The sequence below is a fragment of the Ornithinibacillus bavariensis genome, from assembly GCF_050433565.1.
GTDB lineage: Bacteria > Bacillota > Bacilli > Bacillales > Amphibacillaceae > Ornithinibacillus > Ornithinibacillus bavariensis.
Genome location: NZ_JBNPWZ010000009.1, coordinates 1 through 57,671 on the forward strand (window position 1 = coordinate 1; position 57,671 = coordinate 57,671).

Annotated in this window: 60 protein-coding genes (1 of these 60 running past the window's edge); 46 read left to right on the top strand and 14 right to left on the bottom strand. The window is 35.9% G+C overall.

Annotation, left to right across the window (positions count from 1 at the left end; translation table 11 throughout):
* Positions 1-231: 231 nt before the first annotated feature.
* The 3 genes from HNR27_RS13940 to HNR27_RS13950 all read left to right on the top strand — a co-directional run bounded on the left by HNR27_RS13940 (position 232) and on the right by HNR27_RS13950 (position 4,753).
* Positions 232-1,980, top strand: a complete 1,749-nt coding sequence (locus HNR27_RS13940; RefSeq protein WP_429340201.1) for an ABC transporter ATP-binding protein — start codon at positions 232-234, stop codon at positions 1,978-1,980.
* Positions 1,981-1,993: 13 nt separating this feature from the next.
* Positions 1,994-3,835, top strand: coding sequence for an ABC transporter ATP-binding protein (locus tag HNR27_RS13945; RefSeq protein WP_429340202.1), 1,842 nt, complete (start codon positions 1,994-1,996; stop codon positions 3,833-3,835).
* A gap of 252 nt (positions 3,836-4,087) precedes the next feature.
* Entirely contained in the window at positions 4,088-4,753 is a 666-nt protein-coding gene (locus HNR27_RS13950; protein WP_212919500.1) for a potassium channel family protein, read from the top strand.
* A gap of 102 nt (positions 4,754-4,855) precedes the next feature.
* On the opposite strand, the gene rnjA is transcribed toward HNR27_RS13950, so the two are convergent.
* The 3 genes from rnjA to def all read right to left on the bottom strand — a co-directional run bounded on the left by rnjA (position 4,856) and on the right by def (position 8,123).
* Positions 4,856-6,523, bottom strand: a complete 1,668-nt coding sequence (rnjA, locus tag HNR27_RS13955) for a ribonuclease J1 (RefSeq protein ID WP_212919501.1) — start codon at positions 6,521-6,523, stop codon at positions 4,856-4,858.
* A gap of 3 nt (positions 6,524-6,526) precedes the next feature.
* Positions 6,527-6,736 (bottom strand): DNA-dependent RNA polymerase subunit epsilon, encoded by a 210-nt coding sequence (locus HNR27_RS13960; RefSeq protein WP_212919502.1) that lies wholly within the window; start codon positions 6,734-6,736, stop codon positions 6,527-6,529.
* Between the two features lie 835 nt (positions 6,737-7,571).
* The gene (gene def / locus HNR27_RS13965; RefSeq protein WP_429340203.1) at positions 7,572-8,123 is read right to left on the bottom strand and encodes a peptide deformylase; all 552 of its coding nucleotides are present in this window, start codon (positions 8,121-8,123) and stop codon (positions 7,572-7,574) included.
* 211 nt (positions 8,124-8,334) lie between these two features.
* Between def and HNR27_RS13970 the strand changes: the two genes are divergently transcribed.
* From HNR27_RS13970 to HNR27_RS14010, 9 genes are all read left to right on the top strand, one after another.
* Positions 8,335-8,997, top strand: coding sequence for a YkyA family protein (locus tag HNR27_RS13970; protein ID WP_429340204.1), 663 nt, complete (start codon positions 8,335-8,337; stop codon positions 8,995-8,997).
* A gap of 411 nt (positions 8,998-9,408) precedes the next feature.
* Entirely contained in the window at positions 9,409-10,452 is a 1,044-nt protein-coding gene (pdhA, locus tag HNR27_RS13975; protein WP_429340270.1) for a pyruvate dehydrogenase (acetyl-transferring) E1 component subunit alpha, read from the top strand.
* 3 nt (positions 10,453-10,455) lie between these two features.
* Positions 10,456-11,433: an alpha-ketoacid dehydrogenase subunit beta gene (locus HNR27_RS13980; RefSeq protein ID WP_212919505.1), complete on the top strand. Its 978-nt coding sequence runs from the start codon at positions 10,456-10,458 to the stop codon at positions 11,431-11,433.
* 21 nt (positions 11,434-11,454) lie between these two features.
* On the top strand, positions 11,455-12,726 hold the full coding sequence (locus HNR27_RS13985) for a dihydrolipoamide acetyltransferase family protein (RefSeq protein ID WP_429340205.1): 1,272 nt from the start codon (positions 11,455-11,457) through the stop codon (positions 12,724-12,726).
* Between the two features lie 5 nt (positions 12,727-12,731).
* Positions 12,732-14,138 carry a dihydrolipoyl dehydrogenase gene (gene lpdA, locus HNR27_RS13990; RefSeq protein WP_429340206.1) on the top strand — a complete coding sequence of 469 codons (1,407 nt, stop codon included), beginning with the start codon at positions 12,732-12,734 and terminating at the stop codon, positions 14,136-14,138.
* Positions 14,139-14,300: 162 nt separating this feature from the next.
* Positions 14,301-15,206: a polysaccharide deacetylase family protein gene (locus HNR27_RS13995; protein ID WP_429340207.1), complete on the top strand. Its 906-nt coding sequence runs from the start codon at positions 14,301-14,303 to the stop codon at positions 15,204-15,206.
* A 133-nt stretch (positions 15,207-15,339) separates the two neighbouring features.
* Entirely contained in the window at positions 15,340-15,456 is a 117-nt protein-coding gene (locus HNR27_RS14000; protein WP_429340208.1) for a GapA-binding peptide SR1P, read from the top strand.
* Between the two features lie 104 nt (positions 15,457-15,560).
* Positions 15,561-16,535 (top strand): NAD(P)H-dependent flavin oxidoreductase, encoded by a 975-nt coding sequence (locus HNR27_RS14005; RefSeq protein WP_429340209.1) that lies wholly within the window; start codon positions 15,561-15,563, stop codon positions 16,533-16,535.
* A complete protein-coding gene (locus HNR27_RS14010) occupies positions 16,532-16,798 on the top strand; it encodes a UPF0223 family protein (protein ID WP_429340210.1) in 267 nt (88 codons plus the stop codon). The genes HNR27_RS14005 and HNR27_RS14010 overlap by 4 nt, the downstream gene beginning before the upstream one ends.
* Before the next feature lie 67 nt (positions 16,799-16,865).
* Here the strand turns inward: HNR27_RS14010 and HNR27_RS14015 are convergent, their stop codons facing one another.
* The gene (locus tag HNR27_RS14015; RefSeq protein WP_429340211.1) at positions 16,866-17,483 is read right to left on the bottom strand and encodes a YktB family protein; all 618 of its coding nucleotides are present in this window, start codon (positions 17,481-17,483) and stop codon (positions 16,866-16,868) included.
* 204 nt (positions 17,484-17,687) lie between these two features.
* Here HNR27_RS14015 and HNR27_RS14020 point away from each other — a divergent pair, with 204 nt between their 5' ends.
* Complete coding sequence (locus HNR27_RS14020) at positions 17,688-17,888, top strand: hypothetical protein (protein ID WP_306345292.1); 201 nt, start codon at positions 17,688-17,690, stop codon at positions 17,886-17,888.
* Between the two features lie 137 nt (positions 17,889-18,025).
* A complete protein-coding gene (locus tag HNR27_RS14025; RefSeq protein ID WP_429340212.1) occupies positions 18,026-18,835 on the top strand; it encodes an inositol monophosphatase family protein in 810 nt (269 codons plus the stop codon).
* 6 nt (positions 18,836-18,841) lie between these two features.
* Here HNR27_RS14025 and HNR27_RS14030 read toward each other — a convergent pair whose 3' ends face one another.
* Complete coding sequence (locus tag HNR27_RS14030; RefSeq protein WP_212919515.1) at positions 18,842-19,018, bottom strand: DUF5325 family protein; 177 nt, start codon at positions 19,016-19,018, stop codon at positions 18,842-18,844.
* A gap of 145 nt (positions 19,019-19,163) precedes the next feature.
* Here HNR27_RS14030 and HNR27_RS14035 point away from each other — a divergent pair, with 145 nt between their 5' ends.
* Positions 19,164-19,487: a YlaH-like family protein gene (locus tag HNR27_RS14035; RefSeq protein ID WP_212919516.1), complete on the top strand. Its 324-nt coding sequence runs from the start codon at positions 19,164-19,166 to the stop codon at positions 19,485-19,487.
* A gap of 178 nt (positions 19,488-19,665) precedes the next feature.
* Positions 19,666-19,941, top strand: a complete 276-nt coding sequence (locus HNR27_RS14040) for a hypothetical protein (protein WP_429340213.1) — start codon at positions 19,666-19,668, stop codon at positions 19,939-19,941.
* A 119-nt stretch (positions 19,942-20,060) separates the two neighbouring features.
* On the opposite strand, the gene HNR27_RS14045 is transcribed toward HNR27_RS14040, so the two are convergent.
* The gene (locus HNR27_RS14045) at positions 20,061-20,264 is read right to left on the bottom strand and encodes a YlaI family protein (RefSeq protein ID WP_212919518.1); all 204 of its coding nucleotides are present in this window, start codon (positions 20,262-20,264) and stop codon (positions 20,061-20,063) included.
* A gap of 109 nt (positions 20,265-20,373) precedes the next feature.
* Between HNR27_RS14045 and HNR27_RS14050 the strand changes: the two genes are divergently transcribed.
* Positions 20,374-20,622 carry a hypothetical protein gene (locus HNR27_RS14050; protein WP_429340214.1) on the top strand — a complete coding sequence of 83 codons (249 nt, stop codon included), beginning with the start codon at positions 20,374-20,376 and terminating at the stop codon, positions 20,620-20,622.
* A 109-nt stretch (positions 20,623-20,731) separates the two neighbouring features.
* Here HNR27_RS14050 and HNR27_RS14055 read toward each other — a convergent pair whose 3' ends face one another.
* Together HNR27_RS14055 and HNR27_RS14060 are read right to left on the bottom strand one after the other, a co-directional pair.
* A complete protein-coding gene (locus tag HNR27_RS14055) occupies positions 20,732-21,346 on the bottom strand; it encodes a YhcN/YlaJ family sporulation lipoprotein (RefSeq protein WP_429340215.1) in 615 nt (204 codons plus the stop codon).
* A gap of 117 nt (positions 21,347-21,463) precedes the next feature.
* A complete protein-coding gene (locus HNR27_RS14060) occupies positions 21,464-21,934 on the bottom strand; it encodes a hypothetical protein (RefSeq protein ID WP_429340216.1) in 471 nt (156 codons plus the stop codon).
* Between the two features lie 233 nt (positions 21,935-22,167).
* Between HNR27_RS14060 and HNR27_RS14065 the strand changes: the two genes are divergently transcribed.
* The 3 genes from HNR27_RS14065 to pyc all read left to right on the top strand — a co-directional run bounded on the left by HNR27_RS14065 (position 22,168) and on the right by pyc (position 27,220).
* A complete protein-coding gene (locus HNR27_RS14065) occupies positions 22,168-22,449 on the top strand; it encodes an Fpa/YlaN family protein (RefSeq protein WP_212919522.1) in 282 nt (93 codons plus the stop codon).
* A 158-nt stretch (positions 22,450-22,607) separates the two neighbouring features.
* Entirely contained in the window at positions 22,608-23,792 is a 1,185-nt protein-coding gene (gene ftsW / locus HNR27_RS14070; protein ID WP_429340217.1) for a putative lipid II flippase FtsW, read from the top strand.
* Positions 23,780-27,220: a pyruvate carboxylase gene (gene pyc / locus HNR27_RS14075; protein WP_429340218.1), complete on the top strand. Its 3,441-nt coding sequence runs from the start codon at positions 23,780-23,782 to the stop codon at positions 27,218-27,220. The genes ftsW and pyc overlap by 13 nt, the downstream gene beginning before the upstream one ends.
* 40 nt (positions 27,221-27,260) lie before the next feature.
* On the opposite strand, the gene HNR27_RS14080 is transcribed toward pyc, so the two are convergent.
* Positions 27,261-28,217, bottom strand: a complete 957-nt coding sequence (locus HNR27_RS14080; RefSeq protein WP_429340219.1) for a COX15/CtaA family protein — start codon at positions 28,215-28,217, stop codon at positions 27,261-27,263.
* Positions 28,218-28,956: 739 nt separating this feature from the next.
* On the opposite strand from HNR27_RS14080, the gene coxB reads away from it, so the two are divergent.
* From coxB to HNR27_RS14110, 6 genes are all read left to right on the top strand, one after another.
* Positions 28,957-30,009 (top strand): cytochrome c oxidase subunit II, encoded by a 1,053-nt coding sequence (gene coxB / locus HNR27_RS14085; RefSeq protein WP_212919526.1) that lies wholly within the window; start codon positions 28,957-28,959, stop codon positions 30,007-30,009.
* A 47-nt stretch (positions 30,010-30,056) separates the two neighbouring features.
* Entirely contained in the window at positions 30,057-31,907 is a 1,851-nt protein-coding gene (gene ctaD, locus HNR27_RS14090) for a cytochrome c oxidase subunit I (RefSeq protein WP_429340220.1), read from the top strand.
* A 2-nt stretch (positions 31,908-31,909) separates the two neighbouring features.
* Positions 31,910-32,530, top strand: a complete 621-nt coding sequence (locus HNR27_RS14095; RefSeq protein WP_212919528.1) for a cytochrome (ubi)quinol oxidase subunit III — start codon at positions 31,910-31,912, stop codon at positions 32,528-32,530.
* A gap of 3 nt (positions 32,531-32,533) precedes the next feature.
* A complete protein-coding gene (ctaF, locus tag HNR27_RS14100; RefSeq protein ID WP_212919529.1) occupies positions 32,534-32,848 on the top strand; it encodes a cytochrome c oxidase subunit IVB in 315 nt (104 codons plus the stop codon).
* A gap of 153 nt (positions 32,849-33,001) precedes the next feature.
* Positions 33,002-33,919, top strand: a complete 918-nt coding sequence (ctaG, locus tag HNR27_RS14105) for a cytochrome c oxidase assembly factor CtaG (protein ID WP_429340221.1) — start codon at positions 33,002-33,004, stop codon at positions 33,917-33,919.
* 66 nt (positions 33,920-33,985) lie between these two features.
* The gene (locus HNR27_RS14110) at positions 33,986-34,441 is read left to right on the top strand and encodes a DUF420 domain-containing protein (RefSeq protein WP_212919531.1); all 456 of its coding nucleotides are present in this window, start codon (positions 33,986-33,988) and stop codon (positions 34,439-34,441) included.
* A gap of 36 nt (positions 34,442-34,477) precedes the next feature.
* Here HNR27_RS14110 and ytvI read toward each other — a convergent pair whose 3' ends face one another.
* Positions 34,478-35,521, bottom strand: a complete 1,044-nt coding sequence (gene ytvI, locus HNR27_RS14115; protein ID WP_429340222.1) for a sporulation integral membrane protein YtvI — start codon at positions 35,519-35,521, stop codon at positions 34,478-34,480.
* Between the two features lie 181 nt (positions 35,522-35,702).
* Positions 35,703-36,071 carry a YugN family protein gene (locus HNR27_RS14120; protein WP_429340223.1) on the bottom strand — a complete coding sequence of 123 codons (369 nt, stop codon included), beginning with the start codon at positions 36,069-36,071 and terminating at the stop codon, positions 35,703-35,705.
* 266 nt (positions 36,072-36,337) lie between these two features.
* On the opposite strand from HNR27_RS14120, the gene HNR27_RS14125 reads away from it, so the two are divergent.
* The 7 genes from HNR27_RS14125 (at position 36,338) to coaD (ending at position 40,759) form a co-directional block, all read left to right on the top strand.
* The gene (locus HNR27_RS14125) at positions 36,338-37,408 is read left to right on the top strand and encodes a CAP domain-containing protein (protein WP_429340224.1); all 1,071 of its coding nucleotides are present in this window, start codon (positions 36,338-36,340) and stop codon (positions 37,406-37,408) included.
* Between the two features lie 249 nt (positions 37,409-37,657).
* On the top strand, positions 37,658-38,053 hold the full coding sequence (gene ylbD, locus HNR27_RS14130; RefSeq protein ID WP_212919535.1) for a YlbD family protein: 396 nt from the start codon (positions 37,658-37,660) through the stop codon (positions 38,051-38,053).
* A gap of 8 nt (positions 38,054-38,061) precedes the next feature.
* Positions 38,062-38,295: a YlbE-like family protein gene (locus HNR27_RS14135; RefSeq protein WP_429340271.1), complete on the top strand. Its 234-nt coding sequence runs from the start codon at positions 38,062-38,064 to the stop codon at positions 38,293-38,295.
* Positions 38,296-38,349: 54 nt separating this feature from the next.
* The gene (locus HNR27_RS14140; RefSeq protein ID WP_429340225.1) at positions 38,350-38,790 is read left to right on the top strand and encodes a YlbF/YmcA family competence regulator; all 441 of its coding nucleotides are present in this window, start codon (positions 38,350-38,352) and stop codon (positions 38,788-38,790) included.
* 76 nt (positions 38,791-38,866) lie between these two features.
* Positions 38,867-39,142 (top strand): YlbG family protein, encoded by a 276-nt coding sequence (locus tag HNR27_RS14145; RefSeq protein WP_429340226.1) that lies wholly within the window; start codon positions 38,867-38,869, stop codon positions 39,140-39,142.
* Between the two features lie 552 nt (positions 39,143-39,694).
* Positions 39,695-40,252 (top strand): 16S rRNA (guanine(966)-N(2))-methyltransferase RsmD, encoded by a 558-nt coding sequence (gene rsmD / locus HNR27_RS14150; protein WP_429340227.1) that lies wholly within the window; start codon positions 39,695-39,697, stop codon positions 40,250-40,252.
* Positions 40,253-40,273: 21 nt separating this feature from the next.
* Entirely contained in the window at positions 40,274-40,759 is a 486-nt protein-coding gene (gene coaD, locus HNR27_RS14155; RefSeq protein ID WP_212919539.1) for a pantetheine-phosphate adenylyltransferase, read from the top strand.
* A gap of 46 nt (positions 40,760-40,805) precedes the next feature.
* Here coaD and ylbJ read toward each other — a convergent pair whose 3' ends face one another.
* Positions 40,806-42,014, bottom strand: a complete 1,209-nt coding sequence (gene ylbJ, locus HNR27_RS14160) for a sporulation integral membrane protein YlbJ (RefSeq protein WP_212919540.1) — start codon at positions 42,012-42,014, stop codon at positions 40,806-40,808.
* A 219-nt stretch (positions 42,015-42,233) separates the two neighbouring features.
* On the opposite strand from ylbJ, the gene HNR27_RS14165 reads away from it, so the two are divergent.
* Positions 42,234-43,256 (top strand): SepM family pheromone-processing serine protease, encoded by a 1,023-nt coding sequence (locus HNR27_RS14165; RefSeq protein ID WP_429340228.1) that lies wholly within the window; start codon positions 42,234-42,236, stop codon positions 43,254-43,256.
* Between the two features lie 75 nt (positions 43,257-43,331).
* Here HNR27_RS14165 and HNR27_RS14170 read toward each other — a convergent pair whose 3' ends face one another.
* On the bottom strand, positions 43,332-44,546 hold the full coding sequence (locus tag HNR27_RS14170; protein ID WP_429340229.1) for a nucleotidyltransferase: 1,215 nt from the start codon (positions 44,544-44,546) through the stop codon (positions 43,332-43,334).
* Between the two features lie 247 nt (positions 44,547-44,793).
* Between HNR27_RS14170 and HNR27_RS14175 the strand changes: the two genes are divergently transcribed.
* From HNR27_RS14175 to HNR27_RS14190, 4 genes are all read left to right on the top strand, one after another.
* Entirely contained in the window at positions 44,794-45,321 is a 528-nt protein-coding gene (locus HNR27_RS14175) for a YceD family protein (protein WP_429340230.1), read from the top strand.
* A gap of 47 nt (positions 45,322-45,368) precedes the next feature.
* The gene (gene rpmF / locus HNR27_RS14180) at positions 45,369-45,542 is read left to right on the top strand and encodes a 50S ribosomal protein L32 (RefSeq protein ID WP_212919544.1); all 174 of its coding nucleotides are present in this window, start codon (positions 45,369-45,371) and stop codon (positions 45,540-45,542) included.
* A gap of 84 nt (positions 45,543-45,626) precedes the next feature.
* A complete protein-coding gene (locus HNR27_RS14185) occupies positions 45,627-46,388 on the top strand; it encodes an enoyl-CoA hydratase/isomerase family protein (RefSeq protein ID WP_429340231.1) in 762 nt (253 codons plus the stop codon).
* 90 nt (positions 46,389-46,478) lie between these two features.
* Entirely contained in the window at positions 46,479-46,964 is a 486-nt protein-coding gene (locus tag HNR27_RS14190) for an RsfA family transcriptional regulator (protein WP_212919545.1), read from the top strand.
* 127 nt (positions 46,965-47,091) lie between these two features.
* Here the strand turns inward: HNR27_RS14190 and HNR27_RS14195 are convergent, their stop codons facing one another.
* On the bottom strand, positions 47,092-47,571 hold the full coding sequence (locus HNR27_RS14195) for an N-acetyltransferase (RefSeq protein ID WP_429340232.1): 480 nt from the start codon (positions 47,569-47,571) through the stop codon (positions 47,092-47,094).
* Between the two features lie 188 nt (positions 47,572-47,759).
* Between HNR27_RS14195 and HNR27_RS14200 the strand changes: the two genes are divergently transcribed.
* The 8 genes from HNR27_RS14200 to HNR27_RS14235 form a co-directional block, all read left to right on the top strand.
* Entirely contained in the window at positions 47,760-48,140 is a 381-nt protein-coding gene (locus HNR27_RS14200) for a DUF3397 domain-containing protein (RefSeq protein WP_429340233.1), read from the top strand.
* Between the two features lie 88 nt (positions 48,141-48,228).
* Positions 48,229-49,839 carry a bacillithiol biosynthesis cysteine-adding enzyme BshC gene (gene bshC / locus HNR27_RS14205; protein ID WP_429340234.1) on the top strand — a complete coding sequence of 537 codons (1,611 nt, stop codon included), beginning with the start codon at positions 48,229-48,231 and terminating at the stop codon, positions 49,837-49,839.
* 226 nt (positions 49,840-50,065) lie between these two features.
* Positions 50,066-50,497 (top strand): division/cell wall cluster transcriptional repressor MraZ, encoded by a 432-nt coding sequence (mraZ, locus tag HNR27_RS14210; protein WP_429340235.1) that lies wholly within the window; start codon positions 50,066-50,068, stop codon positions 50,495-50,497.
* A 32-nt stretch (positions 50,498-50,529) separates the two neighbouring features.
* Positions 50,530-51,507 carry a 16S rRNA (cytosine(1402)-N(4))-methyltransferase RsmH gene (gene rsmH, locus HNR27_RS14215; RefSeq protein WP_429340236.1) on the top strand — a complete coding sequence of 326 codons (978 nt, stop codon included), beginning with the start codon at positions 50,530-50,532 and terminating at the stop codon, positions 51,505-51,507.
* Positions 51,507-51,875: a cell division protein FtsL gene (gene ftsL / locus HNR27_RS14220; RefSeq protein WP_212919551.1), complete on the top strand. Its 369-nt coding sequence runs from the start codon at positions 51,507-51,509 to the stop codon at positions 51,873-51,875. Before rsmH ends, ftsL begins: the two co-directional genes overlap by 1 nt.
* Before the next feature lie 15 nt (positions 51,876-51,890).
* Entirely contained in the window at positions 51,891-54,137 is a 2,247-nt protein-coding gene (locus HNR27_RS14225) for a penicillin-binding protein (RefSeq protein ID WP_429340237.1), read from the top strand.
* 86 nt (positions 54,138-54,223) lie between these two features.
* Positions 54,224-56,173 (top strand): stage V sporulation protein D, encoded by a 1,950-nt coding sequence (locus HNR27_RS14230; protein ID WP_429340238.1) that lies wholly within the window; start codon positions 54,224-54,226, stop codon positions 56,171-56,173.
* 159 nt (positions 56,174-56,332) lie between these two features.
* On the top strand, positions 56,333-57,671 hold the 5' portion of the coding sequence (locus tag HNR27_RS14235) for a UDP-N-acetylmuramoyl-L-alanyl-D-glutamate--2,6-diaminopimelate ligase (RefSeq protein ID WP_429340239.1). The gene runs 137 nt beyond the window's last position; the window shows 1,339 of its 1,476 coding nt (coding positions 1-1,339); it begins with the start codon at positions 56,333-56,335; its stop codon lies beyond the right edge, outside the window.

The window sequence follows — 57,671 nt, forward strand, 5'->3', positions numbered from 1 at the left end:
ACGGTCAATTCAAAAAGCCCCTTTAGGGGCCACGTTGGTAAAGTGCCCTTATAGGGCGAAACTAAAACCGCCCGTTTTACGGGCGGATAATTATTATGGTTTAAATTTTTTCTATTGATGAATTAGAAATAATTTTTAAAAAATAAAGTAAAAGTTGTAGCAATTTATTTCGGAAACCGCTATATTAGTAATTACGTTATAGAAAATACTTCTTGGGGGAGGGGATTTAGAATGGATACATTTAAAAAGCTAATAGAGTTTTACTGGCCTTATAGAAAGTATTTTTATGCTTCATTATTCTTTTTATTTTTTGTAACGGTCATAACGGTTGTGTATCCGATAATTTTGCAGTTAACGATTGACGAAGTAGTCGCAAAAGAGAGATATGACTTAATTCCATGGATTTCATCCATCTTCGTCGTTCTAATGCTGATTAAAGGAATAGCTACATTTTATCATCAATATTTAGGTGACCTTTTTGGAGTCAGTGCAGTGTATGAGGTTCGTGATGCACTGTATAAGAAGCTGCAGGTATTGTCTTTTAAGTATTATGATAATGCAAAAACCGGGGATATTATGTCTCGATTAACATCAGATGTGGAAGGATTTCGTTTCTTCCTATCGTTTGGCTTTGCGGAACTTATCCGGATTGTTCTATTAATTGGTATTAGTTTAAGTGTTATGTTTTATTATTCCATACCACTCACATTGGTTACCATGGCTGCTATGCCATTCCTCATAATAGTAGTTATGAGGTTTGAAAAGAGAGCCCATCCTGCCTTTCGCGGAATCCGTAAGTCTTTTGGAAAACTAAACACAAGGGTACAAGAGAATATAAGTGGGATGCAAACAGTGAAGTCCTTATCACGTGAGGATTTTGAAATTGATAGGTTTTCAACCAGTAATGATGACTATCGAAAAAACTATATTAGCACATCGGAATTATGGGCGAAATTCTTCCCACTTATGGAATTTATCGGGAATGTTTGTGCAGTAGCGTTGCTTGCTTATGGAGGATTCCTTGTTATTGATGAGACATTAGCACTTGGTGAGCTCGTTGCCTTTTTTAGTTTAGTATGGTATATCATGGGACCATTAATGAATGTTGGTTATGTGGTGAATATGTTCTCACAAGCAAAAGCTTCTGGAGAACGATTAAGAGAAATTTTAGAAGCAAAAGAAGATATTGTTGAAAAGGATAATCCAATAACTACTCCGATTAAGGGGCATGTTACATTTCACAATGTTACGCTCACATATACAAAAGATGATGACTCCGCACTTAAAAATATTAGCTTTGATGCACCACCAGGTAAGACAATTGGCTTAATAGGGGCAACTGGATCAGGTAAGACTAGTATCACACAATTAATTACTAGGTTTTATGAGCCAGAAGCCGGTGATGTACTTGTAGATGGAAGACCAGTAACAGATTATAGTATTAAGACATTAAGGAAGCACATTGGCTACGTTTTACAAGAGTCCTTCTTGTTCTCAACAACAATTAAGGAAAATATTGCTTATGGTAATCCAGAAGCTACAGATGAACAAATTGTTGATGCAGCTAAACGAGCACAGGCCCATGACTTTATCATGGAAATGCCAAAGGGTTATGATACCTTATTAGGGGAAAGAGGAATGGGGTTATCCGGAGGTCAGAAACAACGAATTGCAATTGCCCGTGCTATATGTACTGACCCTAGTATTCTAGTCCTTGACGATGCAACATCAGCAGTAGATATGGAAACGGAATTCCAGATACAGAAGGCATTAAAAGAAGTTATGAAAGACCGTACGTCATTTATCATTGCGCACCGTATCTCGTCTTTAAAGCATGCTGATGAGATAATTGTGTTAGATGATGGGGAAGTAGTAGAACGTGGTACACATGAACAATTATTATCAAATAATGGTGTATATAAGCGAATTTATAGTATCCAATATCAAGACCATGACGCCATTATGAATGCTGTCAATTAAAGGGGGGAAAAGCATGTCAAGCAAGGGAGCACAAATAGAGAATAAACGACATTTAAAACGATTTTATTATACAGTGGATCAAGCAATTGAGAAGCCCTTTAACTGGAAGCAAATGTGGCGATTACTATACTATTTAAAGCCTTATACGAAAACCTATTTATTAGGTGCAATTATTGCGATGATCGTGTCAACAGCAATTCGCTTAGCGATACCTATCTTAATTGGTAAAGCTGCAATTGATATCGCTATCGCTAAAAAAGATACTACTTTGTTACTATACTTAGTTATTACGATTGGTATTCTTTATTTACTTAGCTATGTCGCCAACTATTTTCGAATAAAATGGGTAAATTTATTAGGACAAAATGTTATATATGATTTGAGGCAGCATTTGTTTACCCATGTTCAGGGGCTATCGAATAATTTCTTTGATTCCAAATCGGCTGGTTCTATTCTAGTTCGAATCATGAATGATACAAACTCTTTACAGGAGCTATTCTCAAGTGGGATAATCAATCTCTTAATGGATATTGCGACATTACTGGGAATTGTAACTATCTTAATTACACTAAGTCCAAAATTAGCCTTAGCTGTTATGGTAGTTATTCCACTCATGTTTTATGTAACTACTGTTCTAAGAAGAAAAATACGTAGGACATGGCAAGAAGTTCGGATACAACAATCTCGGATGAATTCCCACCTTAACGAAAGTATCCAAGGAATTCGTATTACACAGGCATTTACTCAGGAAAAAGAAAATACAGAGTTTTTTAATGGATTAAATACGGATACGTACAATGCTTGGGTTAGTGCAACGAAGAAAAGTGCAATGTTCCGTCCCTTTGTGGAAATGAGTAATGCTATAGGTACAGTCATTTTGATCGTATTCGGGGCACATCTTATCATTCTCGGCCCTTCTAATGGAGGGATTGAGCTAGGTACCTTCGTATCCTTTGCGTTTTTCCTAGGTATGTTCTGGGATCCTATTTCTCGTTTGGGTCAAATGTATAATCAGCTCTTAGTAGCTATGGCTTCCTCGGAACGAATATTTGAATACCTAGATGAAAAACCTAATGTGGATGAGGTTGAAAATCCGTATGAATATCAGGAGATGAAAGGACATATCGAATTTGACCATGTTCAATTTTCCTATGATGAGAACCGGATTGCCCTTCATGAGGTTTCACTAGAAATGAAGGCGGGTCAGACAATTGCATTAGTTGGGCATACAGGTAGTGGAAAATCAACCATCGCCAACTTAATTAGCAGATTTTATGACCCAACCAAAGGTCAGGTTAAGATTGATGGGCATAATTTACGTGATGTATCCTTAAATAGCTTACGAAAACATATTAGTGTCGTTTTACAAGATACCTTTATTTTCTCTGGTACTATTATGGATAACATACGATTTGGTAATCCAAGTGCAACAGATGAAGAGGTAATTGAAGCAGCAAGAGTTGTTGGGGCTGATGATTTTATTGCACGGTTAGCAAAAGGTTATCAAACCGAGGTTGAAGAAAGAGGAAATATTCTGTCTGCAGGGGAAAGACAATTATTATCCTTTGCCCGAGCATTACTTGCTAATCCGAGTATCATCATTTTAGACGAAGCTACTGCAAGTATTGATACAGAAACCGAATTAAAAATTCAAGCAGCACTCCGGACGTTGCTGAAAGGAAGAACGGCAATCATTATTGCTCACAGGCTTTCCACCATTCGTGAGGCAGATAATATTTTTGTATTGCAGCAAGGGAAGATATTGGAAAGTGGTAATCATGAGCAATTGATGGAACAAAAGGGTGAATACTATGAATTAGTACGCTCCCAATTCCAAATGTTGGATGCCATTTAGTGAAAAGAAGCAAATTTTCTACTTTGGAAATTTGCTTCTTTTATGTTGTACATTGTAATAGGGGAAGTTACTAGAACAGCATTGATTCGACATTTGATCTGCAAACTTCTTGATAAGTTATTAAAAATGTCAACGATTTTTGCAACGGGATCCCCTAGTTTTAGTTCTACATCTCCATAGGAGCATCTTGCACTTTTCTATTTCAATTGTTAAAGTAATAGATACAAGTGCGTTTGGTTTGGAGGAACAAGTATGAAAAAAGAGTTTGCTGTTATTGGCTTAGGCAGATTTGGGGGGAGTATTTGTCAGGAGTTAAGTAAAGAGGGTATGGAAGTATTAGCAATTGACCGAGATGAAGAACGTGTTAATCAATATAAGAACATTGCATCTCATGCAGTGATTGCGGATTCTACCGATGAAACTACTTTGAAAGAGCTAGGAATTAAAAACTTCGATCACGTTATTGTGGCAATTGGAGATAATATACAGGCAAGTATTCTAACCACTGTAGTGCTTACAGAACTCGGAGTTGAAAAAATTACTGTTAAAGCTCAAAATGATTATCATGCAAAAATCCTGCATAAAATCGGTGCCCATCAAGTAGTACATCCTGAACGAGATATGGGAAGAAGAATAGCCCATAGTATTATGTCTAATAATATAGTTGACTACTTAGAACTATCCGATGAGCACAGTATTGTAGAGGTAAAAGCAGGGAAGAAAATGATTGGTAAATCAATTATAGGACTTGACATTCGTGCAAAATATGGTTGTACGGTTGTTGCTATTAAGCAGGGTAATCACATTAATGTATCACCAACCCCTGAAGACATTCTTAAAATAGGGGATATTTTAATAGTTGTCGGAGCAGATAAAGATATTGCTAGATTTGAAAGACAACTAGTCATAGATGAATAAGAATTTAGAGCTTGTTTTGCCATAAAATTTCTATATAACCGTGTACGGTAGTAAAGAAAATTAAAAGGAAGTATCCGTTTCGATTTCGGATACTTCCTTTTTTTATACTTCCATAATGATTGGTAAAATCATAGGTCTGCGCTTTGTTTTTTCATATAGGAATGGTGCAATGGTATCGGTAATTTCATTTTTAATTTCCGACCACTGGGTTGTTTTACGCTCCATTACTTTATTTAAATGAGCTGAGACCAACTTCTGTGCTTCGTTAATCATGTCCTCTGATTCACGCATATATACAAATCCTCGAGAAATAATATCAGGACCAGCTGCGATTTTGAATTCCTTCATGTTTATACTTACTACTACGATAACCAAGCCTTCTTCAGAAAGGATTCGTCGATCTCGTAATACGATATTTCCGATATCACCTATTCCACTTCCATCTACATAGACAGAGCCAGAAGGAATTTTACCAGCTACTTGGGCACTATCTTTACTTAGAGCTAATACATCCCCATTATCCATAACAAAGGAATTCTCTAAATCTATCCCACACATTTCAGCAAGTTTTGTATGTTCTACGATCATGCGATATTCACCGTGAATTGGTAAAAAGAATTTTGGTTTCATTAGTCGCAGCATTAATTTTTGTTCTTCCTGACTTCCATGTCCAGAGGTATGGATGTCATTAAGTTTACCATGAATTACTTCTGCTCCAGCACGATAAAGCAAATTAATAGTCTTTCCAACACTTATCGTATTCCCTGGGATTGGTGAGGAAGAGAATACAACTGTGTCGCCTGGTATAATTTGAATTTGCCTATGTGTACCATTTGCAATTCTTGATAAAGCTGCCATCGGCTCACCTTGGGATCCGGTACAGAGAATGGTTACTTCATTTGCAGGAAGTCTATTAATTTCGTTCGCATCGATGAATGTGTCCTTAGGTGCTTGGATGTATCCAAGTTCTTGACCAAGTGTAATGGCAGATTCCATGCTACGTCCAAACACGGCTACTTTACGATTTGTTGCAACCGCTGCTTCTACCATCTGCTGAAGTCGGTAGATATTGGAAGCGAAAGTAGCAAAGATAATTCTACCGGTAACACGGCTGAATATATCTTTAATATTTTCTCCGACAACCTTCTCAGACATGGTGAAGCCAGGTACCTCACTATTCGTGCTATCAGATAGTAGGCAGAGTACGCCTTCTTTACCTATTTCAGCCATTTTTGTTAAGTTCGCAGGATCTCCAACAGGGGTAAAATCAAATTTAAAATCCCCTGTATGAACAATATTACCTGGAGGTGTTTTAATAACAATCCCATAGGAATCAGGAATACTGTGCGTAGTACGGAAAAAGCTTACGGAAGTTTTACGGAATTTAATGACATCATCTTCTTGAATTGTAATTAATTTTGCATTTCTTAATAATCCATGTTCTTCTAATTTGTTTCGAATTAAACCTATTGCAAGCTTGCCAGCATAAATTGGAATATTTACTTCACGAAGTAAATAGGGAATACCACCGATATGATCTTCATGTCCATGAGTTACAAATAGTCCCTTGACTTTGTCTTGGTTTTGGATGATATACGTATAATCTGGAATAACATAATCAATACCAAGAAGCTCATCCTCAGGGAATTTTATCCCTGCATCAATTAAAATAATTTCGTCTTGGAATTGAACACCATACGTATTTTTACCAATTTCACCGAGTCCGCCAAGTGCAAATACCGCTGCTTGATCATTTTTTACAAATTTCATAACTTACACGTTCTCCAATTTAAAGTCTTCAGATTGCTTTTCGTATTCCAAATGTGCTTCATCTAATGGTTGGATTAATTCGATGTTGTATCCGCGATCACTTAATTTTTTACGTACATCTTTTTGTGATTCGGCTTCTAGATAGAGCGACTTAGAACGCTCACGAATAGGTACCTCATATGAGGACTCTTGGTAAATTACTTTGAATATCATGTTATCTCTCCTGTCTCTCTCTTCAAAAAACTTTTTGCCAGAAAAGAATGTAAATCTACTTTTCCTGTACAAATGTATTTATTTTGTTCACATAAAGCATGATGAACGTTTTTTCTATTTTCTAATACTGATGTCAATGTACGAAAATAAAACTATTTAATCCTTGTTAAGTATTTCTATGTAACATATCCTATCGTCTAGTTTTCGACCATACATAGAGATATGTTCAATTCATTTTAATAAATAATCTTAAATGATAACTTAACTATTTTTATAATTCCGCATCCGTTTCCGTTTACTATTCCTATGGTAATATTTTGGAACTTTACAAAATGGCAGGTTACAAATGTCAGATTTTCATTATCGGTAGATTGGCTATTGTTTATACTACCTGCCATTAATTTTGCTTATTCTTTAAAAGTTGTCGGTACACGTCCCCGGCCTAAAAAATCTCTCCAACGCTTCTTAAGCTTTTCTTTTAGGCGACGCAACATAAGGACATACACTCCTTTCAGGAAGGTTAAAGAAAAGCACTATCAAGTTCTACCGTCCAATCCCTTGTACTTATAGTATAGTATGGAATTAAAAAATTGGAAATAGAAATAAACAATTTCCTTAAAAATATTATTCAAACGGTTGACAGTAAATGAAAAGCTTCCCAATTTTGCTAGGTAATAAGGGCTAGTATCTAATGAGTATTCTCTTCATTTCCTGAAATTCTATACATAGCATGTAAACTAAAAAAAATGTCGGATACTTGCCTCATGACATAAGTATAAATGGAACTAGGTATATAATAAAAGGACAACAGTTAGGGGGGACTGTTGCTGGAAAGCTAATCAATTGCTTTTGAATTTTCTGGTATAGCAAATGGGTTTTGTTGATTGATATGGTCATAGAACATAACACCGTTTAAATGATCAATTTCATGCTGAAAAACGATTGCAGCATAATCCTTTAATCGAAGTTTTAACTGATTTCCCTCTATATCTGTCGCCTTCACAGTTATTCGTGCATGTCTAGGTACAAACCCTTCTACATTCCTATCCACAGATAGACAGCCTTCACCAACCGATAAATATGCCTTTTCAACGGAATGACTAACTATTTTAGGATTGAATAGGCCATAGCTATAAAGTTTCCCATTTGAATCTTCAAAATGAACTGCAATCATTCTCTTTGATATACCGAGTTGAGGAGCAGCTAGTCCTACACCAGGCCGAAGATTATATTTTGCACATACCTTTTCATCTTGACTATTTATAAGAAACTCAAGCATATCTTTTAATAAATTAGTTTCTTCTTCTGTTGGGGGTAACGCCACTTCCTTGGCCACTTCTCTTAAGGAAGGATGTCCTTCTCGAACAACATCATCCATTGTAAGCATTTATTTCACTCCATCTCTTTTTTATATCATATTCTTACCGAATATACATTGTGCAATCAACTAAATAGTTTATCATATATTTTGTGCTTCTGGCATAAATTTACCATGAGCAAGCTATTAAAATATAAATCCAGATAGCTATTTTTATGATATACTAAATGACAGTAATATAATCTAGCAATTGCAGCAGGCAAGAGGGGGATCATCAAAGGTGAAAATATCGAAATCATTTTTCATCATATGCTTTGGAATCCTACTATTCCTAGTAGGGTGTGGAGATAGTCCTGAAACACAAATTTATAACCATCTAGAAGAAGCTGTTCACCTGGAAGATGGATTTAAAAAGCAACAAGACGAGATAGCAGGATTGGAGAAGAAAGAACAAGATATTTACAAAGAAATTATTGAACTTGGTATTGATGAACTAGATAAAATTAAGCAATTATCACAGGAAGCAATTACTTCTATTGACAAGCGTTCTGAGAAGATCAAATTAGAGAAAGAAAGCTTAGATCAAGCAAAGGAAGAATTTGAGAAAACGAAGGACGTCATTGATAAACTAAAGGATACAGAGGTTAAAAAAGAAGCGACAACCCTATATGACACGATGGAAAAGCGCTATGATGCTTATCAGACTCTGAATAAGGTGTACAATGAATCCATAGACTTGGAAAAAGAATTATATGAAATGCTGCAAATAGAAGATCTACAACAAGAGGATTTGCAGGCACATATCGAAAAATTAAATGTTAAATACCAGGAAGTTATTAATGCCAATGATTCATTCAATGAGCTTACAACGAAATACAACGAATTAAAGAAAGATTTTTATAAGATTGCCAATATAAATGTAAAGTATGTAGAGAATAAGTAGGTGAAAAGATGCTGACATCATAATTTTATTATGTGACAGCGTCTTTTTTTATGGTGTTTTAGTACAAAATATACAATCAACTATAACAGTTGGATAATGATGAATGAGGGAGTATGCCAACATATCAAGAAATGTAAGTCAAAGTAGTTGACCGAATGGAATTAGTTGAGCTAAACTTTATTTGTATTCAATATATTGTACCAGTTTTTTTTGCGAGAAAAATGTAACAGTTTGTGTTCCTTTCCATCGTATGAACCTTACTGACGTAAATAAGACACAAATAATAGCAAATCGGTACAGATTTTCCTTGTTTTGGGGAAGGATAGTAAAGATTATTTCAAAAGGATGAAAGAAAGGAAGAGGTGAACTATTTTGAAACACGTTTTAGAAAGTGTTGAAAGTCAGTTCGAAATGTTCCAGATTCTTAATGAAGATGGGAAAATTGTCAATAAGGATGACATGCCTGATTTGTCAGATGATGAATTAAGAGAATTAATGAAGAGAATGGTATATACTCGCGTGCTTGATCAACGTTCTATCGCATTAAACAGACAAGGTCGTCTTGGTTTCTATGCACCAACTGCTGGTCAAGAGGCATCTCAATTGGGTAGTCATTTTGCATTAGAAAAAGAAGACTATATACTGCCTGGATACCGTGACGTTCCACAATTAATCTGGCACGGATTACCATTATACCAAGCATTCTTATTTTCAAAAGGACATTTTCATGGAAATCAAATGCCAGAGGGTATGAATGCACTTCCTCCACAAATTATTATTGGTGCACAATATGTGCAAGCTGCTGGTGTTGGTTTAGGTCTGAAAATGCGTGGTAAGAAATCAGTAGCGATTACGTACACTGGTGATGGAGGTACATCACAAGGTGATTTCTACGAAGGAATGAACTTCGCAGGAGCATATGGTGCTAATAACATTTTTATCGTTCAGAATAACGGATTTGCTATCTCTGTACCAAGAGAAAAACAAACTGCAGCTAAAACTCTAGCACAAAAAGCAATTGCTGCTGGAATTGAAGGAATTCAAGTTGATGGTATGGACGTACTTGCTGTTTACGCTGCAACTAAATATGCAAGAGAACGTGCAATTGCTGGTGAAGGTCCAATGTTAATTGAAACGATGACCTATCGTTATGGTCCTCATACAATGTCAGGAGATGATCCAACACGTTACCGTTCTCAAGATCTTGACTCTGAATGGGAGAAAAAAGATCCTCTAGTTCGTTTCCGTAAATTCCTAGAAAGCAAGAAACTATGGACAGAAGAAGACGAAAACAAAGTAATTGAACAAGCAAAAGAGGATATTAAAGAAGCAATCAAAAAAGCGGATCAATATCCAAAGCAAAAAGTTACTGATTTAATTTCTAATATGTTTGAAACACTTCCACAGAATTTACAAGAACAAATGGAAGAGTACAAAGCAAAGGAGTCGAAATAAACAATGGCACAAATGACAATGATTCAAGCAATCACTGATGCACTACGCACAGAATTAAAAAATGATGAAAATGTGCTAGTGTTTGGTGAAGATGTCGGCCAAAACGGCGGTGTATTCCGTGCTACAGAAGGCCTTCAAAAAGAATTCGGGGAAGATCGTGTATTTGACACGCCATTAGCAGAGTCTGGAATTGGTGGTCTAGCAATTGGACTTGCTTTAGAAGGCTATCGCCCTGTTCCTGAGATTCAATTCTTTGGCTTCGTATATGAAGTAATTGACTCAATCAGTGGTCAAATGGCTCGTATGCGCTATCGTTCTGGAGGCACAAAAAATGCACCTATTACAGTACGTTCACCATTTGGTGGAGGTGTGCATACTCCAGAATTGCATGCTGACTCCTTAGAAGGATTAGTAGCACAGCAACCAGGATTAAAAGTAGTTATTCCATCTACTCCATATGATGCAAAAGGGTTACTAATTTCTTCAATTCGTGATAATGATCCAGTTATTTTCCTTGAGCATATGAAATTATATCGTTCATTCCGTGGAGAGGTTCCAGAAGGCGAATATACAATTGAACTTGGTAAAGCAGACGTTAAGCGTGAAGGTAAAGATGTAACCATCGTAACATATGGTGCTATGGTACATGCATCACTAAAGGCAGCTGAAGAGCTTGAGAAAAACGGTGTTGATGTAGAGGTTATCGATTTACGTACTGTTTCACCTATTGATATTGATACTATTTTGGAATCCGTTAAGAAAACAAATCGTGTCGTAGTTGTTCAAGAAGCACAACGACAAGCTGGTATTGCTGCAAATGTTGTTTCTGAAATTCAAGAAAGAGCAATCTTACATTTAGAAGCTCCAGTATTACGTGTTACTGCACCAGACACAGTATATCCATTCTCTGAAGCGGAAAACGTTTGGTTACCTAATTATAATGACATCATAGAAAAAGTAAACACTGTAATGAATTTCTAACTTTGATAGGAGGCTTTTCTAATGGCTTTTGAATTTAAATTACCGGATATCGGTGAAGGAATCCATGAAGGTGAGATTGTTTCATGGATGGTTAAAGAGGGCGACACGGTTAAAGAAGATGATGTGCTTTGTGAAGTACAAAACGATAAGGCTGTCGTTGAAATCCCTTCTCCAGTAGAAGGAACAGTTACGAAGATTTTTGTGAAAGAAGGAGAAGTTGCAGTAGTTGGCGACACTCTTATTTCTTTTGATGCTGAAGGCTATGAAAGTACAGAAAGTGAAGAACCTGCTGCTGAGAAGAATGAAGCAGTAAAAGAAGAAGCTCCAAAAGCAGAAGCTCCACAGGCTGTTCAACAAACTACAGATGTAGATGAGAATAAGCGTGTTATAGCGATGCCTTCTGTGCGCAAATATGCTCGTGAAAATGATGTGAACATTAAGCTAGTAACAGGTACTGGAAATAATGGCCGTATCACGAAAGAAGATATTGATAGCTTCGTAAACGGTGGTCAACCAGTGGTAGAAAGGGCAGATGCAGAACCTGCAGCTCAAGATACAGCACCAGCAAAAACACCTGTTTTAGAAGGTAACTTCCCAGAAACACGTGAGAAAATGAGCCCAATTCGCAAAGCTATTGCGAGAGCAATGGTTAACTCAAAATCAAAAGCACCACATGTTACTTTGATGGATGAAGTAGATGTAACAGCATTAGTTGCGCATCGTAAGAAATTTAAGCAGACTGCATTAGATCAAGGTATTAAATTAACTTACCTACCTTATGTTGTTAAAGCTATTGTTTCTGCATTGAAACAATATCCTATACTAAATGCTTCCATTGATGATGCTACAGAAGAAATTGTGCAAAAACATTACTATAACATTGGTATTGCTGCAGATACAGATAAAGGGTTACTTGTTCCTGTAGTTAAGAACGCAGACCGTAAATCAATTTTTGCTATTTCACAAGAAATTAATGAATTGGCAGATAAAGCTAGAAGTGGTAAACTAGCACCAGATGAGATGAAAGGTGCTTCAAGTACAATTTCTAATATCGGTTCTGCGGGTGGACAATGGTTCACACCAGTTATCAACTATCCAGAAGCTGCAATATTAGGAATCGGACGTATTGCCGAAAAACCAATTGTTCGTGATGGAGAAATTGTGATTGCTCCTGTACTTGCAGTTTCATTGAGCTTTGATCACCGTATTGTTGATGGTGCAACTGCTCAGCTTGCCTTAAATCAAATCAAGCGTTTATTAAATGATCCACAATTAATTATGATGGAGGCGTAAGGATTATGGTAGTAGGAGATTTTCCAATTGAACTAGACACACTTGTTGTCGGTGCAGGCCCTGGGGGATATGTAGCTGCTATTCGTGCCGCACAATTAGGTCAAAAAGTAACTATCGTGGATAAAGGAGCTTTAGGTGGCGTGTGCCTAAATATTGGTTGTATTCCATCAAAAGCATTAATCGAAGCTGGACATTCAGTAGAGAGAGCTCATGGCAGTGAAGCAATTGGTATTAAAACCGAAAATGTAACTGTTGATTTCTCTAAAGTACAAGAATGGAAAGCATCCGTTGTTAATAAACTAACTTCCGGTGTTGAGAGCTTATTAAAAGGGAATAAAGTCGACATCGTTAAAGGTGAAGTATATTTTGTTGATGGAAATACTGTAAAAGTTATGGATGAGAAGACTTCTCAAACATACACATTTAAAAACTGCATTATCGCAACAGGTTCATCACCAATTGAAATTCCTACATTTAAGTTCTCTGAGCGCGTATTAGATTCTACAGCTGCTCTTGATCTTAAAGAAGTTCCTAAAAAGCTAGTAGTAATCGGCACAGGATTCATTGGTGCTGAGCTAGGTACTGCATATGCTAATTTTGGTACTGAAGTTATCTTCTTAGAGGGTGCGAAAGATATCCTTGGTGGCTTTGAAAAACAAATGACTCAATTAGTTAAGAAGGGCCTTAAGAAGAAAGGTGCAACAATTATTACTGAAGCATTGGCTAAAGGCGTCGAAGAAACAAAAGACGGTGTGAAAGTAACCTATGAAGTTGCTGGTAAAGAAGAGACAGTTGAAGCGGATTACGTATTGGTTACAGTTGGTCGTCGTCCAAATACAAGAGAGATTGGTTTAGAACAAGTAGGTATTGAGGTCGATGAAAGAGGTTTAATTAAAGTAGATAAGCAATGCCGCACTAATGTACCTAATATTTATGCAATTGGGGATGTTGTGGCAGGTGCTCCATTAGCTCATAAAGCATCTTATGAAGGTAAGGTTGCTGCAGAAGCTATCAGCGGAGAAAAATCTGAAGTTGATTATATCGGTATGCCAGCAGTAGCTTTCGTTGAACCTGAACTTGCTACAGTAGGTATGACGGAACAAGAAGCAAAAGATGCAGGATACAATGTAAAAGTAGCAAAATTCCCATTCGGTGCAAATGGTCGTGCTCTTTCACTTAATGCAACAGATGGCTTCTTAAAATTAGTAACTCGTAAAGAGGATGGACTTGTTCTTGGTGGTCAAATTGCTGGTCCTAATGCAAGTGATATGATCTCAGAAATCGGATTAGCAGTAGAATCTGGTATGACTGCTGAAGATATCGCATTAACTATTCATGCTCACCCAACACTTGGTGAAATAACCATGGAAGCAGCTGAAGTAGCATTAGGAACACCAATCCACATGCTTTAATTTAAATCGCATTTATCAGAGTAATGTATTCTTTAAGGGATACATTACTCTTTTTTTTGTGGATTTTGGTGAGAATCAAAATATTTTCGGATATTGTATTCTTTTGTCTTGTCGATTAAACTTGTATTGGACAAGTAATAAAATACAACAGGAGGATTCGTCATGAAAAAAATCTTTATCTTATTTTCCGTGCTACTGATGGTGTCTTTGGTAGCATGCAGTAATTCGAATCAAAGTAAAGAAACGAAAGATAGTCAAATAAAAGATGAACCGAAAGAACAAATTAGTAATTCGAATAAAGATAGTAATTTAGCTGAAAATACCGAGAATAATAAAGGCGCAGATCAAGAAGCTTCAAATCATGAGGAAGCAAATAATGATAAGGAAATGGGGGGAGCAGTTGAAGCAGCGTATCGTATCGCAGATAATTGGTCGATTACCCCGATTAAAGAAGGAATAAATGAAAAAATTGTTCTACTGACTATTGATGATGCACCAGATAAGTATGCATTAGAAATGGCTAGAACATTAAAGGACCTGGATGCAGGGGCAATATTTTTTGTAAATGGCCATTTTCTAGAAACCCCTGAAAACAAAGAAATATTGAAAGAAATTCATGATATGGGATTTATTATTGGAAATCATACATATTCTCATGCATTCTTACCAGATTTAACGGAAGAGGAACAGAAGAATGAAATTATGCGTGTAAATGACATGGTAGAAGAAATTATTGGAGAACGCCCGAAATTCTTTCGAGCACCAAATGGTGCTAATACTGATTTTTCCAAGAATCTTGTCAAGGAAGAAAAGATGGTATTAATGAATTGGTCATATGGTTATGATTATTTCAAGCCGTATATGGATAAAGAAAAATTAACCAAGGCTATGGTTACAGGTGAGGGACCCGAGGTAGATGTACCATACTCATTATTAAAGCCTGGTGCAAATTTATTAATGCATGACAGAAAATGGACAAGTGAGGCACTAAGAGATATTGTTGTAGGGTTACGTGAACAAGGCTACGAGATGGTTGATCCGCATTTAATCGAAACGATTTCTGATTAACAAAAAAGTACCAGTGAAAAAACACTGGTACTTTTTTTATTAATTATGTTATACTAATTATGTGAAATGTTGTAAATGTATTATACTATTATGTTAATAAGTGTTATACACTATATTGAGGGAGCTGGGAATAGTGGGTACAATTATTTGTCAAACATGTCAGCAAACAATTGAGCATTATGAAAATGAGAAGGTTGTCGTTCTTTACGGAACATGTCCTGATTGTGAAACGAAAAAAATGCAAAAATAAATAATCTATCATTCATTTGGCTGCAAACTTTTGCAGCCATTTGTTTTGTCGTGAATCCAGGGGCATGATAGGATGGATATACATAGTATGATGGAGGAATGAATATGGGCTGGAATACACGAATCACGGAATTGTTTAATATTCAATATCCAATAATCCAAGGAGGTTTAGCACATCTGGCTTATGCTGATCTAGCTGCTGCTGTTTCTAATGCAGGAGGTTTAGGACAGATAACTGCAATGAGCCTGGAAAATCCAGATAGCCTACGAAGTGAAATAAACCGTGTTAGAGAATTAACGAATAACCCGTTTGGTGTAAACTTTGCAATAGGACAGCATAATCGTCCATTTGAAGATATGATAGAGGTAGTAATTGAGGAAAAAGTTCCAGTTATGTCTGTGACAGGTGGAAATCCTAAAGGTGTATTCGATATGATTAGAGATCACCCCATTAAAACGATGGTCTTAGTTGCCGCTAAACGTCAGGCAATGAAAGCAGAGGAGCTAGGTGCTGATGCAGTAATCGTTGTTGGACATGAGGGGGGAGGACATTTAGGACGAGCCGATACAGGGACAGTAGTTCTAACGCCACAAGTAGTAGATAATGTGTCTATCCCAGTTATTGCATCCGGTGGAATCACCGATGGTAGAGGATTAATGGCAGCTCTTGCTCTAGGTGCAGAGGGAGTAGAGATGGGAACAAGATTTATTGCTACAAAGGAGTGTGTCCATGCACACCCTATATACAAAGATGCAATTGTAAATGCGGACGATAATGAGACAGTTGTAATTAAACGCTCACTAGGTGCTCCAGCACGTGCACTTAAAAATAGCTGGACAGAGAAAATTTTAGAGCTTGAGAAACAAGATGGAGGATATGACGTTTTACGGGATTATATAAGTGGAGCTGCCAATAAAAACTATATTCATGATGGTAACCCTGAAAACGGATTTGGTTGGGCTGGTCAAGGAATTGTCAGTATCCATGATATTCCGACAGTACAGGAATTAATAGATGGAATGATAAAAGAAGCAGAAGAGATTAAAAATAAATGGAAAGATGGAGGTGCTCTAGATTGAGTTACAATTACCCTTTTGACACGAGTTGGTCAAAGGATGAAATAATTATTGTCGTACAGTTTTTTACTTTAGTTGAAAGAGCCTATGAATCCGGGATTGAGAGGGATATTTTATTAGCAGGTTACCGGAAATTTAAAGAAGTCGTTCCATCGAAGAGTGAAGAGAAGAGACTATTTACTGAATTTGAAAGGGAATCAGGCTATTCCGGATATCAAGTTATGAAGAAGGTAAAGGAAGAGGACAGACATAAGATAAAAATGTAATTTTAGAATAGAAAGGGTCTATAGCCAATGGATAACATTTGGTTTAAGACCCTTTGTTAATCATTTTCTATCTTACTTGTAGTGCTTTTTGATAAAATGGTATCAATAGTTCATAAGTTTCTTTAACCAGTTTAACTAAAGCTTCACCATCCGAGACAATAGGATTGTTTGGTAATAGTCTCCTACCGATAAGGAATTCCGCTTTTTTCACACCACGGAAACGTTCTAAATGTTTCTTTTCTAATTCGCCAAGAGAAATCGCATCTTTTTTCATATGATCAAAGGAGATGACAAAGTCAGCTGGTAACTTTTTAATTTGGGTATAGCTTTTTAAGAATTCTTTGGCGATTGCTTGTTTGAAATCTAATTCATAAATACAAGCCAACCAAATAAATAGGTGATCATCAAATAAACCTACCTGAAAATGTGGGTGCTTTTTATAGCCACGTTTATTATTCGAAATTGCCAACCATGTATCCTTCGGAGGATTAACAGTTCTTCTAGCATGCTTGGCTATATGTAAATATACTTCATTACCAAGTCTTGTAGATAAAAAGTCAACTAATTCATAGCCTATTTCACGAAACTTTGGCTGAATGTTAGTTTGAATTGCCTCCATTCTTGCATCTAATCCATCTATTTTAAAAGTATCAAAATCGCTTTTAGTAAAACCAGTACTTCCCATTCAAAAACAACCCTTCTTATTTAAGCTAATTATATTAATTATTATGAACAAATTAACTTAAATAAGTCAAGTATACCGTTTGAAAAACAAAATGTTTTTTGAACGAATCCCGATAAAAATACATATATATAAAGAAAACAAAGAGAATGTTCATAAAAACATGGACAACATAGTGTTTTTTCAAAACCAGCTACTTGAAAGGGTGTGGAATGGTTGAAATATTTATTAGAAGAGGTAAGACGTTTAGAAGAAAAAGAAAGACTACCAGTCCTTCGTATGGAAATTGATTATGAATTATTAACCCTATATGATGCCTTACAAGCCAATGATACCGTTCAAATTATAAAATCAAAAGAAAGATTAAAAACGCTTCGTAAGCAATTGATGGTTTTACAGGATAATTAATAGTTTCTATCTCAAGGTAGGTTTCAACACTTACTTTGAGCTTTTTTCTGAATTTTTGTGATAAGGCTCTCATGTATACTCGCTTCCAATATTCTGATACTATTGTATAAGAGTAGAGATTAATTGGAGGCTTTCGGATGGATAAGTTAGTTCGGGAAGAAATATTTAACACTGCTAAAAGTTGGATTTTAGAGGCAGGTAATATTATTCGCAATAAAATAAATGAACCAATGGAGATCGGGTCTAAGTCTAACTCAAATGATCTTGTAACTTCAGTAGACAGAAGCACAGAAGAATATTTTGTCAATAAGATAAAAAGTAAATATCCAAACCATTTATTGTTATCAGAAGAGGGATTTGGTGATAATATCCAAACAGTGGACGGAACAATTTGGATTATTGACCCGATAGACGGGACGATGAATTTTGTTCAACAAAAAAGAAATTTTGCTATTTCTATTGGCATATATCATGAGGGTATTGGTGAAATTGGCCTTATTTATAATGTTATGGAAGATATTCTTTACACAGCAACACGTGGTGAAGGTGCTTATAAAAATGGACAAAAATTACCACCTCTAAAATCAGGAGTGGTTTTAGAGGAATCTATCGTTGGATTAACTCATTTATGGTTATGTGAGAATCCTCTAGTAGATGAAAGGGTTATGCAAGAATTAGTTCAGACTGCTCGTGGATCGAGAACCTATGGTTCAGCAGCACTTGAGTTTGCCTATGTAGCTGAAGGAGTTTTAGAGGGCTATTTAACGATGAGTTTATCGCCTTGGGATATTGCCGCAGGAATGATTTTGGTAAATGAAGTCGGAGGGGTATCAACCAATCTTGATGGGAATGTCTTAGATATTTTAAAGAGAGATTCTGTTTTTACAGGACATCCTGAGGTCCATAAGAGAATTTTAGAAGATTTTATAAAAAAAGGAAGAAAGTGACTCACCTTAGCGAGTCACTTTTCGTTTTTTCAAAGCCAATCCACTGCCCATGATGGAAAAACCAAGTACGATAAATAAAAGAATAAGCAAAATACTACGAAGAGCAATCGCAAAACCAACTCCTATAAACATTAGGACGACTAGCATTGCTAATAGTAGAGCTGGAATGTTTATCTGTTTCATTCGTGTCACCCCTTACTGTATACATATTAAGTATATCGTATCTAATTTGATAGGACAAAATATTAATTCCACACCTCATACTAGCGTGATTATATGAAATTTAGTATAGTTAAACTGGAATACATCTAATGGAGGATTTATTTATATGGTTTATAATTTTGTAATGGAGAACTATGGTGTTGAGAACTTATTCACGATATTATACATAACAAATCTCGTATTAGCTGCAATAGCATATAAATTGGGTTTTGCTAAAAAACTACCAATATTAAAATCAGTTATTGTATATATTTTACTGGCGCTAGGAATTCTGGTGCTTTATTTATTGTTTATTGTGTGGCCAGCTGTTTTAGCGGGTGAGCCTCTTCCACTAACAGAAAGTCTATTCGTAATCTGTGTCGTTCTTGCCATTTATCGAATTCGTTTACATTTACAACGAAAAGCCAAAAATGGGAAGACTGCTTCATAATAAAATTTGAACCGGGGTCTATTTCTGAATTAATTTGGTATAGACCCCATTATTATTTTGTGGCTGTTTTCTAAAAGATTGTTGCATTTTAATGAGTTTTTGAATATGGAATATTCAGATCGAATAGGATTATTATCTACTAAATAATGAAATAGGTCATTTTGCAGGAGGCATTTTCGTGGAAATTAATTTTGCTGAATTATTGATACTATTTATTGTTCTATATTTACTAAATGAAGTCGTTAAACTTAATAGTCGTGTCAAAGGTTTGAAATATACCTTAGACAAAATTTCTAAACAAGCTGATGTGCCTAATAACGCATTAGATAACGAATTGAAACAACTATTGAATGAAGGAAAAGATGTAAAAGCAGTAAAAAGAGCTAGAGAAACATTAGGTCTATCCTTGATAGAAGCTAAACAATATGTTGATGCTTTAAAAATGGAAGGCTAATAACTATTACGTAAAAACGAACTCTTGAAGGAGTTCGTTTTTACGTGGATAACGATGAACTTCCTATTCCCATTATATAAACCCAGTCCTAAAACCACAATTCATATTAAAACAGCCTTTTATATTAACTCGTCTTCCTTTTTTTTCTCTTCATATAAACGGAACTTTCCTGTAGCATGACGTTTTAACGTATTATCCTTAACTCTTTCATAGCAATTGTTACATAAATACATATATATTCTACGGTTTCTCAATCGTTTAGCTTGTAAGGAATAATCTTCTATATTTTCCACTGTATCACATAGTGTACACTTTACTTGCATCTTACCACCTCAAATCTAAATATACTTTTACTATATCATATCTAATGAAGATATGTTTATTTTCTGTTAAAGAGAGGTACATTAAGATAAAGGTAGAAAGGGTGATAATATGAAGAAAGGCTATGTTATTTCAGCATTAGGAGCAGGTATTGCGGGATTTATACTAGGGGCGAGGCAGCTTAAAAGCCAGTCTAATTCAATTGATATGGAAATGGATGAGGATTTAACTCTACTTCATGCAGGTAAGCCTGATCAAGTAGATGATTTAGAACTTGAACAATTAGAAAATGCGAAAATGGTTTCTGAAGGTTCTCAATTTGGTGTTCAATATTATAATGAGTTAAAGGCTAATGAATAAAAGAAAATGAGGTTGTCTCATCTTAAGACAACCTCATTTCTGTTTAATAAAGAATTCTTATGAGAAAAATAGGAAATATTTAGCCATAAGGTCTACTGAAACATCACTTTTAATCCTTACGCTTATCATGGTTATTCTTTGATTGTTCATCAATAATGTCATCCATTTGTTGTTCCTCATTATTGTCATCAAGTATCTTCTTGTTCTGATTAGGCTCAGCAGGTTGATCTTCTGGCATTGGAAAATCAGGCATATATCGACCAACGATTGCGGCAACTTCATCAACAACACCTTGAATTGGGTAGCCTTGCCTTATCTTATCATTCATATTACGAATTCGTTGTGTGATATCCGCGTCTGCTACTACGACAGCAGTTCTACCATAGCGATCGTGCTGTAATGCCTCTATAACAGAGTACTTAATCGTACCAACTCTAGAACGGTCTAAGTCTTTATCCACATCAATTCCAACAACTGCATAAGGGCCGACTACAATTGCTACTGCATCGTTTACTTGAGGTACCTCACCTGCAACACTTGCTAAGTGATTGGCAATTTGTTGATTCGAATAGTTTTGATCTTGGACAGGTGAAGAATTTTTGACATTTACAATTCTATTGTTAGGATCCTGTTTTTCGGATGGTAAGGCGCGGTCTGCATTATTTTGCTGACAGCCGAATAGTAACAGTAAACTAAGGACTAAGATAGCTTTTTTAACTAACATTAATTTCTCCTCCTAGTAGAATAAATATAAGGGGAATAACTTTACTGTTAGTTTAAGTAGACGAGAACAAATTATACTAATAAAAGAAAAGCAGCCATCATGTAGCTGCTTTTCAATTTAATTAAACTGGATTTTTTTTATCCCTTTTATTGGATTATCTTTATTGGTACCATCTTTATATAGTAGATGGACAGGGCCATCTTCCTTTAATGGTTTTCCATTTAATGCGAAAAGTAAATAGCTATTATAGAGCTGATCAATAGAAATAGAAACTTCACCTTCGCTCGTAATAAGTGTGGCATCTTTTGCATCATCGTTAATCTCAGCATGATTTAAAAAATCATGAATTGGCATAACATAGGAGTATTGAAGAATGTCTTCTCGTTCATGCCTAGTTAATGTTTTATTAACAGGGGGCTTCTCAATTGCACGTTCCCACTTTTTAGCAGCTTCCTCTAGAAGATCCTTCTCATTTTTTTCTCGAACCGAAAAGGCTTCCTCCAATATTATTTTACGATCATCAAATATCCATACGGTTGGATCCATGGTAATTTGATACCTTACATTTCCTATTATCGGAACAATCATAAGTATCCACCTTTCAAATATATGTATACTTATTAAGAATAGCAGACATGGGTAATAAATAAAACGAAAAAAACCGTTCCTAGTGGTAATTTTATTTGTAGGTTCTTGTAAGTAACATTTGCATTTTATAGTAGTAAACGATAATATAATGGTAGAAGAATTGATCTGATCAAAGAAAAACAAGCTTATACATTTATACTTGTAGGTTTGTTTTGTCCGGAGGGGATAATTTGATGCAAGAGGTAACGATTGACCATCGTGAAAAAGCCTATGCCCTTCTAAAGGCTGATGCTGATAAAATTTTACGGTTAATTGAGGTGCAGATTGATAATTTAACAATGCCACAATGTCCGTTATACGAAGAAGTATTAGATACGCAAATGTTTGGTCTGTCAAGAGAGATTGATTTTGCGGTTCGACTACATTTAATTAGTGAGGATGAAGGAAAAGCACTTCTTGAAAACCTAGAGAGGCAGCTTAATATTCTTCATGAAGCATCACAAAAATCTGTGTAAGACTGCACTAATTTCGTGTGGTAGGATTTTGTCATAAAACTTTGCCTGCATATGAAATGGCAAGGTTTTTTTGTTTAAAAACAATAGAATTAGAAAAAAACTGCTATATACTGATTCAATAGTAAAATGGGTTAGTTTATTAATGGGAGAGGGACAAATTGCTACGCAAACTTAAGAATTTTGACTTTACACTTATTATTATTCCACTTTTTTTAACTGGATTCGGAATAGTTATGATTTATAGTGCTAGTATGGTTTTGGCCATTGTGGAGGGGTATGAAAGCAATTATTATTTAATCCGACAATTACAATGGTTTATCCTGGGCATAGCTGGATTTGTATTTTGTAGTTTTTTCCCTTACAGAAATTATCAGAAGCTAATTAAGTTAATTATCTTAGGTGTTATCGTATTGTTAATAGCTGTTAGATTGTTTGGGGATGTAAGTGGTAATGCGAAATCATGGTTAAGCATAGGGCCGATTAGAATACAGCCGTCAGAATTTGCAAAGCTCGGAATTATTATGTATTTAGCCTCTGTCTATTCTAAAAAACAGGCCTATATCAATAATTTTAGTAGGGGAGTACTTCCTCCTTTAATTTTAACCGCGTTTATTCTTGGTTTAATCGTATTACAGCCAGATATTGGTACAGCCTCTATTATCTTTTTAATAGCTTGCTCAGTTATTTTTAGTTCAGGAATACGCTTTAAGCATCTATTCTTATTGATAGCATTAGGATTATTATTGGTAGCTGTTGCGATTCCGCATATGATAACGGAGGAGAGGATTTCACGATTTACAGGTGCTTACCAGCCATTTGAAGATCCTGATGATGATGGTTACCATTTAATTCAATCCTACTTAGCGATAGGTGTCGGAGGTTTAACCGGAGAAGGTCTTGGACAAAGTGTTCAGAAACTAGGGTATTTATTTGGCCCTCATACGGACTTTATTATGGCAGTGATCGCAGAAGAGCTTGGTTTTATTGGCGTTTTTGTTGTCATTGGTTCATTAGCAACCATTGTTTTAAGAGGAATATTTATCTCAAGAAAATGTGATGATAGTTTCGGGGCTCTACTTGCAATTGGTATTTCCTCAATGATTGGTATTCAGGCGTTTATTAATTTAGGATCTGCAAGTGGAGTATTACCAATAACTGGTGTTACATTACCTTTTGTCAGTTATGGTGGTTCATCCTTATTAATACTGCTTGTATCTATGGGGATTTTAAATAATATTGCTAGATCAGTTAAGAAAAAAGAACAGGAACCTGTTCCTGTAAATGAAGAACCAATTCCAGAAAATAGATTTCAATATAGAGGAGGAACAAAATGGTCGAGTTAAATAAGATCAAAAAGGTTTTAGTTGCAAATCGCGGGGAAATTGCAATACGTGTTTTTAGAGCCTGCACGGAATTAAATATTCGTACAGTAGCGATATATTCCAAGGAGGATTTAGGATCCTATCACCGTTATAAGGCAGATGAGTCCTATTTAATCGGGGAAGGAAAAAAACCAATTGATGCTTATTTAGATGTTGAAGGAATTATTGCAATTGCCAAACGGGTAGGAGTAGATGCCATTCATCCAGGCTATGGCTTCCTATCAGAAAACATAGAGTTTGCAAAAAGGTGTCAGGAAGAAGGAATTATCTTTATCGGACCAACAAGTGAACATTTACATATGTTTGGTGATAAGGTAAGAGCAAGAGGGCAGGCTTTAAAAGCTGGTTTACCAGTAATTCCTGGTAGTGATGGTCCTGTCAGTTCCTTGGAACAAGTCCAAGAGTTTGGAGAAAAACACGGCTATCCAATTATTATTAAGGCGGCACTTGGCGGTGGTGGAAGAGGCATGCGTATCGTCCGTAATGCACATAGCTTACGAGACGGATATGAAAGGGCTAAATCGGAGGCAAAAGCTGCTTTTGGTAGTGACGAAGTATATGTGGAGAAGCTGATAGAGCATCCAAAACATATTGAAGTACAAATAATCGGAGACCAGTTTGGAAATATCGTTCATCTATATGAACGTGACTGCTCGATTCAGCGCAGGCATCAAAAAGTCGTAGAAGTAGCACCAAGTCTTTCACTAAATAACGAATTACGGGACGCAATTTGTCAATCTGCAGTAACGTTAATGAAGAATGTCAATTATTTAAATGCCGGAACAGTAGAGTTTCTTGTTAAAGATAATCAATTTTACTTTATCGAAGTTAATCCGAGAGTCCAAGTAGAGCATACAATTACAGAGCTTATTACTGGAGTAGATATTGTTCAAACCCAAATAAAAATAGCCGAAGGGCAAAATATACATGATTCTTCTATTGGTATTCCGCAACAAGCTGAAATAAGAACATTAGGATATGCAATTCAGTCCCGTGTTACGACAGAAGATCCATTAAATAACTTTATGCCAGATACTGGAAAAATAATGGCATATCGCTCCGGTGGTGGCTTTGGGGTACGTCTTGATGCGGGAAATGGATTTCAAGGTGCGGAAATTTCACCGCATTATGATTCCTTGCTCGTAAAAGTTTCTACATGGGCACTTACCTTTGAACAAGCTGTTCAAAAAATGGTCCGAAATTTAAAGGAATTTCGTATTCGCGGAATTAAGACGAATATACCATTCCTCGAAAATGTTATGATGCACGAACAATTTATGACAGGTGAGTATAATACGACATTTATTGATGAAACACCTGAACTCTTCGTTTTTCCGAAGCGTAAGGACCGAGGAACAAAAATGCTTACGTTTATTGGAGAGACAACTGTTAATGGATTTGCAGGAATGTCTAAAAAGAGTAAGCCTGTATTTGATACTCCTCCTATACCAGCTATTGCAAACGTACCGGTACAACCTGGCACAAAACAAATATTAGATGAACAAGGTCCAGATGCATTGGCAAGCTGGTTAAAGGAGCAAAATAAAGTATTATTAACTGACACAACCTTTCGCGATGCTCACCAATCTTTACTAGCTACACGTATTCGGACTAAGGACCTAGTAAAAATAGCAGAGCCAACATCCCATTTATTGCCTGAACTTTTCTCTATTGAAATGTGGGGGGGTGCTACCTTTGATGTCGCATATCGATTTTTAAAGGAAGACCCATGGGCAAGACTTCGTAAGCTAAGAGAAAATGTACCGAATGTATTATTTCAAATGCTACTACGCGCAAGTAACGCTGTAGGATATACGAATTATCCGGATAACTTGATTGAAGAATTTGTAGAAAAGAGTGCAACAGAAGGAATTGATGTTTTCCGTATATTCGATAGTTTGAATTGGGTTGAGGGAATGAGGCCAGCCATACAGGCAGTTCGGAATCAGAATAAAATTGCTGAGGCAGCTATTTGTTATACTGGTGATATTCTCGATCCGAATCGAACTAAATATGATTTGTCTTACTATAAGACTATTGCAAAAGAGCTAGAACAATCTGGAGCGCATATATTAGGCATTAAGGATATGGCTGGCTTATTAAAACCAGAGGCAGCCTATCAATTAATATCTGAATTAAAGGAGACAGTCGATATTCCAATACATTTGCATACCCATGATACAAGTGGAAATGGAATCTATACGTATGCGAGGGCTATTGATGCTGGAGTTGATGTTGTAGACGTAGCTTGTGGCTCAATGGCAGGCTTAACCTCACAACCAAGTGCACAAACGCTTTTCCATGCTTTAGTAGGGAATGAACGTCAACCAAAGGTAGACATTCACTCTTATGAAAAACTATCCTCGTATTGGGAAGGAGTTCGGGATTACTATCAGGAATTTGAAAGTGGGATGAAGGCACCACACAGTGAAATCTATGAGCATGAAATGCCAGGTGGCCAATATAGTAATCTCAAGCAACAGGCTAAGGCAGTTGGTTTAGGAGAGCGTTGGAATGAAGTAAAAACGATGTTTCGTAGAGTCAATGACATGTTTGGTGATGTTGTCAAGGTAACCCCTTCTTCTAAGGTGGTTGGAGATATGGCATTATTCATGGTACAAAACGACCTTTCTGAGGACGATGTTTATGAAAGAGGGGAGACAATAGACTTTCCAGATTCAGTAATAGAATTTTTCAGTGGTTATATAGGTCAACCATATCAAGGTTTTCCTAGAGAATTACAGCGCATCATATTAAAGGGCAAAAAACCAATAACAGAAAGACCAGGAAAACTACTAGATCCGATTAATTTTGATCATTTGAAGGAAACGTTACAAAAGACACTAGATCAACCAGTTACTAGCTTTGACATGATTTCCTATGCTCTCTATCCAAAGGTGTTTATGGATTACTACCATTTCTATGAGACGTACGGTGATGTATCAGTTCTTGACACACCGACCTTCTTCTATGGAATGAATATAGAGGAAGTAATTGAAGTCGAAATTGAACAGGGAAAAACCTTAATTGTAAAACTTGTATCCATCTCAGAACCACGTGAAGATGGAACCAGGGTTGTTTATTTCGAATTGAATGGACAGGCACGCCAAGTAATTGTCCGTGATAAGAGTGTCAAAACTACCATCACATTAAGACAAAAGGTTGATAAAAATAACGAAAAGCAGATTGGAGCAACGATGCCTGGTACTGTATTGAAGGTTGCATGTGAACGGGGACAAAGGGTTGAAAAAGGTGATCAGCTAGTTGTTACAGAAGCAATGAAAATGGAAACTACTGTTCAAGCGCCATTTTCTGGTGTGGTGAAAGATATTTTTGTTCGAGATGGCGATGCTATTGAGGTGAATGATTTACTGATTGAGCTAGAATAACAGAAAAGGCGCCTAATGAGGCGCCTTTTTGCTTAGCAATTTACTTAATATTAGAATTAATGATTTCCTCGATGTCTATATTTCTTCTTTCTTTTACAGCACTTCTAGTAGACAGAAGGATAAAGTAACTCAACATACCAAAGAAGCAGGTGATGACTAAAGCATGCATTAAAGCGACGATTAGATTTAATATAGTAAAGATAATCATGGCACCAAAGAAAACCTGCAAAGCAATTAAAGTAAACGTAGTTGTCCATCCCCAGGTCATTACTTTACTATGATGGTATTGTCTAAGAATCCGAATAAATAAGCTAAGTGTCCAAATAAATAATATTCCCGCAGCAAGTCGATGTCCCATTTGTACCCACTGTTCAAAGCTGTAGGAGCCAAAATCAAATGGAGACGAATTGGTACAAAATGGCCAATCACCACAAACTAAGTTTGCATTTACGTGCCGAACTAACGCCCCTGTATAAACTACTAACAAAGTATAGGCTGTCAGTGCGTATATTTCTATTCGGTGCTTCTTTTTAATATGTAAGGAATCGGCATCAAATTTCCGATCAATTTCAAAAATTAATAGCATAAGTAAAAAGACAGAAGCAAAGGAAATAAGAGATATACCAAAATGTGCTGCCAATACAAAGTCAGACTGTCCCCATATAACTGCCGCTGCCCCAATTAGTCCTTGTAAAACAAGAAAAATAATGGATAACAGGGAAAGAAATTTCACTTCTCTAATATGTCCAATATGCTTCCATGATAGGATTACTAATAGAATAAGAAATATCCCTACTCCACCTGAAACTAATCGGTGGCTTAGTTCAATAATTAATTCCATATCTATCTGACTAGGGATGAGTTCCCCTTTACATAATGGCCAACTATCACCACATCCATCCCCAGAGTCTGTTTTTGTGACAAGCGCCCCGCCAATTAAAACAAATATCATTCCGATGGTGGTAAAAACAGAAAGCCATTTCAATGTTTTAATCATTACTATTTTCCTCACTTTATAACTTGTTGTAACATTCCAACTACCTGTATTCTGATAATATTCCACTCTCCATGATAAGCTTTTTCGTCACTATAAATCAAATAAATATGACAATAAAATGATATTTGACACAGAATTGTTAAACTATCATGGAAATAATCCTTGTTGTATCAGACTTCAATAAAAAAACCTTGCAAAGTTATTCATTGTCTGCTAGAAATAAGGTAGGGGAAATTCTGAGTTTAACGAAAAACAATGATATAAATTTTGTGGAAGATACATAATAGTTAGCAATCGTAAAGGCGGCAAAAGCCTTTTATTTATTTTCTTTACAGAATTCACAAAATAGTCAGAAGTTAATCGTTGATGAATCAGATGAACCCAAGTGTAAGTAAAATAAAATATTAAACCATGATACATCTGGCATCATAGATAGCATACTTTCTGGGAATAGTAACAGAGAGGTTATTAATTAAGTATGCTTCTTTCACTATGTCCCTTATTATGGAAGTTAAAAGGGGGGATATGCAAGATGGAGAGAACAGAAATGACTTCCTTAAGAACGGGAATGCTAATGTATCATTGGAAGAAAAAACAGTATGTTATGATGAATGGAACATATTCAACTTGAACTCTGTTTTTTACAATTGAGGTAGGGGGTAAATCTCTACTTGGTATCATTTTGTCCTTACTCCAATTATGATAAAGGAAGGAAATATAGAAAGAGAGGTATGAATACATGAAAGGTTGGATGGGAAAATTTAAAGTTTTGTCCCTGTTAGGCTTTGTAGCGCTATTTTTATCAGCCTGCGGTAAGGAAAACTTAACTGCATTAGATCCAAAAGGTTATGGAGCAGAAAAATCTTTAGATCTAATAATTCTACCTACAGTGATAATGTCATTTGTTTTTCTTGTTGTAATGGTTATCTTTACAATTGCGCTTGTCCGTTTCCGTAAAAGAAAAGGACGGGAAGACTTCATTCCTAAGCAGGTTGAGGGAAACAAAACGCTAGAAACTGTTTGGACTATTATCCCGATTCTGTTAATTATCATCATCGCAGTACCAACTGTTTGGTATACATTTGTTTTAGCAGATAAAGCGGATGCGAAGGATCACATCAACATTGGTGTAACTGGTAATCAATATTGGTGGCATTTCAATTATGATGGTATGGATATTCAAACAAGCCAAGATTTGTATATCCCTGTTGGAGAAAAAGTATACTTAAACATGTTATCTTCAGACGTTATTCACTCGTTTTGGGTTCCAACCCTATCTGGTAAGTTAGATGTAAACCCTGAAAACGAAAATACATTCTACATTGAAGCGTATGAGGAAGGCGTATACTGGGGTAAATGTGCTGAGTTATGCGGACCTTCACATTCATTAATGGATTTCAAAATTGTAGCAGTTAGTAAAACAGAGTTTGAACAGTGGGTAGCTGATATGCAAAGTGTTGACCCAGAGGCAGTGCCTGATAATGAAATGGCTGCACAAGGTAGAGAATTATTCCAAGAAAATAATTGCATAGGCTGTCATGCGATTGGTTCTTCACCTGTTGCGGTAGGTCCGAACTTAACTGATTTCGGAAATCGTACGAAACTAGCTGGAGTCAAAGACATGACAAAGGAAAATATCGTTGCATGGCTTTTAAACCCAGAGAAAATTAAACCAGGTAACAAGATGACTGGTGCATATCCAAAACTTAGTGAAGAAGATGCTTCATTAATTGCGGAATACTTAATGCAGTTAAAGCCTTCTGAAATTACAACAGAAGATGCTGGTAAGTAAGTTTTTGATATAGGGTTTCAAGAGATTGAAAAGGGAGGTTTATCTTTGTGAGTACTGCAATTGCTCAGAAAAGAAGCTTCGCTGCCGTTTTGTGGGATTATTTAACCACTGTTGACCATAAAAAGATTGGTAAACTTTATCTTTATGGTGGAGGTTTCTTTTTCCTACTTGGTGGAATAGAGGCTATGATTATTCGTATTCAATTAATAAAACCAGAGAATGACTTTATTTCCGCTGGTTTATATAATGAAATGATTACAATGCATGGTACTACCATGATTTTCTTCGCGGCCATGCCGCTCTTACTAGGGTTAATGAACGCGGTCATGCCACTACAAATTGGGGCACGTGACGTGGCATTTCCTTTTGTTAACGCTTTAGGTTTTTGGTTATTCTTATTTGGTGGAATCATGCTAAATGTAAGTTGGTTAACTGGTGCTCCAGATGCAGGTTGGACAGGATATGCACCACTCTCCACACTTTCGCCAGGACATGGCGTAGACTATTACGTTTTAGGTCTGCAAATATCTGGTGCCGGTACATTAATGGGGGGTATTAACTTCCTAGTCACTATTGTGAATATGCGTGCACCAGGTATGACATTTATGCGTATGCCGTTGTTCTCATGGACTACGTTTGTTGCAAGTGTATTAATATTATTTGCATTCCCAGCATTAACTGTTGGACTATTCTTAATGATGTTTGACCGTATGTTTGGCTCGGCGTTTTTTGATGTTGCTCTTGGAGGTAACTCCATTATATGGCAACACTTATTCTGGATTTTTGGACACCCAGAAGTGTATATCTTAATTCTGCCAGCGTTTGGTATTTTTAGTGAAATTTTTGCTACATTCTCTAAGAAACGTTTATTCGGTTACACTGCAATGGTATTTGCTACCATTTTAATTGCGTTTTTAGGATTCATGGTTTGGGCACACCATATGTTTACAGTAGGTATGGGACCTGTTGCTAACTCCATCTTTGCGGTTGCAACAATGGCGATTGCTGTACCGACTGGTATTAAAATCTTTAACTGGTTACTCACCCTATGGGGAGGTAATATTACCATTAACTCTGCAATGTTATGGTCATTAGCATTTATCCCTTCCTTTACAATTGGGGGAATGACTGGTGTCATGGTTGCAACATCTGTAGCGGATTACCAATATCATGACACATACTTTGTAATTGCTCACTTCCACTATGTAATTGTTGGTGGAACTGTATTTGGAATTTTGGCTGCACTACATTATTGGTGGCCGCTTATGTTCAATAGAATTCTAAATGAAAAACTAGGTAAGCTTGCTTTCTGGACATTCTTTATCGGATTCCATTTAACATTCTTTATCCAACATTTCTTAGGTCTAATGGGTATGCCACGTCGTTATTGGGTATTCTTAGAGAATCAAGAATTAGACCTTGGAAACTTAATTAGTAGTATTGGAGCATTCTTCATGGCATTTGGTGTAATTGTATTTATAATTAATGCAATTTACAGTGGTATTAAAGGAAAACCAGCACCACATGATCCTTGGGATGCACGTACATTAGAATGGGCTGTAGCTACACCAGTGCCACATTACAACTTTAAGCAGCTTCCATTAGTTCGTGGTCTTGATCCTCTATGGATTGAAAAGACAGAAGGAAATGGTAAATTAACTCCAGCAGAACCAATCGGTGACATTCATATGCCAAATGGTTCTATCCTACCATTTATTATGTCTGTAGGCTTCTTTATTGCTGGACTTGGCTTTATTTATCATATGGACAATAATTTAGCGTATATCCTACTATTTGGTGGTATGGCGCTTGCATTAGTGTGTATGTTAATTCGATCATTGAAGGATGATCATGGTTACCATATTCACAAAGAAGAACTTGAAAGGGAGGCTGATTAATAATGGCAGATCACTCCTTAACTCCTGAAAATATGCCACAACACCCAGAGAAGGCAACGCTTGAAGGGAAAAATAAATTCCTAGGGTTATGGTTTTTCTTAGGTGGAGAAACAGTATTATTTGCCAGCCTTTTTGGTACGTACCTTGCGTTAAAAAATTCAACTGCAGGAGGTCCGTCATCACAAGAGCTCTTCGGACTTGAATTAGTTTTTCTTATGACAATGCTATTACTTACTAGTTCTTTAACAAGTGTTTATGCAATGTATCATATGAAAAATAATAATTTTAAGAAGATGATGCTTTGGCTAGGAATTACAGGTCTACTTGGTGTAGGATTCTTAGGCTGTGAAATTTATGAGTTCTACCATTACATTCATAGCTTTGAATTCACATTCCGATCTTCAGCATTTGGTTCTGCATTCTATACATTAGTTGGTTTCCATGGTGGGCACGTATTGTTTGGTCTTTGCTGGTTATCAGCATTAATGATTAGAAATGCAAAACGTGGCTTAAATCTGTACAATGCACCAAAGTTCAATACATTCAGTTTATATTGGCACTTTATTGACGTTGTTTGGGTATTCATCTTTACGGTTGTTTACCTAATGGGAAAGGTGGGATAAGTTATGGCAGAAAACACCAAATCCAATGAATTTCATAAACAACAAAGTAAAGAGGAAATGAAAAAGCAACTTATCACATTTGCCTTAATGATTATCTTTACAATTCTAGCTTTTCTGATTGTAGGAACAGAAATGATGAGCAAGATGGTTGCTATCCCATTATTACTAGTACTAGCTTTAATTCAAGTAGGATTTCAGTTTTATTATTTCATGCACTTGAAAGATAAAGGACATGGAATGGCTGCAGTCATGATATATGGTGGCGTATGGGCCGCATTCCTAACTGTAATGGCTCTTACTTTAGTAATATGGTGGTAAACTAAAGACCGGGGGAAACTCCGGTCTTTTTTAATGAGGTTATTTTATAAACTTTTTGAGATTTAAAAAGTTGTCACATAATCTTTGTGTTTCAGTCTATCAAATAGGTTATAATGAAAAGGTATATAATAGGATATCTATGGAGTGAATAGCATGTGGCTTAATTTACAAATTTTTGGTTTCCGTGCATTATGGAGCCCTTATTTCTTTTTATTTGTTGTTGCTTTAGGTGTTGCTTACTATTTAATTACAGGTCCACTTCGACATAAATTTGGAGTTGTAGATAAACCGACCATAAAACAATACTGGTTCTTTTATATAGGTTTATTCTTACTTTATATTGTAAAGGGATCGCCAGTGGATTTGTTAACCCATATTATGCTTTCCGCACATATGGCGCAAATGGCAATATACATATTGGTATTTCCAATTTTAATGATAAAAGGAATTCCTAAATGGATATGGGAGAAGATTTTATTAAAACCAGTGGTAAAACCAATTCTAAAAGTATTGACCTTTCCTCTTATCGCAATTGTGCTTTTTAACGGAGCTTTTTCATTCTATCATTTACCGTCCATCTTTGATTTGACAAAATCGTCGGATGTTGCCCATATTGCGATTCATTTAGTACTTTTAATTTTTGGTTTTTTAGTTTGGTTTCCAGTCATGTCACCAGTAGAAGAGTTTGGTCCAATTAAGCATCCACTAGTAAAAATATTTTATATTTTTGGTAATAGTGTTCTTATAACACCTGCTTGTGTTCTGATAATTTTCTCAGATGTCCCACTTTATGCTGCATATAGCTCTAGTGGCGCTTGGCTTCAAGCTTTAGCATTGTGTGTACCTGGTGATGTATTAAATGGTCTTGCGTCGACCAGCCAGTTGTCGGGTCCCGAAATGTTTTCTGCTCTAAGCACATTAGAGGATCAACAGCTTGGTGGAATTATCATGAAAATAATGCAGGAAATTACCTATGGAATCATCTTAGCAAAAGTATTTTATGCTTGGTTCAGTCCTGAAACATTAAAGATTGATCCACTTCCACCAAAACCAATACATGAAGGAAGTTAGAGCGGAAAGGAGGGATAGAACCTCCTTTTCATCTCTTTTTTATAATTAGGGAGGGAAATACATTAGATGGAAATCTTACCTACATTAAGTACGTCTTTTATCTTATTAAGCGCTATTCTAGTAGCAATTGGTTGGAGACTTATTGTAACCAATAAACCAAAAGCTCATAAAAGAGTGATGATTGCTGCTGCAATTAGTGCACTATTGTTTTTTATTATTTATATGTCTCGTACAGTATTTGCGGGGAACACTAGCTTTGGTGGTCCGGAAAACATAAAAATTTATTATACGATATTTTTAATATTCCATATCTTTTTAGCGACTACCGGTGCGGTCTTCGGGATTGTTACATTATATTTGGCATTTAAACGGAAAATCTCGAAGCATCGAAAAATCGGCCCTATAACTGCTGTTATATGGTTTGGTAGTGCGATAACAGGTATCGCAGTTTATTTATTGCTTTATGTGTTTTTTCATGGTGGTCAAACCACGAGTTTAATTAAAGCAATATTGGGTACATAATTAAAAATGTGATAGCGAATTAGCTATCACATTTTTTTATATTTTAATATTAATACGGATAATTTCTGCTTCTCGTGCAGAATTATAAATGATAATGATTAATGGTCCGATAATAAAACCTAAAATACCAAAGATTTTAAGACCTAAAAACATAGAAATTAAGGTTGCTAGTGGGGAAAGTCCCATATGCTTACCCATTACTTTAGGTTCTACTGTTCTTCTAATCGCTAATAATATGATTGCTAGAATAGATAATTCGATACCGGTCTGAACATCACCTGCTAAAAACATAATTAGTGCCCATGGTCCAAGTATGATGATGGAGCCGATAATTGGTATGATGTCGATAACCCATATAATTAAAGACATAATAAGCGCTACATCTGGAGCAATTATAAATAAGCCAATTAAAGAAACTGCAAAAATTAATAAGCTTACCAAAAATTGTGCCTTAAAGAATCCTACAATAACACTTTTAATCCGACTATTCATAAAGGCGACTTTTCTCGCTGTTTCCTCTGTGAATAATTGATATATCTTTTTTCTAAGTATAGGCAACTCTAGCATAAATAAAAACAGTGCAATTAGATAGACTAATATACTAACAATATACTGGGGTACTTCCGCAAAGATCTTTGCAACCTTATTAATAGTTAATTTTTCTTTAATAGTATCACTTAGCTGACTAATGTAATTATCAAAGCTATCGGTTACTGTTTGGACAAATTCAGTAGGCAGATTTTTACCATATTCACTAAACTTTTTTTCTAAATCTTCATAGATACTGTTTATTTTATTAATATGGGATGGAACATCTTCAACAAAATTAATTGTTTGTCCGACGGCCTTTGTAACTAAAAAGGAACCTGCTATACCTGCAATAATGATGAACGAAAGAAAAACAATAATTACAGCTGATTTTCTAGATAGCTTAACCTTATTCTGAATTAGCCTGACTAATGGATTCAAAGAAAGTGCAGTAAGTACTGCAATAATAAGTGGTATGGATAATGATAGAACATAAAATCCTACGATTAAGAGAGTTGCGACGATTAGGAAGATAAAAATTTTCCGAAACAAAAAATTGTACTCCTTTCGATTAAAGGGAATGGTTATATACTATCTATACAAAATATAGCATGAAACTATTCCAATGAATAGGACTAAATAATTATAAATTGGTATTGTTTACAAAAAAAGAACCCGTTATCCTCGAAATAAGAGTATACCAGGTTCTTATATGATTCATTTCGTTGTTAACTTATTCACCTTTAAGTGATTGTAATTCTTCACTAAGACTTTGTAAAATCTCTCTTGCCCGTTCCACTAAATTTTCTGGGAAGTTCTCTTCTTCACCATACTCGATACCGTGTGGGTAATAATGTTTACCTAGTAAAGGGGTAAGAAGTTTAATGACAGCATCCTTCCGGTCCACATCACCTTCTAGTGCATATCCTTGAACACGGATATAATATGTAACATTTGTTTCGTTAGAACCAATCTTATAATCATATGTAACACGCTCATAATCCCACTGACCAGCACGAATAAATGCGTGTTTTCCCATAATATGATCTAATGGTTTAAGGTCTAAAACTGTATCTTCAATTCCTAAATTTTCTAATTTCATTTATTTCACCTCACATTTTTGCTCATTAATTTAATAATAGTATTATTTCCCATAACTTGCAATGGTAATGGTAAAAATTTGACGTACAGTCATTTCATTCCGCCATTAAATTGTAACGATTTTTTTCCAAAGCCTGTATAATTACCTATATAGCATGGTCATAACTTGTTATAGCAAATGATAATTATTTTAATAGATATGATGCATGTTCTTATATAGTAGAACATAATGTTAAATATAAGATTTAATAGAGGGAGTTTATCGAAATGCGTTTTTTTAGGGGATTAGTATTATTTACTATTGTTGCACTAATAACGTTTTATATATTAGATAAGAAGGACATTGAACCTGATGAGGCGATAGAAAGAATAAGTCATATGATTACACAGAAGAAAAATGAAATTGCGGATAAATCGGTACCAGAGAATATTATTGCCAATCAAAAATTTCAAGGTGAAATCTACCAGTGGATTGGTAAAAATACTAGAGAATTATTAGCGGCAATTGGTGAACCTATACGTAAGGACTTGAGCAGTTATGGTTATACTTGGTGGGTTTATACTAACCATAAAACACAATATATCCAATTCGGTATCTTAGATGATAGAATTGTAACAGTATTTGCGACCGGGAAAGATATCAAGATTGAACCCTTATCAATTGGAGCGACATATGAATCAGTGAATACAGAGCTTCAATTTGCAAATGAAGTGACCTATAATCAGGATATTTCGTCATATACCTTCCAATTAGACAAAGAGGATATGAGAATGCGGCCATTAGTAAAAGTTACAAATGATCTATTTTTACAGTTATATTTTGATACCTTTACAAACGAATTATCATCCATTCGATTGATGACAGGAGATATGCTGCTGAAGCAAAGGCCATATGGATTACGTTACCGCGGGGAATTACCGGAAAGTATAGTATTATCGGATGATGAATGGAAAAAAGTAGAATATGGTATGGAACAACAAATTTTTGATTTGACAAATATTATCCGATATCGTTTTCAAAAAGACAGCTTAGTTTGGGAAGATAAAGTAAGTGAAGTTGCCTTTTTGCATAGTAAAGATATGGCGGAAAATCATTATTTTTCCCATTATAGTCAAAACGGGGATGGGTTGAAGGAAAGGTTAGATAAAGAGGATGTGTACTATTTTGCTGCTGGAGAAAACATTGCAGCACAATATATCGATGCCCCTGCCGCTGTAGAAGGGTGGTTAAATAGTGAAGGTCATCGGGAAGCATTGCTGCATGATGATTATACACATTTAGGTGTAGGGGTATACCATTTATATTACACCCAAAACTTTTTGACGAAGCCTTTTTAACGGTTAATCTACTGGGAGGCTAAGTCCCAGGGAACAGGTTGACTGAGCGAAGAATAAGTATACTATATTTTCGGTGTGGTGTTTGTACTATACTTATCGGATTTAATCTTGACTATATACTATTGTCTTCGTCTTTTGCTTTCCTGGGATTAGGCATTATGCACAGTCACATTCACATAAGCATAAATTATTAATAGTTAATATCATCGTATTTTGGTTGAGAATGCTTGATGAATGAGGTGAATGATGATGAGTGATAATCAGTTGCATCCGACTGTTCGCCAGTTTCGAGATTTTATTAACAGACATCCGAGCTTAAGAAAAGAAATTAGGCGTACAGGTAGGACTTGGCAAGAATATTATGAAAAATGGTCCTTACTTGGTGAAGATGATGAATTCTGGGATGTATATAAAAAAGATTCTAGTGAGGAAAAAACAACTAAGAAGGATGATAGCAAGGCAGATTTATTTAAACAACTAGTAAAGCTTACGGAAAATATTGATATTGAAAAAGTACAAAAACAGATTCATCAATTAAGTGGTACTATATCGACAGTTCAGGAATTAATTGATCAATATCAAGGATCTAAAGGTGGAGCACGCCCAATGAATAATCGCCAGCCATTTGGTTGGGGCAGGGATTAGTGATTACAATGCAGAAGGAAGTATATTATTATGTAAAAAGTAGACAGGAGCTACTTCATTTCATTCGACATAATCCAGAATGGTATCGATATTTAACTAGGGATCCTTCGAGAATTAGTGAATGCGAATTAGAAGCGAAGCGATTTTACGGAAGAACCTTCTCCCAAAGGCTTGAAAAAGTAAATCAAAATGTTCAGATGGTCGGAATGCTATTGCAATTTGCAGAAATGATGAAAGATTAATTGTTTTTCATTTTCGCCAAAATGATGATAAACTAATGGTGGAGGTGAATAACTATGATAGCTACCCTTGAATATGTCGAGATACTAGATAAATCCGAGATGCTGGGGAAAATGGTTCTTAAGTCAGAGGTTTATGAAGCGTATAGAGATGCAAAGCTAGCTTTATATAATGATGATGAGGCCAATCGGCTTATAAAGGATTTTAATAATGTTAAGGATCTATATGAAGACGTACAACGTTTTGGTAGATATCATCCCGATTATTCCGAGATAATGAAATTAGTCCGTACGAAAAAACGTGCAATGGACTTAAATGATAAAGTAGCAGCATATAAGATTGCTGAGCGAAGCTTTCAAGGTCTGCTAGATGAAATCAGTCAATATATTGCTCTTAGTGTAAGTGATCAAATTAAAGTACCAAAAGATGGTGCAGCACTAACAGATAGTGGCTGTGGCTGTGGTAGTGGAGGGAGCTGCGGATGTAAGGCATCCTAGGCATCTACTCCATTGTATTTTGTAAAGTATTCTGATAAACTAGTTGAAAATAACTTGTAATGGTGAGGATTTTTTTATGAGAACGAATCGTCAAGGATTAATTGTTTGGTTCCAGCATACAAAGAACATAAAACAATTGAAGCGTTTAGGACATATATTATATACATCGAAAAGAATGAAGTATGCTGTAATGTATGTGGAACAAGACGAAATTGAAGAAGTTGAAAAGAAATTACTAAAATACCCGTTTATCTCAAAGGTAGATCGTTCCTATAAGCCTTTCGTTCGTACGGAATACGAAAATGCAAAGCCAGATAAAGCCAAGCAATATGATTATAAGATGGGAATTTAAACCCCTTGCATATGCAAGGGGTTTTTTTGTATATAATCATAATCAGTATAGAATTGGTATCGCTAAATTGTTTCTAATTTTGATACTAACAGAATATCGGTACTTGATAGCATTTCTTTTAAGTAAACTAATAAAGTAAGTTAAATAACCGAAAAGCCTAGAAATGGAGAATTAATACTATTTGTAAATAGAGATAAGCGCATTAATCTAATTGACCGAGAGGTAGTAAAGTATAGTTAATAGACGTTGTTCAAATAGAAAATAAAAAAACCTGCAGAAATTATTCTGCAGGTCCCTTTGTTTTCTTGTAGAAAACAAAAAGGCAAAGGGAGAGGAGAAACCGGAGGAGAACTTATGGGGAAGTGTAAGTCTTCTCCGTGTTTTGAAACAACCAAGCTACGCATTAGCTGTTCCATTATGCTATTATGTACATTGGAAAAAATAATATACATCAGTTCCTTATTTTTTTTTCTATGAAATGTTTCTGTTTTCTAATCTATTTCCTTTATGGTAGGATGGAAACGTAATGATGGTAGTCGTGAGGTGTTAATAATGCGTGTGATAGCGGGAATACATAAAGGAAGACAATTAAAAGCTGTACCAGGTAAGGATACAAGACCAACAACAGATAAGGTTAAAGAAGCAGTATTTCAAATACTTGGTCCTTTTTTTCAAGGTGGTAGTTGCTTAGATTTATTTGCAGGAAGCGGTTCATTAGGAATCGAAGCATTAAGTCGCGGAATGGAGACATGTGTTTTTGTCGATAAATATCCTAAAGCCATTCAAACCGTAAGAGAAAATGTTAGTATGCTAAAGCTAAATGACCATGTAGAAATATTTCGGGCTGAAGCTTATCGAGCATTATCTGCTGCAGGCAAGCGTGGTTTATCCTTTGATTTAATATTTTTAGATCCGCCATATAACAAGGTGGATTACTTAGAATTAATAGAGTCAATTGAGAAAGAACAATTACTTCGATCTGGTGGAGTTATTTATTGTGAGCATGATGCAAAGGATATTTTACCAGAAACTTTGCCAGGGTTTTCGATGAAGAAACATACCAATTATGGTGGCACTATTGCGATTACTATTTTTCAAAAGGAAAATTAATGTTCACAGAGGGGTGTAGTAATGACTAGATTGGCAATTTGCCCAGGGAGCTTTGACCCGATAACTTTCGGTCATTTAGATATTATCCAAAGAGGAGCAAAGATTTTTGACGAGGTGATTGTTGCGGTATTTAATAATCAAGCAAAATCCCCACTATTTTCTGTACAGGAAAGAATTGCTCTGATTAAAGAATCAACAAAGCATATCCCAAATGTATCAGTTGATTCGAATGACGGGTTATTAATTGATTATGCAGAAGAAAAAAATGCTCAAGTTATCTTACGTGGTTTACGAGCTGTTAGTGATTTCGAATATGAAATGCAGATTACGGCAATGAATCGCAAATTAGATTCTAAGATTGAGACGTTGTTTATGATGACGAATAATCAATATTCATTCCTAAGCTCGAGTATCGTTAAGGAAGTAGCTAAATACAAAGCAGATGTAACGGATTTAGTACCTGTAGTAGTTGCTGAAGCACTAAAGGAAAAATATCAATCGAAGTAAAAGCTAACCTAGCTTAGAGGGGAATCTCTTCTAGGTTAGCTTTTTATTAGGAATTATTCCGTATCCGCTTATATATTATGGTTACAGCAATGGCAAAGGAGCCTATAGTAATGATAGGGCCAATTTCTTCCAAAAAGAATAGGGTATTCATCCAACCATTGCTACCAACTGGATTAATTACGGGCATATTTTCTAAATCAAAAACTTGTCTATCTAAATACAGAGGCTTGTATAGAAAAATGGTGAGAAGACTAGCAATAAACCCGTGAAGGATTCTTGCGAAAAAATATGGATAGAAACGGATATCTGTTTTTGATATGATACTTGCAACTTGAGCTTGAATGGAAAATCCATTAAAGCCTAAAATGAAACTGATGGTGATTAAGCTTGATAATAGGGGATCAATGTTTTCTTTGGAAATCATGTTTGCCCCTAACGTAATTTCAAATAGACCTGATATAAATGGTAATGATAGCTCCAATGGAAGTGACAATAGTTGAAAGACATGTTGAAAAGCTAAAGATATCCATGGTGTTATTCCAATCAGAAAGAGCATTTTATTAATAACAGAGAATAATATAATAAAACCTCCAACCATAACAAGCGTTTTAATGGAATTAAGTACAGCGTCCCCCATAATTTCACCGAACGGTCTTTTATCCTTTAATCTTGTTTCGTGCATCGCAAGAAAGGCCTTTCTAAGTGAAATTTTATGATTTTCCTTTACGGTAGACTTATCCACAGTTCGTCCATAATAACGCATACAAATTCCAGTAAAAGTATTGCCAAGATAATGGCAAACACCTAATAAAAGACCAAGCTTAGCATCATGAAAAAAACCGACAGAAATTGCTCCAAAGATAAATAAAGGACTGGAGGAATTGGTAAAGGCAACCAGTCTTTCTGCTTCTAAACGTGTGAGTTGATTTTCCTCCCGTAGTCTAACTGAGATTTTTGCTCCAGTAGGATAACCACTAGCCATTCCCATTATCCAAGCAAAGCTACCGACACCAGGGACATTAAAGAGTGGTCTCATGATTGGTTCGAAAATAACACCTAAAAATCGAACAACACCAAAGCTTAGAAGTAATTCTGCGGTTATAAAAAATGGTAGAAGTGATGGAAAGACAACTTCCCACCACATATCCAAGCCACGGATACTTGCCTCTAATGCATCATTTGGATATTTAATTAATGTGAATGCAAAGAAAATTGTTATTCCTGCTAACATGAATGATTTAAGTATTTGCTTCAATACGCTGCCTCCTAAAAACTTGCTAAACTGTACTTATTTTTTTGATAGTAGTAAAATATGGGATATGTATTATCGTTGAAATAGGACAAGTTTTTAAATATCTATACTAATATACGCACATACATTGCCTAATTATGCCATAGACTTTTATGCTTAAAGAATATTTCTGAAACTGGTATGATAAAGGCCTGTTACAAGGTAAAGAAGGGGGTCTATCAATTGAAACTTTTTAAGGGACAGTTGCTATCCATTATAGTAGCTGTAATCATAGCTGTACTTCTATCTACTTACAAAATGCCATACTATATTCAAAAACCAGGTGGTGCAGATGCGTTAAGTCCAATCGTACATGTGGATAATGCCGAAGAGAGTAAAGGGGACTTTCATTTAGTAACAGTTCGAGGCGGGCAAGCAACACCACTACAATATGCGCTCGCAAAAATTTTGCCACATCATGAAATTGTTGATATAGAAGATATACGACCGGAAGGGATTTCCGAGGATGATTATCTCCACACACAGTTTCAAATGATGGAAAGCTCTCAAGAGGCTTCCACAGTAGTTGCGTATACTGCAGCAAATAAAGAAATAAAAATAGACTATAAAGGGGTATATGTAGTCAGTATTAAATCTGGTGCACCAGCAGATGGTGTACTAGAAGTTGGTGACCACATCGTTGGAATTGATGATCAAGAGATTAAAGAGTCCAACGATTTAATTTCCTATATCGAATCGAAAAAAACAGGTGACACTGTAACGCTTACAATTTTGCGGAAGGATAAGCAGCTAAAGAAAAGCCTTACCCTTGAAACAATAGATGAGAGTACGAAACAAATTGGAATTGGTATCACGCTAGTAACAGATCGGGATGTTCGAGTAAAACCTAACATTACGTTCTCCAGCGGAGGAATAGGTGGTCCAAGTGCAGGGTTAATGTTCTCCTTAGAAATATATGATCAGCTAACAGAGGGAGATTTAACGAAGGGACATCAGATAGCAGGTACTGGTACAATTGACTATGATGGCAATGTAGGAAGAATAGGTGGAATTGATAAAAAGGTTGTTGCAGCAGATAAAGAGGGTATAGAGATATTCTTCGCACCATATGAAGGTGGACGTGGAGGAGACTCCAACTACGAAGTGGCAAAGAAAACAGCCGAAGAAATCGGTAGTGATATGAAAATAGTTCCAGTTGATACCTTTGATGAAGCATTGAAGTATTTACAAGAAAAAGTTCAATAAGGAAAGTGACAAAGAAAAAAGCTCGATTAGTTTCTATCATTTTTAAAAAAGATGAATCTAATCGGGCTTTCCCTCTTATGTATGAAGAACAGGTCCTATCAATTCCTGCTTCTGCAATTCAATGCGTTTAAGGGTAGGTATTATACTGTAATATGCATTCGATGCTCTTTCTTCGATTTCTAGCATAGGGTGAATATTCCGTGATAGCTTTGAATATAGTGGGACATTTAGTTGTTTTTTTATCGTATTTATATACTCCCTCCCTCTCCGTGTAAATCCTAGTAAGCGAACATATGGTACAGAAGGAAGTGTTGTAAAATATTCAATTTCTGTTTTTTTGGTGTTTGTTAAGAGATGGACAAAAATCCGCTGTATTCGAGTCCATGTATATCGTTTTGTTTTCATTCGATCTACCCAGTCATAAAAGGTTCGTGCCTCTTTTGCGGTTTTCTTAATTCGGTGTTCCATTCCTTCAACTACCCCATGAATAGAAGCTAATTCATCAGTAGGCATTGTTAGAACCCGATATTGTAAGAAAGGAAAATATTCTTCCCAGCTATGTAAAAGACCTGCCTTAATTTGATAAGCATCTAATTCTACTAAAGTAGATGAGGGCATAGTAAATTTAAGATCAGTTAAAGAAGTTTGCGCTTCAAATATTTGTTTCCGAATACTAGTAGCGCTGGCGATAGGGCTAGTAATTTCTGTATCGTGGTAGTTGCTGTTTATACGTTTAATAGTTAAGGGTTCAATAGGTAAATTATTTTCAAATATTGTGCGAACATAACTAAAACCCAAAATATTATTTGGCTTAGATAAATCCATCTCTTTACTAGTAAGGCCAATTAATTCATAGGCGGTTCTACTTGCCTCAGGGAATGAAAGTCCTTCTTTTAAGGATTGTTTTACTTGTAATTGGAACTGATTTTGATTCTCCGTAAATTCGTGATAAGCTTTCGTGAAAGCCTGGATATCACCGGATTCACTGCCAAAACAGATACGATTTATTCCTAGTTCATGTAGTGTTTGCACGGAACCCTTTGCAAATAACTCACTACTTTGTACTGCATAAACATAGGGAAGCTCAACGACGATATCAACCCCAGCTGATAAGGCAGCACTGGCACGATGAAATTTATCCATTATTGCTGGTTCTCCTCGTTGTAGGAAAGAACCGCTCATCACTGCAATAACGTAGTCTGCATTAGCTATTTCTCTGGCTTGATCAATATGATATGCATGCCCGTTATGAAATGGGTTGTACTCTACAATTAAGCCACAAACATTCACATGAACACCTCCAATAATAGATAAATTATCTTTAGCTGATACATACAAAAGCTTAGCCTTATTACTTTTGTTGAAGATTCAGACTAGCATTCATAATTATTACCTATAATGGTTGATTATAGAAAATATCCTTTGGGAATGCTACCGATAAGGAATAATTCTATTATTTTTTTCACTGTAAAGAAAAAATATTGACAAAAGAGCAATTTCCTTTTAAAATAACTCTTGTTGCCTTGAGGTGAAATCAATGAAATTTACAATTGCACAATTAAAGAAAAATGCTTTTAATAAGCCCTTTGAATTTTCAAGAGAAGTGGATGTTTCTGTGTTAACAACCATGAATACGGATATTCGCGATATTACTCCTGTTCATGTACAAGGAAGCTGTACGATGCAAGGTGATCAATTCTTTTTTACATTTACTATTACTGGTAAAATGATATTACCTTGTGCCCGTACTCTTGTTGATGTTCCTTATCCGTTTACCATTAAGGCAGAGGAGATTTTTACGACCTCACCTTATATCAATGAGGAAGATGATAACGAAATCCACTCAATTCATGGAGAAGTGCTTGACTTAATGCCGTATATAAAGGAAAATATTCTATTGGAGGTTCCTTTTCGAGTATTTTCTGATGAGGTAGATTTTGAGAAAGATGCACCTCGAGCGGGAAATGGTTGGGAAGTGCTTTCCGAAAAAACAAAAGAAGTGAAAATTGATCCACGTTTTCAAAAACTGGAGTCATTATTCAAAGATACCGAGAAAGAAAAATAAGAATCGTTTCATTGTTTTTGCTTTCGCAATTGAAGGAGGTGTAAGTCATGGCAGTACCTAAAACAAGAACTTCTAAAAAAGTTAAAAGACAACGTCGTACTCATAAAAAATTACACGTGCCTGGCATGGTAGAATGTTCAAATTGTGGTGAATTAACAAAGCCACACCATGTATGTAAATCATGTGGGCATTATGATGGAAAAGAAGTTGTTAGCAACTAATCCAGAATGAAGACAGATCACTAACCGAATGTTTGTGGTCTGTTTTTTTTATACACAAAAAAATTATCGAAGGGATGAGACTTAGTGGGGGTTATTACGTACCAGTATATGAGTGACAAGGATTACAGTGTAATTACGATTAATCGTGAAGAGAAACGGAATGCTATCTCCTTAAGAATGGCAGAAGAGCTGATGACTGCTATCGAAAAAGCAAAAAAAGACTCTATCAAATTTCTTGTCATTACAGGAGCAGGGGATAGGATGTTTTGCTCAGGTGGTGATCTGAACGACTTACATGGAAATTTGTCAGTGGAAGAGGCGGAACGAAGACTATTGACAATGATGAGGGTGCTTTATGAGATTGCCGTTTTTCCAGTGCCAACTATTGCTTTATTAAATGGTGGAGCTGCTGGTGGAGGGTGTGAATTGGCGACAGCATGTGATATTCGTATCGCTAGACGGTCAACTAAGTTTGGGTTCATTCAGTCGAGTCTGGGAATTATGCCTGGCTGGGGAGGGGGAATCCTATTAGCAAAAAGAGTACATACTAGCTTTGCTTTTCGATGGACTATGGAAGGTACAGTATACCAAGGGGAAGAACTGGAAGCGAAAGGCTGGCTGCATAGATTGATTAATAATGAGGATTGGCAGGATAAGGATGAGGTTTTAGCTCCGTATATAGCGAAATCATTTCAGCAAATGAAAATCTTTAAGAGCCAATACCTAGAGGAGATAGGAGTAATAGGTTTAAAGGATAGGATGATGAATGAAGTTAAGAAGTGTGCGTCTCTATGGGAAACAGAAGAGCATAGACATGCGGTAGAGGCATTTTTAAATCGAGATTAGTAATCCTGTAATTTGAAAATTATCATAATGTGTATTCTATCACTCCTAGTTTGTGCATACATTGATAGCAAATAGATAAGGAGTGATGTTATGAATGCAACGAGGCAGGATGCCTGGACGGAAGATGAAGATGTTATATTAGCTGAAACAGTGCTACGTTATATTCGGGAAGGAAAAACACAGCTGGAAGCCTTTAAGGAAGTTGCTAATCAATTGTCTAGAACTTCGGCTGCTTGTGGATTTCGATGGAATGCTACCATTCGTAAACATTATCAACAGGAAATAATGAGAGCCAAAGAAGAAAGAAAGCTTGGTGGAAGAAAATCTTTATGGAATTCTAATAATCTGAAGCCGAATGAAGAAAAAGATACAATCGAATCAGCTATCATTTTACTTGAAAAAATGAAATCAACCTTTGCAGATCACCAAGATTTAGCTAAACGCGAACAGGAAAAGCTGATTAAGAAATTAGAGGATGAAAATAATAAATTGAAATCTCAATTGGAACGATATGAAAATGCTTGGGAAGAGATGGGAAATCTATGGAAGTGGATTAAAGATAAGCATAATGGTTAATCCTTCCCTAAGCAATCATACTATATTTTACTGGAAAGATGAAAATTATGAAGCTAAAAAAGTGTCTACTCCAAAGGGATAGACACTTTTAAAGTTTTGTAATAAAAAAATGAAATAGCTTACATTTTTAATGAATATTTTTTTCGTGTATTCCTTCAGGAAGCCAAATTAATGGATTTTGGCCAAAATCTCTTTCCATTTCGTATTTAGCCTTCTGAAAACCCATCTTCTCCCAAAATCCATGTGAATTAATACGAGGATTAGTCTTAATAGGAAGCTGATATGATTTTGCAAAGTTTACTAATTTTTCACCATAGCCCTTACCTTGATAATGAGGCAGTACCTCAAGCTTCCATAATTCTAAGTAATCATGCCTTGGTTCAAAATACTTATCGTACTTCTTCTCTACCTTATATAGGCTCATTCTAGCTATTAATGTTTCCCCATAATATATTCCATAGAAAGGAGATTCACTGTCATTTTCCACAAAGTTATTTTGTAGATCCTCTAACATCGATAATTCTTGGTTTCCATATTCCTTAAAGCGCTTAAATTCCTCTAATGTTTTATAGTTTATTAACAGCTTTTGTACACTAACTTCATTCATAGTAAAGCTCCCCCTTTGCAAAAGCTAAAATGGTTTATCTATTTAATTATAATATAAATGCCTGCATAATTAAACTTAACATGCAGACTACTTTATAAAATCTGGATTCTAAATAAAATGCAAAATGTAAATAATTTGTTACAATTAAGAAATGGAATAACGTTCATGGTGAAGGGACATATCAGAAAATGTTTGATTTTGTATTATTTATATTAGCGTTTATTATTACGATACCCATTGTTGCAACGGTTGGATTATATTTTATCTTGAAATTAGTATATGGTAATCCAATTAGAGCACTTCATAAGGCAGTAAACTGGACCACAATTCTACACATTATTGCTGGAAATGTACTATTAACCAATTTATTTAATGGCAATTACATTGGCTATATTATTGTTTTTTTACTTTTATTATTAACGATACTTATTACCTTTCAGTGGAAAAAACATACAGAGGTTGATATAAAAAAAGCATTGAAGCTATCATGGAGACTATGTTTTCTAATATTTTTTTGCTTCTATATCGTTCTTGTGTTGTATGGAATTATTGAAAGGATAATAGGGTAACCTTTTGTTCCAAAACAGATTACATGAAAAAACGGTCTTTATCCTGTACAATAATTTTAAATAGAACACCTAAAGGAGTACGTAATGCATGCAAATTGAACCGATACATATCGATAACCAAAATAAATTGATTCGCGATTATCGTGATGCTAAATTATCCATCATGGAGCATTTCGATTATGGTATGTTGGATTTTCAAAAAAGAGTAAGTGAAATATCAAGTCGTACCTATAATCGTGAACAGTTAGCCCATGTGCTTAAACAATTAAATGAAATGTGGGGTGCGACTTCTGCCACATTTTCGAATATAGAAAGATTAAAAGAAGCTAGAAGTGTTGTAGTGGTAGGCGGTCAGCAAGCGGGATTATTAACTGGTCCGTTATATTCGGTAAACAAGGTAATATCTATTATTCAGTTGGCAAGACAACAAGAAAAGGAATTAGGTATTCCAGTAATTCCTGTTTTTTGGATAGCAGGTGAAGATCATGATTTTGAAGAAATTAATCATGTATACATGGGGCGTAAATCATTTAAAAAATATAAGCTTCCAATACGAAACGACGAAAAGCTGTCCATTTCGCAAATGGATATAGATCATAAGGTTGTACAGGACTGGCTCAAAACAATTCTTAATCAAATATCAGAAACTAAATTTACGAATGAATTAAATAACATGATAGTAGATTGCTTGGAGCACTCCAATAATTATGTAGATTTCTTTGCGCAGCTTATTTTTCGCCTATTTCCAGAGGAAGGCCTTGTCCTAATAGATTCCGGTAATAAACAAGTACGAGAGCTAGAGAGTGAATATTTTGCACAAATGATTATGAAGCAAGAAGAAATCAGTGCAGGTGTTGTAGAAAGTATTGAGAAATTAACGAATAAAGGGTATACCATTGACCTCGATGTATCACTTGAAAGTGGTAATCTATTTTATCATTTGAATGGAGAAAGAATACTGTTAAACAAAGATGCAGAAGGTAATTGGATTGGAAAGCAGAATGAAATTATTCTTCGTGTGGAAGAAATTCTTCATGTGGCAAAACAACATCCAGAGCAATTAAGCAATAATGTTATTACACGTCCATTAATGCAAGACTTATTGTTTCCTACTTTAGCGTTTATAGGTGGGCCAGGAGAAATTAGCTATTGGTCTGTGTTAAAATCTGCTTTTCACGGGTTAGGTATTAAAATGCCACCTGTAGTTCCTCGACTATCGTTTACCTATTTAGAACCAAAGGCTAAAAAGATTATGCAAAAATATAACATACCAATTGAAGTAGCTGTTAATCACGGGGTAGTGGCTATTCGCGATAAATGGTTTCAAGATAAAATGGAACCTCCAGTAGGCGAAACTGCAAGTCAAATCAAACGTAGTATCACCGAAATCCATAGGCCATTGCTGGAGATAGCTGAAAAGACTCGCTCAGATGTTGGTGAATTGGCGCATAAAAATTTGGCTTATTTAATTCGGGATATCGAATTTTTAGAAAAGCGAATTGAAAATGCCTTAAAGGAAAAATATCATAAAGAACTAGAAGATTTCTCTTTGTTAGAAAATCTATTACATCCTGATGGTTTACAGGAAAGAGTTTGGAATCCGTTACCTTTTCTAAACGAATATGGATTAGACTTCTTTAGAGAAATCTGCTGTAAAGAGTGTTCGGTGGAAGAAGAGCATTTTATTATCTATCTATAGTCCCCACCACCTCCCACCACTTATTTGAATAACTGTCTTATTCATTGCAGTATCAGTGAAAACCCTTATTTAATCAGGTGTTTTCAAGTGCTGCTCATGGTTATAAGGCAGTTATTTTTTTGTTTTTAACCACTTTTTATCAATAATAATCCGTTATATTAAAAAAATGGTGGTGAAAAGTGGGGGGATGTGGTAATATTGATTTATGAAAGTGGGGGCATTGTAAATGTTCATGGGTGAATTTCAGCATAACTTTGATACAAAGGGAAGAATTATCGTACCTTCTAAGTTCCGAGAAGAGCTTGGAGAGCGTTTTGTTGTCACCCGTGGTCTTGATAAATGCTTGTTTGCTTACCCCATGAGCGAATGGGCTATATTGGAAGAAAAATTAAAAAAACTCCCACTCACAAAAAAAGATGCTAGAGCCTTTACGCGATTTTTCTTCTCTGGAGCTGTAGAATGCGAAGTTGATAAGCAGGGAAGGATAAACATACCACAGCCTCTACGTAATTATGCAGGTTTAGACAAAGAGTGTGTGGTAATCGGTGTATCCAATCGAATTGAATTCTGGGCTAGCGAAAATTGGGATGATTACTTTACTGATTCCGAGGAGTCATTTGCAGAAATTGCCGAGAATTTAATGGATTTTGATATATAGCCGAAAACGAAATCGCTGAAGTAGGTGTAGTTATGTTCAAACATTATACAGTACTAAAAGAAGAATCCATCACAGGACTACAGATAAAACCAAATGGTACATATGTGGATTGTACACTAGGTGGTGGAGGACATTCAGAAAAAATAGTCTCTCATCTCGATCAAGATGGCTTATTAATTGCGTTTGACCAAGATGCTGACGCCATAAATGCCGCTAATGAAAGACTTTTGCAATATCAGGATAGAATCCTATTTATCCACAATAATTTCCGTAACTTGACTGAAGAACTAGACAAGCACTCTATTTCAAAGGTAGATGGAATTCTATTTGACTTAGGAGTTTCTTCTCCACAGCTAGATAGAGGTGATAGAGGTTTTAGCTATCAGCATGATGCAAAATTGGACATGCGGATGAATCAAGAGCAAGAATTAACAGCCTATGAAATTGTTAATGATTGGTCATACAATCAGTTAGTCTCAATTTTTTTTCAATATGGAGAAGAGAAATTTTCTAAACAAATTGCTAGAAAAATTGAAGAGCATCGCAAAATAAAAGCGATAGAAACAACATTTGAATTAGTTGATATTATAAAAGAAGGAATCCCTGCAGCTGCTAGAAGAAAAGGGGGCCATCCAGCAAAACGAATATTTCAAGCCATACGAATTGCTGTTAATGATGAGCTAAATGCGTTTAATGATGCACTACATCAGGCAGCGCGTCTAGTAGATATGAATGGTAGGATAGCGGTTATAACCTTTCATTCATTAGAGGATCGAATTTGTAAACAAGCATTTAAAAAATGGAGTACACCAAAAGAAACACCGAGAAATCTACCAATAATACCGAAAGAATATGAAGCGCCATTTAAAATGGTTAGTAAAAAACCAATCGTAGCAGGTAATGAAGAGCTAGAAGAAAATCGAAGATCACGAACAGCAAAGCTACGAATTGTAGAAAAAGTGAATCCGTGGTCTGATGATTTTAAATATGAGGAAGGGTGGAATAAGTAATGGCAGCAAATCATGCAAGAAGTTGGGAGAATTCATATACTTCGTATCGGCCACAAGTCGAGAAAAGAGTAGTAGTACGTAAAGCGGGCTGGATTACAAAGGGTGAAAAAATATTATATTCTGTTGTAGCTGTCTGCATCCTCGTTGCATTATGGTATATCGTATCATTTTCATCCTCCTTGGACACATTGAATCGAAATATACAATCTGTAGAACAAAAGATAACTAATCAGCAAGTCGTAAACGAAGGTCTAGGCTTTGAAATAAAAGAATTAAGTAGACCAGAGAGAATTATACAATATGCAAAAGAACATGGTTTGACCATTCAAGCAGCAGAGGTAAAGCAGGCTAATTCATACAATCATTAATCCAGGTGATAAATTATGAAAAAAAATAAAACGACACATGCCATGGCGGGTATATTAATGATTTTATTTGTCGTGGCCTTTTTATTGATATCCGGGCGCTTTTTATACATTCAAGCTTCAGGTTCAGTAGCTGGAGTTTCACTTAACGAGTGGGCGGATAACGTTAGGACAACCACTTATACACTAGATTCAGAACGAGGAAAGATTTTTGATAAAAATGGCATGACACTAGCTTATGACATGCCTACTTTTCGAATGTATGCTATTGTGACAGATAAATATTCAAAGGATAGTGAGGAGCCACAGCATGTAGTTGACCCTGAAGGTACAGCAGAACAACTGGCTCCTTTGTTAAATGTTGATAAAGCCTATTTGTTAGAACGCTTAAATAATGGTGTTAAAAAGGGGCAATCACAAATAGAATTTGGTTCTGCAGGGAAAGGAATATCACTACAAACGAAAGAAAAAATTGATGCATTAAAGTTACCTGGTATAAAGTTCATTAAAGAAAATTCTCGATATTATCCGAATGGGGTATTTGCTTCCCATATCATAGGTTTTGCTAGAGAAAAGGAAAACAAAACAGAGAATGGTATAAAAAATGAAATAGTGGGAGTAACTGGTATCGAACATGAGATGGACGATTTGTTAAAGGGCGCTAACGGATATATATCTTATCAAAGAGATATTTATAATAAAAAACTTTTAGATCCTAATGAAGTGATTCAGATGCCAGATAATGGTGACAATGTATATTTGACTATTGATCAAAAGATACAAACACTTCTTGAGGATGTCATGACACAGGTGGATAATAAATATAAACCAGAACGGATGTCGGCAATTGTGATGAACCCTAAAACAGGGGAGATAGTTGCTATGAGTAATCGTCCTAGCTATAATCCGAATAATCCTGAAAATGTGAAAAACTGGTATAACGACGCCATTTCTACTCCGTTTGAGCCTGGATCAACAATGAAGATGTTTACATGGGCCGCCGCAATAGAATCAGGTGTTTATAATGGGGGAGAACAGTATAAATCTGGTCAATATAAAGTTGGAAACAATAAACCTGTTGGTGACTTTAATGGTGGAAAAGGATGGGGTATGATTTCCTATGACGAAGGTTTTGCATTATCCTCAAACGTAGCTGCGAGTAAACTAGTTTGGGAGAAGATGGGACCTGATACGTTTCTAAAGTACTTAAAAGCATTTGATTTTGATAAGGAAACTGATATTGATCTCCCTGGTGAAGTAGAAGGCCAAATTTTATACAATTATCCTATCGAACAAATTACAACTGCTTTTGGACAGGGAAGCACCACCACTCCCATTCAGATTATGAAGGCTGCAACTGCAATCGTCAATGATGGGAAAATGGTAAAACCTTATATTATTGATAAAATAGTAGATTCCGATACTGGGAAAGTAATAGAGCAGCATAAACCAGAGGTGGTCGGAGAACCTATCTCTAAGGATACTGCTAAACAAGTTAGAAATTTACTAATTCAAGCGGTTCAATCGGAACGTGCAACCGGAAGTAGATTTAAGTTAGACGATTATTCTGTTGGAGGTAAGACTGGTACAGCCCAGATTCCTAATCCAGATGGTGGGGGTTATTTACGTGGTCAAGAAAATTACGTATTCTCCTTTCTAGGAATGGCACCAGCAGATGATCCAGAGCTAATGATGTATGTATCTATTAAACAGCCAACCCTAGAATTCGAATCTGGAATTGAATCGGGTTCAGTACCAGTATCCTTTATTTTTAATAATGTGATGGAGAATGCCTTACATTATTGGAATATCGAACCTGATAAAGGTGAGATAACCGAGGTATCAGATTATCAGATTCCTAATTTAATCAATAAATCTACAGAAGAAGTTAAAGGTATTTTAAATTCTGCGAAAGTAAGCTATAGTGTGATTGGATCTGGTAATAAGGTTGTGAAGTTGAGTGTAGAAGAGGGTAATAAAGTCTTACCGAATGAGCGTGTTTTACTTCTTACTAACGATCCTACCATGCCAAACATTATTGGCTGGTCACAGCGGGATGTTCTAAAGCTAGGAGAAATGGTAGGGCTTAAGACGGAAATTATTGGAAACGGATATGTTACTTCACAAAGTATTCCAGAGGGCACTAAACTAGGAGAAAATAGTTATCTAGGAGTAGAACTGAAAACGCCAATAGAAGTAAAGAAAACGAAACCAAACGATAATAGTAAAAACAATCAAGCACAATCTAACGACACATTTGAATAGTTTACCATAGAAAAACAGTGTTCTAATCAGTTTTTTTAAACATATAGTTGATACAAGCCTACCTATGTATGTGAAGGAGATGGAAGATGAAACGAGTATCAACGGTAACAGTTAGAAAACGATTAGTCGCTGTTTTTCTTATTGGTTTATTTGTATTTGGGATAATCGATCTTCGATTAGGCTATGTTCAATTTGTACTCGGTGATCAGCTTATGGAAAAAGCCGATGAATCATGGAGTAGAAATATTGCTTTTCAACCTGAACGAGGACACATTTTGGATGTGAATGGAGAAATTTTGGCAGAAAACGTTACTGCACCTTCTGTTGTAGTGGTACCTAGACAAATCACAAACCCGGAGGATACTGCAAAGAAGTTAGCTGAAATCTTGGACATGCCTGAGAAAAAAGCATTCGAATATGTTACGAAGTCAGCTAGTTCTGTCAATATTCATCCAGAAGGAAGAAAATTAACGGAAGAACAGGAAAGAGCTCTCCGAACCTTAAATTTAGAAGGCGTATATTTAGCAAAGGATTCGATTAGGCATTACCCGTTCGGTGACGATTTAGCGCATGTATTAGGTTTTGCGGGAATTGATAATCAGGGTCTTATGGGTCTAGAGTTGTATTATGACGATATGCTTGATGGTGAAGAAGGAAGTTTGTCCTTCTATTCTGATGCAAAAGGTAGGCGTTTAAACCAGTTGGCCGATGTATATAAACCACCAAAAGATGGCTTTGACTTGGTTACGACAATTGATTCTAGGATTCAAACGATTATGGAAAGAGAGATGGATTTAGCAGTCGCAAAATATAACCCTGATGGCGCTTTAGCGATTGCGGTAGATCCTAAGACTGGTGGTATATTGGCGATGACATCAAGACCTAATTTTAATCCTGAAAATTATCAAGAGGTGGATTCAACCGTTTATAACCGAAATTTACCAATATGGAGTACATATGAACCGGGTTCCACCTTTAAAATTATTACACTTGCAGCGGCATTGGAAGAAAAAATTGTAGATTTACAAAATGACCACTTCCATGATCCAGGTCATGTGGAAGTAGGGGGAGCAAGACTTCGGTGTTGGAAACCTGGTGGACACGGTAGCCAAACGTTCCTAGAAGTTGTTCAAAATTCATGTAACCCCGGCTTTGTTCATCTAGGTGAGGAATTAGGAAAGGAAAAGCTATTTAGCTATATTAAAAAATTTGGTTTTGGATCTGAAACGGGAATTGATCTTCAAGGTGAAGGGTCAGGGATTCTATTTAAAGAAGAGAATGTTGGCCCTGTGGAACTAGCTACTACAGCATTTGGTCAGGGAGTTTCAGTTACACCAATACAACAGGTCATGGCTGTTTCTGCAACGATAAACGGTGGATATCTGTATGAGCCACATATTGCAAAGGAATGGCTAAATCCTCAAACAAAAGAAGTAGTATCAAAGATAGAGCCGAAATTAAGAGGTCGAGTTATTTCTAGTGAGACCTCTGATGAAATTCGCAAGGCACTAGAGAGTGTTGTTGCAAAAGGAACTGGTAGACCTGCATATGTTGATGGTTATCGGGTAGGAGGAAAGACAGGAACTGCTCAAAAGGTAGGTCCAAATGGTGGATATTTGGAAAATAACCATATTGTTTCCTTTATCGGTTTTGCACCAGCAGATGATCCGCAAATAGTAGTATATGTGGCGGTCGATAATCCAAAAGGAGTTCGACAATTTGGTGGAACAGTTGCAGCACCAATTGTCGGAACTATTATTGGTGATAGCTTACCAGTCATGGGGGTAAAACCTAGAAAAGATGGATTAGATAAAGAATATATTTGGCCAGAACAACCAAAGGTAGAGGTTCCAGACTTAATTGGGTTGCCTAAAAGTGAGTTAGTTAAGATGATGTCAGATCTTTCCATTGAATCTAGTGGTAAGGGTGACTATATTATTAATCAGGACCCTGACCCAGGAACAAAGGTAGATGCAGGATCAAAAATTCGAATTTACCTGTCAGACGATAATAAAAACAAAAAAGATAACGAATAGTTTGTACGAGAAAATTCATGTCTAAGAAGAAAAGAAAATGATTCAGAAAGACTTTCATTTTTGTTATAATGGATTAGATTGAATATATAAGAGGGTACCTCCCTCTTATATATTCATGAGAGAATCGTATAATGGAGAAATAAAGGAAGGATGTCATATATGAGACTGAAAGAAATTCTTTCCTTATATCCATTTTCGGAACAATTCTCTGATACCTATGACATTGAAATCAACGAAATCAAAATGGATTCTAGGGAGATAACCAAAGGAGACTTATTTGTTTGTATAAGTGGTTTTACGGTGGATGGACATGATTATGTTAATGAAGCAATTACCAATGGAGCTGTAGTAATTGTAGCAGAAAAAAATATCACAGCTTCTGTTCCAGTTATAGTCGTTTCTGACACGATTAGATTTTTAGCCATGGCAGCCGCAAAATATTATGACTTTCCCACTAATTCGGTTCCGCTAATTGGTGTTACTGGAACAAATGGAAAAACTACCGTTACATACCTTCTAGAAAAAATATTTCAACTTCATGCAAATAAAACAGCAGTTATCGGCACAATCCATATGAAGATTGCAGAAAAAGTATATCCAGTAGATAATACAACTCCAGATGCATTATTCTTACAGAAAACCTTTCGAAAAATGGTTGACGAAGGAGTAGACCGGATCATAATGGAGGTATCCTCCCATGCACTTGACCAAGGAAGGGTATATGGTTGCGATTATAATATAGCCATTTTCACTAACCTGACACAAGATCATTTAGATTATCATGATTCGATGGAGGACTATCTCCGGGCAAAAAGTCTTTTATTTGCTCAATTGGGCAATGCATATCGATTAAATGATAGGAAATATGCCATCATCAATCATGATGATCCAGCATGTAAAAAATTAAAACGTGCAACCTCACAAGCAATAATTACGTATGGAATAGAAAAAGATTCTTTGATTATGGCAAAATCCATTCGTCTAACTCCATCTGGAACGCAGTTTTTATTATGTACCCCTAGAGGAAATGTGGAAATCAGGAGTAATTTAATCGGTAAATTTAATGTGTCGAATATGTTAGCTGCGAGTAGTGCGGCACTAGTTACAGGAGTACCATTATTGACGATAAAAAAAGCATTAGAAAGCATAAAAGGTGTTCATGGACGGTTTGAGCTGGTTCAGCATCAACATCCCTTTTCAGTGATTGTAGATTATGCACATACACCAGACTCGCTTGAAAATGTATTAAAGACTATCCGTGAATTTGCAAAACAAAAGATATATGTGGTAGTTGGCTGTGGCGGCGACCGTGATCGAACAAAAAGGCCTTTAATGGCAAGGATAGCAATAAAATATGCCGATAATGCAATTTTCACATCCGATAATCCTCGTACAGAGGATCCGAATGACATTTTATCCGATATGACAGAAGGTCTTCCAGATTCATTTGGAACCTATGAGGTTATCATTAACCGGAAAAAGGCAATCTTCTATGCCA

Excerpts from the sequence above, each read along its gene's own strand:
- HNR27_RS13940 (WP_429340201.1), top strand. The coding sequence starts at position 232 with ATGGATACATTTAAAAAGCTAATAGAGTTTTACTGGCCTTATAGAAAG.
- HNR27_RS13945 (WP_429340202.1), top strand. The coding sequence starts at position 1,994 with ATGTCAAGCAAGGGAGCACAAATAGAGAATAAACGACATTTAAAACGA.
- HNR27_RS13950 (WP_212919500.1), top strand. The coding sequence starts at position 4,088 with ATGAAAAAAGAGTTTGCTGTTATTGGCTTAGGCAGATTTGGGGGGAGT.
- rnjA (WP_212919501.1), bottom strand. The coding sequence starts at position 6,523 with ATGAAATTTGTAAAAAATGATCAAGCAGCGGTATTTGCACTTGGCGGA.
- HNR27_RS13960 (WP_212919502.1), bottom strand. The coding sequence starts at position 6,736 with ATGATATTCAAAGTAATTTACCAAGAGTCCTCATATGAGGTACCTATT.
- def (WP_429340203.1), bottom strand. The coding sequence starts at position 8,123 with ATGCTTACAATGGATGATGTTGTTCGAGAAGGACATCCTTCCTTAAGA.
- pdhA (WP_429340270.1), top strand. The coding sequence starts at position 9,409 with ATGTTCCAGATTCTTAATGAAGATGGGAAAATTGTCAATAAGGATGAC.
- HNR27_RS13980 (WP_212919505.1), top strand. The coding sequence starts at position 10,456 with ATGGCACAAATGACAATGATTCAAGCAATCACTGATGCACTACGCACA.
- HNR27_RS13985 (WP_429340205.1), top strand. The coding sequence starts at position 11,455 with ATGGCTTTTGAATTTAAATTACCGGATATCGGTGAAGGAATCCATGAA.
- lpdA (WP_429340206.1), top strand. The coding sequence starts at position 12,732 with ATGGTAGTAGGAGATTTTCCAATTGAACTAGACACACTTGTTGTCGGT.
- HNR27_RS13995 (WP_429340207.1), top strand. The coding sequence starts at position 14,301 with ATGAAAAAAATCTTTATCTTATTTTCCGTGCTACTGATGGTGTCTTTG.
- HNR27_RS14005 (WP_429340209.1), top strand. The coding sequence starts at position 15,561 with ATGGGCTGGAATACACGAATCACGGAATTGTTTAATATTCAATATCCA.
- HNR27_RS14015 (WP_429340211.1), bottom strand. The coding sequence starts at position 17,483 with ATGGGAAGTACTGGTTTTACTAAAAGCGATTTTGATACTTTTAAAATA.
- HNR27_RS14025 (WP_429340212.1), top strand. The coding sequence starts at position 18,026 with ATGGATAAGTTAGTTCGGGAAGAAATATTTAACACTGCTAAAAGTTGG.
- HNR27_RS14030 (WP_212919515.1), bottom strand. The coding sequence starts at position 19,018 with ATGAAACAGATAAACATTCCAGCTCTACTATTAGCAATGCTAGTCGTC.
- HNR27_RS14035 (WP_212919516.1), top strand. The coding sequence starts at position 19,164 with ATGGTTTATAATTTTGTAATGGAGAACTATGGTGTTGAGAACTTATTC.
- HNR27_RS14045 (WP_212919518.1), bottom strand. The coding sequence starts at position 20,264 with ATGCAAGTAAAGTGTACACTATGTGATACAGTGGAAAATATAGAAGAT.
- HNR27_RS14050 (WP_429340214.1), top strand. The coding sequence starts at position 20,374 with ATGAAGAAAGGCTATGTTATTTCAGCATTAGGAGCAGGTATTGCGGGA.
- HNR27_RS14055 (WP_429340215.1), bottom strand. The coding sequence starts at position 21,346 with ATGTTAGTTAAAAAAGCTATCTTAGTCCTTAGTTTACTGTTACTATTC.
- HNR27_RS14060 (WP_429340216.1), bottom strand. The coding sequence starts at position 21,934 with ATGATTGTTCCGATAATAGGAAATGTAAGGTATCAAATTACCATGGAT.
- HNR27_RS14065 (WP_212919522.1), top strand. The coding sequence starts at position 22,168 with ATGCAAGAGGTAACGATTGACCATCGTGAAAAAGCCTATGCCCTTCTA.
- pyc (WP_429340218.1), top strand. The coding sequence starts at position 23,780 with ATGGTCGAGTTAAATAAGATCAAAAAGGTTTTAGTTGCAAATCGCGGG.
- HNR27_RS14080 (WP_429340219.1), bottom strand. The coding sequence starts at position 28,217 with ATGATTAAAACATTGAAATGGCTTTCTGTTTTTACCACCATCGGAATG.
- coxB (WP_212919526.1), top strand. The coding sequence starts at position 28,957 with ATGAAAGGTTGGATGGGAAAATTTAAAGTTTTGTCCCTGTTAGGCTTT.
- HNR27_RS14095 (WP_212919528.1), top strand. The coding sequence starts at position 31,910 with ATGGCAGATCACTCCTTAACTCCTGAAAATATGCCACAACACCCAGAG.
- ctaF (WP_212919529.1), top strand. The coding sequence starts at position 32,534 with ATGGCAGAAAACACCAAATCCAATGAATTTCATAAACAACAAAGTAAA.
- ctaG (WP_429340221.1), top strand. The coding sequence starts at position 33,002 with ATGTGGCTTAATTTACAAATTTTTGGTTTCCGTGCATTATGGAGCCCT.
- HNR27_RS14110 (WP_212919531.1), top strand. The coding sequence starts at position 33,986 with ATGGAAATCTTACCTACATTAAGTACGTCTTTTATCTTATTAAGCGCT.
- HNR27_RS14120 (WP_429340223.1), bottom strand. The coding sequence starts at position 36,071 with ATGAAATTAGAAAATTTAGGAATTGAAGATACAGTTTTAGACCTTAAA.
- HNR27_RS14125 (WP_429340224.1), top strand. The coding sequence starts at position 36,338 with ATGCGTTTTTTTAGGGGATTAGTATTATTTACTATTGTTGCACTAATA.
- ylbD (WP_212919535.1), top strand. The coding sequence starts at position 37,658 with ATGAGTGATAATCAGTTGCATCCGACTGTTCGCCAGTTTCGAGATTTT.
- HNR27_RS14135 (WP_429340271.1), top strand. The coding sequence starts at position 38,062 with ATGCAGAAGGAAGTATATTATTATGTAAAAAGTAGACAGGAGCTACTT.
- HNR27_RS14140 (WP_429340225.1), top strand. The coding sequence starts at position 38,350 with ATGATAGCTACCCTTGAATATGTCGAGATACTAGATAAATCCGAGATG.
- HNR27_RS14145 (WP_429340226.1), top strand. The coding sequence starts at position 38,867 with ATGAGAACGAATCGTCAAGGATTAATTGTTTGGTTCCAGCATACAAAG.
- rsmD (WP_429340227.1), top strand. The coding sequence starts at position 39,695 with ATGCGTGTGATAGCGGGAATACATAAAGGAAGACAATTAAAAGCTGTA.
- coaD (WP_212919539.1), top strand. The coding sequence starts at position 40,274 with ATGACTAGATTGGCAATTTGCCCAGGGAGCTTTGACCCGATAACTTTC.
- HNR27_RS14175 (WP_429340230.1), top strand. The coding sequence starts at position 44,794 with ATGAAATTTACAATTGCACAATTAAAGAAAAATGCTTTTAATAAGCCC.
- rpmF (WP_212919544.1), top strand. The coding sequence starts at position 45,369 with ATGGCAGTACCTAAAACAAGAACTTCTAAAAAAGTTAAAAGACAACGT.
- HNR27_RS14190 (WP_212919545.1), top strand. The coding sequence starts at position 46,479 with ATGAATGCAACGAGGCAGGATGCCTGGACGGAAGATGAAGATGTTATA.
- HNR27_RS14195 (WP_429340232.1), bottom strand. The coding sequence starts at position 47,571 with ATGAATGAAGTTAGTGTACAAAAGCTGTTAATAAACTATAAAACATTA.
- HNR27_RS14200 (WP_429340233.1), top strand. The coding sequence starts at position 47,760 with ATGTTTGATTTTGTATTATTTATATTAGCGTTTATTATTACGATACCC.
- bshC (WP_429340234.1), top strand. The coding sequence starts at position 48,229 with ATGCAAATTGAACCGATACATATCGATAACCAAAATAAATTGATTCGC.
- mraZ (WP_429340235.1), top strand. The coding sequence starts at position 50,066 with ATGTTCATGGGTGAATTTCAGCATAACTTTGATACAAAGGGAAGAATT.
- rsmH (WP_429340236.1), top strand. The coding sequence starts at position 50,530 with ATGTTCAAACATTATACAGTACTAAAAGAAGAATCCATCACAGGACTA.
- ftsL (WP_212919551.1), top strand. The coding sequence starts at position 51,507 with ATGGCAGCAAATCATGCAAGAAGTTGGGAGAATTCATATACTTCGTAT.
- HNR27_RS14225 (WP_429340237.1), top strand. The coding sequence starts at position 51,891 with ATGAAAAAAAATAAAACGACACATGCCATGGCGGGTATATTAATGATT.
- HNR27_RS14230 (WP_429340238.1), top strand. The coding sequence starts at position 54,224 with ATGAAACGAGTATCAACGGTAACAGTTAGAAAACGATTAGTCGCTGTT.